This is a genomic window from Pseudomonas sp. GW531-T4 (genome assembly GCF_017349615.1).
Taxonomy (GTDB): domain Bacteria; phylum Pseudomonadota; class Gammaproteobacteria; order Pseudomonadales; family Pseudomonadaceae; genus Aquipseudomonas; species Aquipseudomonas chlororaphis_I.
On sequence record NZ_JACMZT010000043.1, the window covers coordinates 1 to 56,103 of the forward strand.

Here is a 56,103-nt window from a genome sequence, read left to right on the forward strand (position 1 = left end):
CGACACCGTGCGCGCCTTCTGGAAAGGCGACGACGGCCAGCTCGCCGACTTCGCCGCGCGCATGACCGCCTCCGGCGAGATGTTCAACCAGCGCGGCCGGCGGCCTTATACCTCTGTCAATTTCGTGACCGCCCACGATGGCTTCACCCTGCACGACCTGGTGTCGTACAACGACAAGCACAACGAAGCCAACGACGAGGACAACCAGGACGGCAGCAACCACAACCTGTCGTGGAACCACGGCGTCGAAGGCCCCACCGACGACCCGCAGATCAATGCGCTGCGCCTGCGCCAGATGCGCAATTTCTTCGCCACCCTGCTGCTGGCCCAGGGCACGCCGATGCTCGTCGCCGGCGACGAGTTCGCCCGCACCCAGCACGGCAACAACAACGCCTATTGCCAGGACAGCGAAATCGGCTGGGTCAACTGGGACCTGGACGACGACGGCAAGTCGCTGCTCAAGTTCGTCAAGCGCCTGGTCAAGCTGCGCATGGCCTATCCGATCCTGCGCCGCGGACGCTTCCTGGTGGGCAACTACAACGAGGACATCGGGGTCAAGGACGTCACCTGGCTCGCCCCAGACGCCAGCGAAATGACCATCGAACAATGGCAGGACAGCCATGGTCGCTGCCTGGGCATGCTGCTCGACGGCCGCGCCCAGGAAACCGGAATCCGCCGCCCCGGCGCCGACGCGACCCTGCTGCTAGTGGTCAACGCCCATCACGACATCGTCAACTTCTGCCTGCCGGAAGTGCCCGATGGCGGCTTCTGGACCTGCATGCTCGACACCAACCAGCCTTCGGTGAAAGGCCAGGAACGCTTCGAGTTCGGCCACCAGTACTCGGTGACCGGGCGCTCGCTGCTGCTGTTCGAACTGCAGCACGAGGGAGAGGATTGAGCAGCCTGTTGGCCAGGTGCCAGATGGTGTGGCGGGCAGCGGCGGGCCCATCAGACAAATGTACGATGGTGCCAAACGTCCATTCCCCGCTATCTTGAGCACCTGAGCGTCGCCACCAGAAAAAAACCGCTGGCCCCTGCGACGGCGGCCAACGGCTGTGTATGATTGATCACTCTTGCAGGACGGCAATCCAAGGTATGGAGCGCCGGCACCCGAACCGACGCCGGGTGCGAACCCAAGCGGCCCGGTTCATCACCGCACGCCGACTGCCCCGGAACAAGGATGTGACACCCATGAGATCCATACCCCTGAGCGACAACTGGCCGGAGCAGGTCTGGAACGGCGCCCGCCAACTGCTCGACGTCCCCCCCATCAACCTTGCCAGCCTGGTGCCGCCCGGCTTTCGCGCGGTGGTCATCGCCCCGCACCCCGGCGACGAAGTGCTGACCTGCGGCGGCCTGCTGCAGGTACTGGCCCACCACGGCCATCCGCTGCAACTGATTTCCGTCACCGACGGCAGCGCCAGCCACCCCGGCTCCGACCTGTGGTCCGAGCGGCGCCTGAGCGTGTTCCGCCCCCAGGAAAGTGTCGAGGCCCTGCGCCGCCTGGGCTTGCCCCTGCACAGCCTGCAGTGGATTCGCGGCGGTTTTGCCGACAGCGGCCTGCAGGAACGCGAGCACCAGCTGAGCCAGTTCATCGGCCGCTACCTGCGCCCCGATGACGTGGTGTTCAGCACTTGGCGCGAAGACGGCAACGACGACCACGACGCCGTCGGCCGGGCCAGCGCCAAGGCCGCGGCCCAGGCCGGCGTGGCATTCCACGAAGTGCCGGTATGGGCCTGGCACTGGCCGGCGCGCGATGAGCACCTGCTGCCCTGGCACCGCGCCCGCAAGCTGCGCCTCGACACCTGGACCGTGGCCCGCAAGCGTCATGCGGCGCATGCCTATGCCAGCCAGTTGCAGGGCGACCCGGGCATTGGCCTGGCCCCGACGCTGACGCCGGTGGTGCTGGAGCGGCTGCGCCAGTCCTACGAAATCATTTTCATGTAGGGCTGCCCGCTGCAGGCAGACCGGGGAAAAACCTGAACTGACCGGCAAAGTGTCAGTCGCATGAGTAACCGCCCTGATTACGAGGAGTGAGCGTGAGCACCGATTCAACCAGGCGCCCGGTCACGTCGGCAGCGCCAGACGAAACCCCGGCGATCCATCGCCTGCGCATCCTGACCGTCAATACCCACAAGGGCTTCACCGCCCTGAACCGCCGTTTCATTCTCCCGGAGCTACGTGACGCGGTCCGCAGCACCCAGGCCGACCTGGTGTTTCTCCAGGAAGTGCTGGGCGAGCACGATCGCCACGCCAACCGCTACAGCAACTGGCCCCAGCAGTCGCAATACGAGTTTCTCGCCGACAGCATGTGGAGCGACTTCGCCTATGGGCGCAACGCGGTCTATCCCGACGGCCATCACGGCAACGCCCTGCTGTCGAAATACCCGATCCGCCAGTACCGCAACCTCGATGTCTCGATCACCGGCCCCGAGCGCCGCGGGCTGTTGCATTGCGTGCTGGATGTACCGGGGCATGCCGAAGTGCACGCGATCTGCGTGCACCTGAGCCTGCTGGAAAGTCATCGCCAGCTGCAGCTGGCGCTGTTGTGCCAGTTGCTCGAGTCGCTGCCGGACGATGCGCCGGTGATCATCGCCGGCGACTTCAACGACTGGCAGTTGCATGGCAACGCCACCCTCGCCCGTCGCAACGACCTGCACGAAGCCTTCGAACGCCACCATGGCAGCCCGGCCAAGACCTACCCGGCACGCTGGCCGCTGCTGCGCCTGGACCGCATCTACCTGCGCAATGCCAGCAGCCACGCGCCGAAGATCCTCGGGCACAAACCCTGGACTCATCTGTCGGATCACCTGCCGCTGGCGGTCGAAGTGCACCTCTGAATATCCACTCGAACATTCGCCGTGCACCGCCGGCGATTGTCACCAATACTCGACCACTCTCATTCCGACGCTGCCCATAGCGTCAGGGCGCTGTCTGGTGTGTTTACCAAGGAGTCATCCCATGAGTGACAAACCCGTGATTGTGCTGGTCCATGGTTTCTGGGGCGGTGCCGCCCACTGGAACAAGGTCATTGTCGAGCTGTTGCAACGGGGCTACACGCGAATTCGCGCGGTGGAGCTGCCGCTGACCTCGCTGGCCGACGACGTCGAGCGCACCCGCAAGCTGGTGGCCCAGCAGCAAGGCCCGGTGCTGCTGGTCGGGCATTCCTATGGCGGCGCGGTGATCACCGAGGCCGGCCTGGCACCGAATGTCGCGGGCCTGGTGTACATCGCCGCCTTCGCCCCCGACGCCGGCGAAAGCCCGGGCAGCATCACCCAGCAGCATCCGCCGGTGGCCGCGGCGAACCTGCAACCCGACAGCGACGGTTACCTCTGGGTCCAGCCGGAGCTGTTCCATGAAAGCTTCTGCCAGGACCTGCCGGAGCAGGACGGGCTGGTCATGGGCCTGACCCAGAAGGCGCCGCTGGCCAGCACCTTCGGCGACCCCATCGGCACCCCCGCCTGGAAGCACAAGCCGTCCTGGTACCAGATTTCCACCGAGGACCGGATGATCGCCCCGCAAAACCAGCAGCGCATGGCCGCGCGCCTGGGGGCGAAAAAAATCATCAGCCTGGCCGCCAGTCACGCCTCCCTCGCCTCCCAGGCCAGCGAGGTCGCCGGGCTGATCGACGAAGCGGCCAGCGAGCTGGCCAAGGGCTGACACCGTCCCTGGCACAGGAAAATGACCGACTCGCGCACACGGGCGAGTCGGTAGCGGGCTACCGAAAATCGCTTTCTCTCGCCTTTCTTGACGTTTTTCCGCGCAAACAAGAACTTAGAGAAACGCTTTTTTTCAGTCGGTTACAACGCCTAAATCTCCTACGCCGCTGGTCGGTCATTTTCTTGACGGCTTCCCTGTCGTCTCCTTAGCTACAGCTTACTACCCCCGGAAATACAACCAGGGGCAAGCCTCGGATACCTGCTCTAGAGCGGGTCGCCGAGCCTTGCCTCAACGAACTCGGTCGCCCCTCATTCGGGGTAGGAGAGACGCCACGGCGAGACACGGCATGCGATTGCAAGGTAGCCCTCCATGAAAACTTCACTCACCCCACAAGAGATCAAGATCATTCTGTGCACAGTTTCCGCTTCGGTATTGCTGTGTTCTTCCATGGAGGTACAAGCATCCCCTGCCGAGGATGAGGCGCAGCTCTGGTATCGCCAGGACCTGCTCCTGAACCGCCTGTTGACACCCGCGACATCCGCGACGCCCATGCCGGCCAGCCAGCCCATGGGCAACAGCCTGGGCATCGTGCAAGGCAGCCCGCAGGTCTGGGACCCGTCGTACGGGCCCGCGGCGCGGCAGACCGAAGTCGGCTATCTCGGTTCGCGTTTTGCCAGCAGCATCAACGGTACGCCCGGCGGCTCGGTGCTCTACACCCTGGAAAGCAGCAGCGGGCATACCCAGCGCATCGGCCTGTTGGGCGGCCAGAGCCAGTTCCAGGCCAACAGCCAGGGAATGCCCGGCGGTTTCAGCGACCCGCGTAACGACAGTTTCAGTGTCCAGGGTCAAAGTCTTGGCGCGTTCTGGAGCCTGACCGGCCCGCAGGGCTGGCACGTCGACCTGTCGGCCAGCGGCGCCCGGGTCAGCGGCTTCAGCCGCACCGAGCAAGGCCAGCGGCAAGCCGCCGAAGGCAGCGCGGTGACCCTGTCGGTGCAAGGCGGGATTCCCATCGGTATCAGCGACAACTGGGTGGTCGAACCCCAGGCGCAATTGATCAACCAGCGCGTCAGCCTGGACAACCCGAATGCCGACAGCAGCACCCGCTCCGCCGGCAACCTGAACGCCTGGAGCGGCCGCGTCGGGGCCCATCTGCAAGGTCGTTATGACGTCGCCGGGCACTCGCTGGAACCCTATGTGCGCACCAGCTTGTGGCACACGGTGTACAGCGGCGATGTGCTGACCCTGGACAAGGTCGACAAGATCAGCAGCAGCCACAAGTCCTCCACAGTTGAAGTCGGCCTGGGCCTGGTGGCCAGGATTACCCCCGTCGTCAGCCTGTATGTGAGCGCCGACTACAGCAGCGACGTGGACGACAACGACCTCAACGGGCTGATCGGCAGCCTGGGTGTGCGGATGCGCTGGTAAAAACCTGCGTAGCCGCTGCCGCAGGTTGCGATCGGCGGCGCAGCCGAGGCAAAGGAGGCGTCGGCAATACGCGTTGTCCGGGTTGCGGGCTCTGCGAGCCCGATCGCAGCCTGCGGCAGCGGCTACAGGGGATTGGGTTCTCAAGGACAAACTGATGATGCCTGAGCGGGCCTTATCGCGAGCAAGCTCGCTCCTACAGGATATATAGCGTCCTTGTAGGAGCGAGCTTGCTCGCGATCCGCTGCGCGCAGCGGTCAGCCCTCGGGCTGCAGGATCAGCACCGCCAGCGGCGGCAGGTTCAACACCAGCGACAACGCCTGGCCGTGGCTCGGCTCATCCTCGGTGAAGGCCCCGCCACCGTTGCCATAGTTGGAGCCGGCGTAGGTGTCGGAGTCGCTGTTGAGCAACTCGCCCCAGCGCCCGGCGAACGGCACGCCGACCCGGTAGGCCTGGCGCGGCACCGGGGTGAAGTTGGCCACCACCAGCAGCGGCTTGCCCTCTTTGCTCCAGCGCAACCAGGCGTAGACGCTGTTGATCGCGTCGTCGCCGATCAGCCACTGGAAGCCCTGGGGCGCGTCGTCCTGGTCGTGCAGCGCCGGATGCTCGCGGTACAGCCGGTTGAGGTCGCCCACCAGTTTCTGCACGCCACGGTGCTCGGGGTATTGCAACAGGTACCAGTCCAGTTGCTGATCGTGGTTCCACTCGCGCCACTGGCCGAACTCGCAGCCCATGAACAGCAGCTTCTTGCCCGGGTGGGTCCACATGAAGCTCAGGTAGGCCCGCAGGTTGGCGAACTTCTGCCAGCGATCGCCGGGCATCTTGTCGATCAGCGAGTGTTTGCCGTGCACCACTTCGTCGTGGGAGATTGGCAGGATGAAGCGCTCGGACCAGGCATACACCAGGCCGAAACTCAGCTCGTTATGGTGATGGGCGCGGTACACCGGGTCCTGCTGGATGTAGTGCAGCGAGTCGTGCATCCAGCCCATGTTCCATTTATAGGCGAAACCCAGGCCGCCCTGCTGGGTGCTCTGGCTGACGCCGGGCCAGGCCGTGGACTCCTCGGCGATCACCAGGGCTCCCGGTGCCTCGAGGGACACCACGTCATTCAGGTGACGGAGGAAATCAATGGCTTCGAGGTTCTCGCGCCCGCCGTGGCGATTGGGCACCCACTCCCCGGCGTTGCGCGAATAGTCGCGGTAGAGCATCGAGGCCACGGCATCCACCCGCAGGCCGTCGACATGGAAATGCTTGAGCCAGTGCAGCGCCGACGCCAGCATGAAACCGTGGACCTCGGTGCGCCCCAGGTTGTAGATCAAGGTGTCCCAGTCCTGGTGGAAACCTTCCAGCGGGTTGCCGTATTCGTACAGTGCGGTGCCGTCGAACTGCGCCAGGCCGTGGGCGTCGGTGGGAAAGTGCGCCGGCACCCAGTCGAGGATCACGCCGATGCCCGCCAGGTGGCAGGCGTTGACGAACGCCGCGAAGTCGTCGGCGCTGCCGTAGCGGGCGCTGGGGGCAAACTGCGACAGCGGCTGGTAACCCCAGGAGCCGCCAAAGGGATGCTCCATGATCGGCATCAGCTCGATATGGGTGAACCCCAGGTTCTGCACGTAAGGGATCAGGCGCTCGGCCAGTTCGTGCCAGTCGTACTGGCGCGCCACCTCGCCCAGATCGTCCACCTCGCATTGCCAGGAGCCGGCATGCAGCTCGTAGATCGACAGGGGTGCGTCCGCGCGCTGGCGCTCGCCCCGGGCCTGCATCCAGTCGAGGTCCTGCCAGTCGATGCTCAGCGGGCTGGCGACTTTCGAGGCGGTGTCCGGCGGCAGCTGGGTGGCCAGCGCCACCGGGTCGGATTTCAGCGGCAGGATGCCGTGGGCGCCGAGGATTTCATATTTGTAGGCTTCGCCCGGGCCCAGGCGCGGGATGAACAGCTCCCAGACCCCGGACGGATGACGCAGGCGCATCGGGTGCCGCCGCCCGTCCCAGACGTTGAAGTCGCCGACCACCGAGACCCGCCGGGCATTCGGCGCCCAGACCGCGAAACGCACGCCGTCGACGCCATCCACGGTTTTCAGCTGCGCGCCGAGGCAGCTACTGAGGTCGCGGTGGTTGCCCTCGGCGAACAGGTACAGGTCCATCTCTCCCAGCAACGGGCCGAAGCTGTAAGGGTCTTCGCCGATGTGCTCGCCACCGGCCCATTGGGTGCGCAGCAGATAGGGCTGGGCCTGGGCAAAATGCCCGACGAACAGCCCCGGCACCTCGGTGCCCTCCAGGCTACCCAGCACGGTAGTGCCATCGCGGGCCAGCACCTGCACACTCAGGGCGCCCGGCAGGAAGGCACGAATGAATTGGCCACCGGCGTCGTCGCCATGGGGGCCGAGTACGGCAAAGGGATCCTGGTGCTCGGCACGCACCAGCGCCTCGACATCCCGGGCGCCGGGCATTGCCTGTTTGACCTCACCCTGTTCCTTGTTCGAGAAACTCATGACTGCTCTCCACCACTTTTTGTATCGGAAAAGGGTTTCACATCACTCAACCTTCATATCACTCAGCAGCGCCTGCAGCCCGCGCAGCGGTACCGCGAGCCAGGCAGGACGGTTTTCCGCTTCATACACCACTTCGTAGGCTGCTTTTTCCAGGCTGAACAAGGCCAGCGCGGCGTCCTCCCCGTTTTTGTCCTGCCAGGCATGAGCAAGACTAGCTGTCGCCAGCCGGTACGCCTGGACAAACGACTCGCGGGCTTCGTGCAGATAACGCTCGGCAACCCGCTGCCGGGCCGCCAGGGTGTGGGCCGAAGCGTCGAGGCTCTGGCCGCTGAGGGCCAGCGCCGCGGCATAGTCGAAGGAGCGCAGCACGCCGCTGACGTCCTTGTACGGGCTGTGCTTGCCCCGGCGCTCGTCCAGCGGCCGCGCCGGTTCGCCCTCGAAATCGATCAGGTAGGCATCGCCCTTGATCACCAGCACCTGGCCCAGGTGCAGGTCGCCGTGGACGCGCATGCGCAAGCCGCCGACCGCCTGTTTCGCCAGGCCCTGGATATGCGCCAGGATCGCCTGCTTGTGTCGGGTCCATGACGCCACGCGCTGTTGATCCTCGGCCGTCAGCTCGGCGTGATGCTGCTGGAGCAAGTGCAAGGCGCGTTCCAGCTGCGCGCCGATCTGCCTGGCCCAGGCCTGGGCATCCTTGTCCGTGCTCGGCTGCGCGCGAAAGTCCGGGTTGGCGGTCGGCGCCGCGAGGATCTGGTGCATTTCCCCCAGGCGCTGGCCGAGCATGCCGGCAAAGTCGCGCAACTCGCCCAGGGCGTTGTAATGCTGGTCCTGCTCGGACATGGCGTCGGCCAGTTCGTCGCGGATCGCCCGCTCCAGGTTGTTCTGGGTCCACTCCCAGGCGTCGCCCTGATTGCTCAGGTAGCCCTGGGCGATCATCAACAGGCTGTCGCCCTGCCCGTCCCGACGAATCACCGAACCGAGCAAGGGTGAAATGTGCTGGAAGCCGGCGGCGGTCAGGTAGGCGCCCATCTCCAGTTCCGGGTGCACGCCGCTGGCCACCTTGCGGATCAGCTTGAGCACCAGGCTGCCACCGATCACCACCGAGCTGTTGGACTGCTCGGCGGACAGGTAGCGCACCTCGGAGTCCGCGCCCAGGCCGAGCGCGGCCAGCTGCTGCGTGGCCTCGAAGCGGATCTCGCCCTCGCCACAGGGCAGTACGGTGTGCGTCTGGATCGCCTGCAGGACATTGTGGACAAAACTTTCCAGGGCGAAGGCGTCGGTGATCAGCCCCACCTGGCGACCCCGGCGAACCCGGGCCAGGGCCAGTTGCTGCGGCAGCGCGGCGCCGATCTGCTCTTCGCCGAGCAGGCCGAACGGCAGTTGGTAGCGCCCGCTCTGGCCGCCGCCGCTGACCTCCAGCTCGCTGAGCAACACCGGATGCTGCGGATCGCCGAAGCGCACGCCGTAGGCGATATGCACCTGTTCGATGGCGCTGTCCTTGCCGGCGAACCAGCGCCGCTTGGGCAGCCAGGTCGGTAGCGAACTCTGCTCCAGAGTGGTGCGCGACGGCGCTTCGAGCAATTCCTCGAGGCGCTTTTTCAGCACCAGGGTGGTGAAGTCCGGCATGCTCTGGGCCGGCTCCACATGCCAGCTCGGCATCTGGTTTTCCGCCGCCAGGACGAACCAGTAGAAACCGTAGGGTGCCAGGGTCAGGAGGAAATTCAGCTGGCCGATCGGTGGGAAGGCGTTCCCGCCGAGCATCTCCACCGGCACCATGCCGGCGAACGCCGACAGGTCCAGCTCCGCCGCCTGGGCGCTGCGCGAGACGTTGGCCACACAGAGGATGATTTCGTGCTTGCCGTCGGGCCCGGTGTATTCGCGGGTGTAGGCGAGGATCCGGCGGTTGCTCGGCGACAGCATCTTCAGGCTGCCGCGGCCGAAGGCCTTGGACTGTTTGCGGATCGCCAGCATGCGCCGGGTCCAGTTGAGCAGCGAATGCGGGTCGCCGGCCTGGGTCTCGACATTCACCGACTGGTAGCCGTACAGCGGGTCCATGATCGGCGGCAACACCAGGCTCGCCGGGTCGGCCCGGGAGAAGCCGCCGTTGCGGTCGATCGACCATTGCATCGGCGTGCGCACGCCATCGCGGTCGCCCAGGTAGATGTTGTCGCCCATGCCGATCTCGTCGCCGTAATACAGGGTCGGCGTGCCGGGCATCGACAGCAGCAGGCTGTTGAGCAGCTCGACCCGGCGCCGGTCGCGCTCCATCAGCGGCGCCAGGCGCCGGCGAATCCCCAGGTTGATCCGCGCGCGGCGGTCGGCGGCGTAGTAGTTCCACAGGTAGTCGCGCTCGCGGTCGGTGACCATCTCCAGGGTCAGCTCATCGTGGTTGCGCAGGAAAATCGCCCATTGGCAGTTGGCGGGAATCTCCGGGGTCTGGCGCAGGATGTCGGTGATCGGGAAGCGGTCTTCCTGGGCCAGCGCCATGTACATGCGCGGCATCAGCGGGAAGTGGAAGGCCATGTGGCATTCGTCGCCGTCGTTGCCCTTCACATCGCCAAAATACAATTGGGTGTCTTCCGGCCACTGGTTGGCCTCGGCCAGCAGCATGCGGTCCGGGTAGTTGGCATCGATCTCGGCGCGGATCTGCTTGAGCACGTCGTGGGTCTCGGGCAGGTTCTCGTTGTGGGTGCCGTCGCGCTCGATCAGGTAGGGAATGGCGTCCAGGCGCAGGCCGTCGATGCCCATGTCCAGCCAGTAGCGCATCACCGACAGCACCGCCTTCATCACCTGCGGGTTGTCGAAGTTGAGGTCCGGCTGGTGGGAATAGAAGCGGTGCCAGAAGTACTGGCCGGCCACCGGGTCCCAGGTCCAGTTGGATTTTTCGGTGTCGAGAAAGATGATCCGCGTGCCGTCGTACTTCTGATCGTCATCGGACCACACATAGAAATCCCGCGCCTTGGAGCCGGCCTTGGCCTTGCGCGCCCGCTGGAACCAGGGGTGCTGGTCCGAGGTGTGGTTGATGACCAGCTCGGTGATCACCCGCAGCCCGCGCTTGTGGGCCTCGGCGATAAACCGCCGGGCATCGGCCAGGGTCCCGTAGTCCGGACTGACGCCGCGGTATTCGGCGATGTCGTAGCCGTCGTCGCGGCGCGGCGAGGGGTAGAACGGCAGCAGCCAGATGGTGTTCACACCCAGGTCGGCGATGTAGTCGAGCTTGGCGATCAACCCGGGAAAGTCGCCGATCCCGTCGTTGTTGGAGTCGAAATAGGATTTGACGTGAACCTGATAGATCACCGCGTCCTTGTACCAGAGCGGGTCCTTGATGAAGGTGGCTGACCTGGTTTTCTTCGCCATGGGTAACTCCTGAAAAATTCATTGGTCCGTGGCTGTGTCACTGCCCTGTAGCCGCTGCCGAGCCCGCGAGGCTGCGCCAAGGCCCGCAGGGCCTTCGACGGCCTCAAGAGCGCGTCCCGTTCCGGGCCGATCGCAGCCTGCGGCAGCGGCTACACCGATCGCGCCTGTAGCCGCTGCCGAGCCTGCGAGGCTGCGCCAAGGCCCGCAGGGCCTTCGACGGCCCCAAGAGCGCGTCCCGTTCCGGGCCGATCGCAGCCTGCGGCAGCGGCTACATCGATCGCGCCTGTAGCCGCTGCCGAGCCCCGCGAGGCTGCGATAAGGCCCGCAGGGTCTTCGACGGCCCCAAGAGCGCGTCCCGTTCCGGGCCGATCGCAGCCTGCGGCAGCGGCTACACCGATCGCGTCAAGCAACGCTGATACGCCAGATGCCGAACGGTTGCTGCCAGGGTTCGATCCGCATGAACTGGGTCTTGCCGTACCAGGTCCAGCGATGGCCGTTCATCAGGTCCTCGCCCTGGGTTTGCGCATCGTCGGGCAGGCCCAGCTCCCACAGCGGCAATTCGAAATGCGCCTCCTGGGCGTTGAACGGGTCGAGGCTGACCGCCACCAGGATGAAGTTGCTGAGGTCGGCGGTACGCTTGCCGAAATACAGGATGTTGTCGTTCCAGGCGTTGTAGACCTGCAGGCCCAGGTGGGTATGCAGCGCCGGGTTCTGCCGGCGGATGCGGTTGAGCTGGGCGATCTCGGCAATGATGTTGCCCGGAGCGCTGAAATCCCGGGGGCGGATCTCGTACTTCTCCGAGTCGAGGTATTCCTCGCGCCCCGGAACCGGCGCCGACTCGCACAGCTCGAACCCCGAGTACATGCCCCACAGGCCCGAGCCCATGCTGGCCAGCGCGGCGCGGATGAGAAACCCCGGGCGCCCCGAGTCATGGAGAAAGAACGGGTTGATGTCCGGCGTGTTGACGAAAAAGTTCGGCCGGTAGCACTCGCGCCACGGCGACTGGTTCAGTTCGGTGAAGTAAGTCGCCAGTTCGCTCTTGGTGTTGCGCCAGGTGAAATAGGTGTAGCTCTGGGAATAACCGACCTTGCCCAGGCGCGCCATCATCGCCGGCGTGGTGAAGGCCTCGGCGAGGAAGATCACCTCCGGGTACCGCGCCCGCACATCGGCGATCAGCCACTGCCAGAACGGCAGCGGCTTGGTGTGCGGGTTGTCCACGCGAAAGATCTTCACCCCCTCCTCGACCCAGCCGACCACGATGTCGCGCAGCTCCAGCCACAGGCTGGGGATGGCCTCGATGGCATAGAAGTCGACGTTGACGATGTCCTGGTATTTCTTCGGCGGGTTCTCGGCATATTTGATGCTGCCGTCCGGGCGCCAGTTGAACCAGCCCGGATGTTGCTTGAGCCAGGGGTGGTCCTGGGAACACTGGATGGCGAAATCCAGGGCGACCTCCAGGCCGTGTTCGGCGGCGGCCGCCACCAGGCGGCGGAAATCCTCGCGGCTGCCGAGCTGCGGGTGGATCGCCTCGTGGCCGCCCTCTTCGCCACCGATCGCATAGGGGCTGCCCGGCTCGTCGGGGCCGGCGGTCAGCGAGTTGTTGCGGCCCTTGCGGAAGCTGCGGCCGATGGGATGGATCGGCGGGAAGTACAGCACGTCGAAACCCATGTCATGGATCATCGCCAGGCGCGAGTGCACATCATTGAACGTGCCGTGTCGGGCCGGATCGTCGGTGATCGAGCGAGGAAACAGCTCGTACCAGCTGGCGAACTGCGCGCGCTCGCGTTCCACGTCCAGCGGGTATTCCGGGCTCAGGCTCAGGTACGGGCGGTAGTCGGCCTCGGCCATCAGTTGTGCACTGCGTTCGTGCAGGAACAGCGCCACCTGCTCGGCTTCCAGCAGCGTCGCCAGTTCATGGTGCAGCGCCAGCAACTGCTCGCGCAGCGGCCCTTCGCTGCGCTCGGCGGCCTGCAACACGTGGCTGCGGCCCTCCTGCAATTCGAGGCTGACGGCGATGCCGGCCTGGTGTTTCTTCTGCAGGTCGTAGCAGAAGCTGGCGAACTGATCGATCCAGGCCTCGATGCAATACAGGTAGCGGCCCTGGCTGGGCACTGTGAACTGGCCTTCCCAGCTATTGTTGCCGAGGTCTTCCATGGTTTCGCTGTGCCAGTGGCTGTCGTTCTCGGCGCACCAGCGGATGCGCACGGCCAGCTTGTCGTGGCCATCGGCGAACACCTTGCTGCTGACCTTGACCACCTGCCCCACCACCGCCTTGACCGCGAACTGGCCACCGTCGATCAGCGGCCGGGTGTTCTCGATGACGATACGTGGCAGCAACAAGGCCTGCGACAGCGGCAGGTTCGGGTTGTATTGCAGTTCAGTCGGTCTTTTTTCGGCAGTCATCGAGCATCACTCCTTACGCCCCATGGACGCTCTGTTGCTGGTCTATTCCGGCGCGGCGCCATCTTTTGAGATCGGCCCTCGGTGTCGGCAACGTCCCGCGCGGATCAGCGAAGCACTTAGGTTCCGAGACACCAGGGCCGGGAAAGTTCACCCGGATTTGCCTCCCTTCGCGCCGGGAATCAAATCACCGGGTCGAGGGTCCACCTTGGGCGACTGTGCAAAACCAAGCACAAAGGAGGCCATGCCGATGAGTATCCCGATCCCTGCGGAAACACCCGATCCGAACATCGATCGCCCGACCTTGCCGCCAATCTTGCCCCCAACAGGGCCGCAACCGGTGCCCGAGGAAGATCCACCGGAAACGACCCCGCCGCCCAAGGAGGAGCCGCCGAGCGATCCGGCGCCGGTCATCGCTTGCGGTCACAGCATTACGCCCAAACCATGACAAGCGTAGACAATCGGTTGCCCGTCGCTGCCGTCGCCAACCCGTCGCGGGCATCCCTTCGTTGCTGGCGGCGAGCGTGTCCACAACGCTTCAGGGCGTTCCTTCGGGCGGTTCATCGTCGCCTTCCAGCTTGCGCACTATCCAGGGCATCACGCTGAAGACCGCCAGCGCCAGCAAAGTGCTGAGCACCGCCGTGGCTTCGCGGCCAACGCCCACCGAGACGCCGATCGCCGCGGTCATCCATAGCCCGGCCGCGGTGGTCAGGCCCTTGACGTGCCCTTCCTCGTCCTGCTTGCCCTTGAGAATGGTGCCCGCGCCGAGAAAGCCGATACCGGCGATCACCCCCTGCACCACCCGGCTCATGGCATCGGCCTGGGAGCCGGACATCTGCGGCACCAGCACGAACAGCGCCGCCCCCAATGCCACCAGCATATGGGTGCGCACCCCGGCGGCCTTGCCCTTGTGCTCGCGCTCGAAACCGAGAATGCCGCCCAGCAGCGCGGCGATCAGCAGGCGTACGGTGATCTGGGTGAGTTGCCGGGCATCGCCGATGTCGGCGAACTCGGCTTGCAGGGTGACCCAGACTTCATTCCACCAGGCGTTCATGCGCAGGTCCTTTTCCGTTCGGCGTCTTGTTGGCGGGCGGGCGACGCCCCTGGCGAGGCGGCCCTCCTTAATGAGAGGACAGCGACGCCAGGCAAAAGGTGCGATCTGCCGGCGGTCGACCTCGAAGGGCTGCGCATCTGCATCACCGAAGCAGAAGCCAACGCATTGACCGTAGCAGGCGCCACCGACGGCCGGCGCCATCTGCGCGCCAGCGACAGTGATTCGGTGATTTGACTGATCTGCATCACGGTATCCGCCACAGGCTTGTGCCAGACGCTGCTGGCGCCCGATATCGGGCGCTTTGCCGGGTATGGCAAGTTGTCGCAGGGCGGCCCTTCGCGGTCATCTGATCTGCTTTTTATTGCGATACCTGAGTCTGTTATGCAAACAGATCGCTGGGCATAGTTCATTGGCCTGATGGAGGCTGATGAGCGAACGACCATGAGCGAAAGAATCCCCGTCCGATTAGTAGAAACATTCGAGCCTGCGCGCCCAAAGACGAAGGCCAAATCCAGCGACAACCTGATCCACACCCGCAGCTTCACCGGCTTGTTCCGCACCCTGCGCATGAGCGGCGCGGGGTTCCTGTTCCTATTGTTCTTCGGCACCGTGTGGCTGAACTGGGGCGGCCGCCAGGCGGTGCTCTGGGACCTGGCGGAAAGCAAGTTCCATATCTTCGGCGCCACCTTCTGGCCGCAGGATTTCATCCTGCTCTCGGCCCTGCTGATCATCTGCGCCTTCGGCCTGTTCGCCATCACCGTGTTCGCCGGCCGCGTCTGGTGTGGCTACACCTGCCCGCAGAGCTCCTGGACCTGGCTGTTCATGTGGTGCGAGAAAATCACCGAGGGTGAACGCAACCAGCGCATCAAGCTGCAAGCCGCGCCCTGGAACCTGAACAAGCTGATCCGCCGTTCGGCCAAGCACACCCTGTGGCTGGCCATCAGCCTGCTCACCGGGCTGACCTTCGTCGGTTACTTCACCCCGATCCGGCCGCTGGCCGAGGAGCTGCTGACCCTGCAGATCGGCGGCGTCAGCCTGTTCTGGGTGCTGTTCTTCACCGGCGCCACCTACCTCAACGCCGGCTGGCTGCGCGAGGCGGTGTGCATGCACATGTGCCCTTATGCGCGGTTCCAGAGCGTGATGTTCGACAAGGACACCCTGACCATCTCCTACGACCCGGCCCGTGGCGAAATCCGTGGCCCGCGCAAGCGTGGCGTGAAACCCACCGATATCGGCCTCGGCGACTGCATCGACTGCCAGCTGTGCGTGCAGGTCTGCCCGACCGGCATCGACATCCGCGACGGCCTGCAGATGGAATGCATCGGTTGCGCCGCCTGCATCGACGCCTGCGACTCGATCATGGACAAGATGGGCTATGCCCGGGGCCTGATCAGCTACACCTCGGAGCACCAGCTGCAAGGTGGCAAGACCCACCTGCTGCGCCCGCGCCTGATCGGCTACAGCGCGGTGCTGCTGGTGATGATCGGCGCCCTGGCCCTGGCGCTGGTGGAGCGGCCGATGGTGTCGCTGGACGTCAGCAAGGACCGGGGCCTGTTCCGCGAAAACAGCCTGGGCCAGATCGAGAACATCTACAGCCTGAAGATCATCAACAAGACCCAGCAACGCCAGGATTACCGCCTGCAACTGGTGGACGGCGACGGCTTCCAGCTGCAGGGCAAGAGTGAAATCAGCCTGGCCGCGGGCGAGATCGTCGACCTGCCGGTGTCGGTGGCGATGATCGCCGACAAGCCGCAGAGCAGTTCCCAGGAGCTGAGTTTCAAGGTGGTCGACGCCGACCAGCCAGAGATCTACAGCGTGGCCAAGAGCCGGTTTGTTGCGCCCTTGAACCGTTGATCCCTTAGACTGGGCGCCGCTTTGCGGCTATCGCGAGCAAGCTCGCTCCTACCCGGCCCCCCGTAGGAGCGAGCTTGCTCGCGATAAATCCCTCAGCCACCGCAGCCCCCAACCCGAGCCGCCCCATGAAACGCTACGAAAAATTCGCCGACGACATCGCAGAACTGATCCGCTCCGGGGTGCTCGGCCCCGGCCAGCGCGTACCTTCGGTACGTTATGCCAGCCAGACCTATGGGGTCAGCCCGTCCACGGTGTTCCAGGCCTATTACCTGCTGGAACGCCGCGGCCTGATCCGCGCCCGGCCGCGCTCCGGCTACTTCGTCAACACCCATGCGCCCAGCCCGTTCTCGGAGCCGGTGATCAGCAGCCAGGTCAACGAGTCCACCGAAGTCGATGTCAGCGAACTGGTGTTCTCGGTGCTGGACTCGATCAAGGACCCGACCACCGTGCCGTTCGGTTCGGCCTTTCCCAGCCCGACCCTGTTCCCGCTGCAACGCCTGTCGCGCTCCCTGGCCAGCGCCAGCCGCGAGATGGACCCGCGCGTGGTGGTCACCGACATGTCGCCGGGCAACCCGCAGCTGCGCCGGCAGATCGCCCTGCGCTACATGGTCGGCGGGCTGATGCTGCCCATGGAAGAACTGCTGATCACCAACGGCGCCCTGGAAGCCCTGAACCTGTGCCTGCAGGCAGTGACCGAACCCGGCGACCTGGTGGCCATCGAAGCCCCGGCCTTCTACGCCAGCCTGCAAGTGCTGGAGCGCCTGAAACTCAAGGCGGTGGAAATCCCCGTGCACCCGCGGGACGGCATCGATCTCGGGGTGCTGGCGCAGACCCTGGAACGGCATCCGATCAAGGCCTGCTGGTGCATGACCAGCTTCCAGAACCCCATGGGCGCGACCATGCCCGAGGCGAAGAAACAGGAACTGGTGGAGTTGCTGCGCAGCCATCAGGTGCCGCTGATCGAGGACGACGTCTACGCCGAGCTGTATTACGGCCAGCAGGCGCCGAAACCGGCCAAGGCCTTCGACACCGAGGGCCTGGTGATGCATTGCGGCTCGTTCGCCAAGAGCCTGGCGCCGGGTTATCGCATCGGCTGGGTCGCCGCCGGGCGTTACGCACAGAAGATCGAACGGCTGAAGCTGATGACCTCGCTGTGCGCCTCGATGCCGGCCCAGGCGGCCATCGCCGACTACCTGCAACACGGCGGCTACGACCGCCACCTGCGCAAGCTGCGCTACGCCCTGGAAGAACAGCAAAGCGCCATGCTCGCCGCCATCGCCCGCTACTTCCCGGCGCAGACCCGGGTCAGCCAGCCGGCCGGCGGCTACTTCCTGTGGCTGGAACTGCCGGCGCAGATGGATTCGTTGAAGCTGTTCCAGATGGCCCTGGCCCAGGGCATCAGCATCGCCCCGGGACCGATCTTCTCGCCGACCCAGCGCTTTCGAAACTGCATCCGCCTCAACTACGGCAGCCCGTGGAACGAAGCGGCGGAAAAGGCCATGGAAACCCTGGGCAGGATCGTGCGGTCGTTCTGAAGCCGGGACGGTGTGGAATCTGTAGCCGCTGCCGAGCCTGCGAGGCTGCGATCGGTCGCGCAGCGACCGCAAATCCTGAACTTGCGATCTGTCTGGATAGACGCGCTGTCCGGCCTTGCGACTGCTGCGCAGTCGATCGCAGCCTCGCTGCGCTCGGCAGCGGCTACAGGGCTACAGGATCAGCGGCCGCCGCCGAGGTCGATAAAGGTCCCGGTGGAATAGGAGGCCTTGTCCGACAGCAGCCAGATGATTGCCTCCGCCACTTCGTCCGGGCGCCCGCCGCGGCCCATGGGGATGGCGGACTCCAGTTTGCTGACGCGGTCGGCGTCGCCGCTCAGGGCGTGGAAGTCGGTGTAGATATAGCCTGGGCGCACCCCGTTGACGCGGATGCCTTCACCGGCGACTTCCTTGGACAGGCCGATGGTGAAGGTGTCCAGCGCCCCTTTGGAGGCGGCGTAGTCGATGTACTCGCCGGGCGCGCCCAGGCGGGCGGCGACCGAGGACACGTTGACGATGCTGCCGCCCTGCCCGCCATGCCTTGGCGACATGCGCAGCACCGCGTGCTTGGCGCAGAGGATCGGTCCGAGCACGTTGGTCTTCATGGTCTTCAGAATGCGGAATTCGGACATTTCGTCGAGCCGCGACTTCTGCCCGACGGTCCCGGCGTTGTTCACCAGCGCGGTGACCCGCCCCAGTTCGGCATCGACCCGGTGGTACAGGCCAATCACTTCGTCCTCGATGCTGACATCGGCCCGCACGGCAATCGCCTGGGCACCCAGGCCGCGCACCTGCTCCAGTACCTGGAAGGCCGCCTGTTCGTCGGCCTGGTAGTTGATGCAGATGCGATAGCCCTGTTGCGCGGCCAGCAGCGCGGTGGCCGCGCCAATACCGCGACCGCCACCGGTGATGAGGATGACTTTGTCCATGCTGCCAACTCCCTCGCTGATCTTTGAACGCCAGCAATTAAACACCCTGGGGCCAGCGTTGCAAACCTTCTCGGGGCCGTCATCCGTCCCGTGGCTGATCACCGGTCGGCGTGTCTATCCAGGCAGGTCGCAGGCTTGGAGTTTGCGGTCGCTGCGCGACCGATCGCAGCCTCGCGGGCTCGGCAGCGGCTACAGGAGTCGGCTACAACGCGATCGATGTAGCCGCTGCCGCAGGCTGCGATCGGCCGGTACGGCCGTGGCGCTCTCACGCCAGCAAATCCTTATGGGGCGACGCTGTCTGGGCAATCGAGCGTCGACCGGCCGCTCCTACAGAAGCCTCTGTAGCCGCTGCCGCAGGCTGCGAACCTGAGAAGCAGGCGGGCTTGCGAGGCCGCTCAGAGGGCCAACTGTTCGGCCTGATGGATGTTCTGCATGAAGCGCGCGGCCGGCAGCGGATGGCCGAGGAAATAACCTTGCAGCGAATCGCAGCCCAGCTGGGTCAGGAAGCTTTGCTGCACATCGGTTTCCACGCCTTCGGCGACGATGCGCAGGCCCAGGGCCTGGCCCAGGGCGACGATGGCCGAGACGATTGCCGCGTCGTCGCTGTCGTGTTCCAGGTCGCGGACAAAACCGCGGTCGATCTTCAATTCGTTGGCCGGCAGGCGCTTGAGGTACATCAGGCTCGAATAACCAGTGCCGAAGTCGTCGATCGACAGGTCCACGCCCATGTCCGCCAGTTGTTTGAGCACGGTCATGCTGGCATCGGCATCGCTCATGGCCGTGGTCTCGGTGATCTCCAGGGTCAGGCTGTTGGCCGGCAGGTGGTGGCGGCTCAACGCCCTGGCCACGCTGTCGACCAGCCCGGCATGGCAGAACTGCAGCGCCGAGATGTTCACCGCGATCCGCCAGCCTTCGTAGCCTTCGCTGTACCACTCGCGCATCTGCCGGCAGGCCTCGTTGAGCACCCACTCGCCGATGGGGATGATCAGCCCGGTCTTTTCCGCCAGGTCGATGAACTTGTCCGGCAGCAGCAGGCCCAGTTGCGGGTGTTCCCAGCGCAGCAAGGCTTCGGCGCCCACCGGCAAGCCGTTGGCGGCGTCGAACTTGGGCTGGTAATACAGCCTGAACTCGCCGTGCTCGACGGCATGGCGCAGGTCCTGCAACAGTTGCAGTTGCCGGCGCGCGTCGCTGTTCATCGAGGCGTCGAAGAAGCTGTAGCCGTTCTTGCCGGTGCCCTTGGCGTGGTACATCGCCGCATCGGCATTCATCAGCAGTTCCTGGGGCGTCAGGCCGTTGCCCGGGTACACCGCGATGCCGACGCTGGCGGAGATCTGCAACTCATGCTCGGCCACCCGGAACACCTGGCCGATCAGCCCCACCTGGCGCGCGGCCAGGCGCAAGGCATCGTCCGCCTCGTTCAGTTGCACCAGCAGCACGAACTCGTCGCCGCCGATCCGCGCCAGGGTGTCCTGGCTGCGCAGGTCTTCGCGCAGGCGCACCGCCACCTCTCGCAGCAACTGGTCGCCCATGTGATGGCCAAAGGCATCGTTGACCGGCTTGAAGCCGTCCAGGTCGATGAACATCAGGGCAAAACAGCCGCCCTGCTCCGTCACCCGCTGCATCGCCTGGTCGATCCGGTCGGCCAGCAGCGTGCGGTTCGGCAGGCCAGTCAGGGTGTCGTGCAGCGCCAGTTGGGTCAGCTCGCGGTTGGCCACGGTCAGCGATTCGGCCAGTACCGCGGTGCGCGCTTCCAGACGGGCGTCGAGTACCGAGGTCAGCAAGGCAATGACCAGCACCGCCAGGGTGGTGATCAGCACCAGGTTGTCCAGGCCCTTGCCGCTCAGGCCGTCCACCGCCGCGCCACAGAAACTGCCATCGGCGAAACGCGCCGCGGCCATGCCGGTGTAGTGCATGCCGACAATGGCGATGCCCATCACCACCGCGGCCCCACAGCGGGCCAGGCGTACATAAGGGGTATTGCGGCGCAGGCGAAAGGCGATCCACAGCGCCGCGGCCGAGGCGCCGACGGCAATCAGCAGCGAGGCGCCGAACAGGCTCGGGTCGTAGTCGATGCCCGGCTGCATGCGCATCGCCGCCATGCCGGTGTAATGCATGGCGCTGATCCCGGCGCCCATGACCAGCGCGCCGAAGGCCAGCTGCCACAGCGGCAGGCTCTGCTGGCTCACCAGCCACAGGGCGAAACCGCAGGACAGCACGGAAATCAGCAGCGACAGCGCGGTGATGCCGGTGTCGTAGCCCAGGTCGATGGGCAGGCTGAAGGCGAGCATGCCGATAAAGTGCATCGACCACACCCCGATGCCCATGGCCAGGGCGCCGCCGGCCATCCACAGCAACGCCGCTCGACCACGCGTGGTGGCGATGCGACCGGTCAGGTCGAGCGCGGTGTAAGAGGCGAGAATCGCCACAAACAGGGAAATCAGAACCAGGGCGGGAGAGTAGGTACCGGTGAGCATGAACGTCTCGTGGCGTGAGCCGGAAGCTTCCATGCCCGGCGGTAAAAAGGCGCAATTGTACTGATTGCGTGCAGAAACACACTCACAATGTAAGCAAAAAGCCATCAGTCGGACGAAAGTAGCCGGCTGATAAAACAAATCGGTGACAGCGACCCGGCTCCTGACAACGCCAGGCTCGCCGCTATCGATGTAGCCGCTGGCGCAGCCTGCGCGCGACCGCGTAGCGGTCGTGAAACCAGGCAGCGCATTTATCCAGGCAGGCCGTGGTTTCAGGAGCTGCGGTCGCTACGTCGGAGTGCCGCCCAAACCGTTCGCAGCCTCGCGGACTCGGCAGCGGCTACAAGGGTCAGGCAGCGGTCGTAAACCCGGGCGGATCACGGATTCAGCCTGTTACTCCTTGCTGGCCTGCAGCTGGCCGTCCCAGCCGCCGCCGAGGGCGGCGATCAGTTGCACGCTGGTGACCAGCCGGCTTTGCAGCAGGCTCAGCACGCTGCGCTCGTTACTCAACGCGGTGGCCTGCACCACCACCACGTCCAGGTAGGCGATCACCCCGGCCTTGTACTGGTTCTCGGTCAGGCGCAGCGACTCGCGCGCCGAATCCAGGGCCTGCTGGCGCACCGCGGCCTCGTCTTCCAGGACCTTGAGCTGCACCAGGTAGTTCTCCACCTCGCGGAAGCCGTCGAGCACGGTCTGGCGGTACTTGGCCACGGTCTGGTCGTAGGCCGCCTCGGTGCGGTCGACTTCCGCCGAGCGCTGGCCGCCGTCGAACAGAGTCATGGCCAGTTTCGGCCCCACCGACCAGAAGCGGTTCGGCAGGCTGATCCAGTCGGCGTAGGTACTGCTGCTGTAGCCGCCGGCCAGGCTCAGGGTCAGGTCCGGGTAATAGGCGGCCTTGGCCACGCCGATATTGGCGTTGGCAGCGATCACCGAACGCTCGGCCGAAGCGATGTCCGGGCGCCGCTCCAGCAGTTGCGACGGCAGGCTCAGGGGCACCTGGGGCAAGGCCGGGATGTCCTGGGTCTCGGCCAGGCTGAACTCGGCCGGCGGCAGGCCGATCAATACCGCAATGGCGTTTTCCAGCTGGGCGCGTTGCCAGATCAGGTCGATCAGGTCGGCCTGGGTGGTTTTCAGCTGGGTTTGCGCCTGGGCCACCGCGTCCTTGCCGGAGACGCCGGCGCGGTACTGGTTCTCGGTCATGGTCAGCGAACGCTGGTAAGCCGCCACCGTGGCTTCGAGCAGGCGCTTCTGCTGGTCCATGACCCGCAGTTGCAGGTAGTTCTGCACCAGTTCCGACTGCTGGCTCAGGCGCATCGCCGCGAGGTCGGCGAAGCTGGCTTCGGCGCTGGCTTCGTTGGCTTCCAGGCCACGACGCAGCTTGCCCCAGACATCGGCCTCCCAGCTCACCCCGAGCTGGGTGTTGTAGGTGTCGCGAATGCCGCTGGAGGAGCTGCTCAGGGCCGAACTGCTGCTGCCGGTGCCCTGGCTGGCGCGGGTTTTGCCGGCGCTCAGGTCGACCGTGGGGAACAGCGAGCCACGGGCGCTGCGCACCAGGGCCTGGGCCTGGCGGTACTGGGCCTCGGACTGCGCCACGGTCTGGTTGGCGCTGTTGAGCTTGTCGATCAGGCCGTTGAGCTGTTGGTCGCCATACAGTTCCCACCAGGCGCCACGGGCCAGGGAATCGCTGGGACTGGCCTGGCGCCAGCCTGCTGCTTCCTTGTATTGCGCAGGCTCGGCGACGGTCGGGCGCTGATAGTCCGGGCCAATGGCGCAGGCGCTGAGCAGCGCCAGGCTCAAGCTCAGGCTCAACAGCCGCGAACCGCGGGCCAGGGCCAGGCGCTGAGGAAGGTTGCGGGGCGAGCAGTCAGTCATAGCGGCGTTTCCAGAGCGGCATCGGTACGGACCCCACGCCAGTGGTTGAATTTATGGCGCAGGCGATCGAGATAGAGGTAGACCACCGGGGTGGTGTAGAGGGTCAGGATCTGGCTGAAGACCAGGCCGCCGATAATGGTCAGGCCCAGGGGCTGGCGCATTTCCGCGCCTTCGGCGCTGCCGAGCAGCAACGGCAAGGCGCCGAGGATCGCCGCCAGGGTGGTCATCAAAATCGGCCGCAGGCGCAGCAGGCAGGCGCTGCGGATCGACTCCAGCGGGCCCAGGCCCTGGTGGCGCTCCAGCTGCAACGCCAGGTCGATCATCAGGATGGCGTTTTTCTTCACCACGCCGATCAGCAGGAACAGCCCCAGCAGCGAGATCAGGCTGAACTGGCTGCCCAGCACATAGATCGACAGCAAGGCGCCGACCCCGGCCGACGGCAGCGTGGACAGGATGGTCAACGGGTGAATGTAGCTTTCATAGAGCACGCCCAGCACCAGGTACACCGCCAGCAGCGCGCCAAGGATCATGAACGGCTGGCTCTTCTGGGTCGCGGCGAAGGCGTCGGCGGTGCCGGCCATCTTGACGATCACGTCTTCGGGCATGCCGACCTTGGCGAGCGCCCGCTCGATGGCCGCCGTGCCCTGCTCCACCGTCACCCCTTCGGCCATGTCGAAGGAAATGCTTTCCGAGGCGAACTGGCCTTCGTGGCTGACCCGGTCGTCTTCCAGGCTGTTCTCGTAATGGGCGATGGTCGACAGCGGCACCCGTGCACCGTCGGCGGTGATCACCTGCACCTGGTTGAGGGTGATCGGGTCCTGGGCGTATTTCGGGTTGACCTCCATCACCACCTGGTACTGGTTGAGGCTGTCGTAGATGGTGGAAATCTGCCGCTGGCTGTAGGCGTTGTTGAGCACCGCGGTGACCATGTTCATGTCGATCCCCAGGCGCTTGGCCTGGTCGCGGTCGACCACCAGGGTCACCTGCTGGGCACCCTGCCCCTCGCGGGCGTCGATGGCGGTCAGCTCCGGCAAGGCACGCAGCGCGGTAACCACCTTCGGGTACCACTCGCGCAATGCCCCCAGGTCGCCGCTCTGGATGATGTAGGAATACTGCGAGGTGGTCTGTTCGCGACCGCCGCCGAACTGCAGGTCCTGGTCGGCCATCAGCATCAGCTGGGCGCCGGGCACCTTGGGCATTTCCTTGCGCAGGCGCTCGATGACCTTCTGCGCGGAAATGTTGCGCTCCTTGATCGGCTTGAGGCGCACCAGCATGAAGGCGTTGTTGGTGCCGTTGTTGCCGCCGATGAAGCCGGCCACGCTCTCCACCGCCGGGTCCTTGAGCACCTCGCGGCGGAAGATTTCCATCTTCGGCTGCATCACGGTGAACGACAGGCCGTCGTCGCCCCGCACGAAACCGATCAGCTGGCCGGTGTCCTGCTGCGGCATGAAGGTCTTGGGCACCACCACGTACAGCGCAATGTTGACGCCGATGGTCACGAACAGGCTGAGCAGGGTCAGGCGCTTGTGGCGCAGCACCCAGTCCAGGCTGCTGGCGTATTTCGCCACCATCCAGTCGTTGCCGCGCTGGCTCCAGCGCTGCAGGCCGTTCTCCTGGCCCGGCACATGGGGCTTGAGCCAGCGGGCGCAAAGCATCGGGGTCAGGGTCAGGGACACCACCAGGGACACGATGATCGCCGCCGCCAGGGTGATGGAAAACTCGCGGAACAGGCTCTCGATGATCCCGCCCATGAACAGGATCGACAGGAACACCGCCACCAGCGAGACGTTCATCGACAACAGGGTGAAGCCGACTTCCTTGGCTCCCAGGTAGGCGGCCTTCATCGGCGCGATGCCTTCGTCGATGTGCCGGGAAATGTTCTCCAGCACCACGATGGCGTCGTCCACCACCAGCCCGGTGGCGAGAATCAGCGCCATCAGCGACAGGTTGTTCAGGGAAAAACCGTACAGGTACATCACCGCGAAGGTGCCCACCAGCGACACCGGCACCGCCAGGGTCGGGATCAGCGAGGCGCGCAGATTGCCGAGGAACAGGTAGACCACCAGGATCACCAGGGCCACGGCGATCAGCAGGGTCATCTCGGCTTCATGCAGGGTGGCCTTGATCACCGGCGAGCGGTCCATCGCCAGGTTGAGCTTGACGCTGGCCGGCAACACCGCCTGCAACGCCGGCAACTGCGCCTTGATCTCATTGACCGTCTCGATGATGTTGGCCCCGGCCTGGCGGTTGATCACCAGCAGCACCGCCGCGTCGTCGTTGAAGAAGCCACTGTTGTAGCGGTCCTCGACGCCGTCGCTGACCTTGGCCACGTCTTTCAGGCGCAGGGCCGCGCCGTCCTTGTAGTGAATGATCAGCGGCTCGTAGTCCTTGGCCTTCTCCAGCTGGTCGTTGGCCTGCACCTGCCACATCTGCTCGCTGTTCTCCACCGAGCCCTTGGGCCGGCGCACGTTGGCTTCGGCGATGGTCTTGCGCACATCGTCGAGGGCCACGCCGTACTGGTTGAGCAACTGCGGCTCGAGCTCGATGCGCACCGCCGGCAGCGAACTGCCGCCGATCTGCACCTCGCCGACACCGGACACCTGGGACAGGCTCTGGGACAGGATGGTCGAGGCCAGGTCGTACAGCTGGCCCTTCTCCAGCACATCGGAGGTCAGCGACAGCACCATGATCGGCGCCTGGGACGGGTTGACCTTCTTGTAGGTGGGCATGCTGCGCATGCCGCTGGGCAGCAGGTTGCGCGAGGCGTTGATCGCCGCCTGCACTTCCCGCGCCGCGCCGTTGATGTCGCGGTCCAGGTCGAACTGCAGGATGACCCGGGTCGAACCCTGGCTGGAGCGGCTGCTCATGGTGTTGACCCCGGCGATCGCGCCGAAGGAACGCTCCAGGGGCGTGGCCACGGTGGATGCCATCACCTCGGGGCTGGCCCCCGGCAAGCTGGCCTGGACCACGATCACCGGGAAGTCCATCTGCGGCAGCGGCGACACCGGCAGCAGGCCGAAGCTGACGCCACCCAATAACATAATCGCCAGGCTCAAGAGCATCGTCGCCACAGGACGGCGAATAAAGGGTCCGGACAGGTTCATGGGCGGCAGCTCCAAGCTTCAAGCTGCAAGCTGCAAGAGAAAAGCAGGGATCGCGCAGGCTTTGACTTGCGGCTTGAAGCTTGAAACTTGTAGCTCGCCGTCATACCACCACCTCTTTCGAGTCAGGCTTGCCAAAGCGGCGTCCCAACCGATCGAAATACAGGTAAATAACAGGCGTGGTAAACAGCGTGAGGATCTGGCTCAGCAACAGGCCGCCGACCATCACCAGGCCCAGAGGCTGGCGCAGTTCGGCGCCGGAGCCGGTGGCCAGCATCAGCGGCACGGCGCCGAACAGCGCGGCCAGGGTGGTCATCAGGATCGGTCGGAAACGCAGGAGCGCCGCCTGGTAGATCGCCTGCTCCGGGGCCATGCCCTGGTTGCGTTCGGCGTCGAGGGCGAAGTCGATCATCATGATCGCGTTCTTCTTGACGATGCCGATCAGCAGGATGATGCCGATGATCGCGATCATGCCCAGGTCGTTGCCGCTGAGGATCAGCGCCAGCAAGGCCCCCACCGCCGCCGACGGCAACGTGGAGAGAATGGTGATCGGGTGGATGTAGCTCTCGTAGAGCACCCCCAGCACGATGTACATGGTCACCACCGCCGCCAGGATCAGCAGCAAGGTGCTCGACAGCGAGGCCTGGAACGCCTGGGCCGCGCCCTGGAACTGGGTCTGCACGCCGACCGGCATGCCGATGTCCCGCTGCACCTGCTCGATGATGTCCACCGCCTGCCCCAGGGCCACGCCGGGCGCCAGGTTGAACGACATCATCACCGCCGGGAACTGGCCGATATGGGCGATGGCCAGTTGCGCCTGGCGCTCTTCGACCCGGGCCAGGCTCGACAGCCGCACCTGGCCGCCGTCGATGGTCTTCACATGGATCTGTTCCAGCGCCTGCGGGCCGATGCTTTCCCCGGCCTGGGCCTGCAATACCACGCGGTATTGGCTGGCCTGGGTGTAGATGGTGGAAATCTGCCGCTGGCCGAAGGCGTCGTACAGCGCGTCGGTGATGTTCGACACCGAGACGCCGATGCGCGAAGCGGCGTCGCGGTCGATCACCAGGTACACCTGCAAACCCTTGTCCTGCAGGTCGCTGGCGACGTCGGTGAGTTCCGGCCGGTGGGCCAGGGCATCCACCAGGCGCCCGCTCCACAAGGCCAGCAGGTCGGCATCCGGCGACGACAGGCTGAACTGGTACTGGGTACGGCTGACCCGGTCCTCGATGGTCAGGTCCTGCACCGGCTGCATGAACAGGCGGATGCCCACCAACTGGTCGACCTGCGGCTGGATCCGCGCAATCACTTCGGCGGCGCTGAGGTCGCGTTCGCGGTGCGGCTTGAGGTTGATCAGCAGCCGGCCGCTGTTGAGGGTGGCGTTGTCGCCGTCGACCCCGATATAGGACGACAGGCTTTCCACCGCCGGGTCGGCCAGGATGATTTTCGCCAGGTCCTGCTGGCGCTGGCTCATGGCGGCGAAGGACACCGACTGCGGCGCTTCGGAAATGCCCTGGATCACCCCGGTGTCCTGTACCGGGAAGAAGCCCTTGGGCACCACCATATACAGGAACACGGTCAACGCCAGGGTGCCGACGGCCACCAGCAGGGTCAGCGGCTGATGCTTGAGCACCCATTGCAGCCAGCGACCGTAGCTGGCGATCAACCAGTCGATCCAGGCGCCGCTGGCGCGGTAGAACCGTCCCTGTTCTTCTTCCTTGGGCTCACGCTTGAGCAGGCGCGCGCACATCATCGGCGTCAGGGTCAGGGACACCACCAGGGAAATCAGGATCGCCACCGCCAGGGTGATGGCGAACTCGCGGAACAGCCGCCCGACCACGTCGGCCATGAACAGCAGCGGAATCAGTACGGCGATCAGCGACAGGGTCAGCGACACCAGGGTGAAGCCGATCTGCTTGGCGCCCTTGAGTGCGGCCTGCATCGGGCTGTCGCCCTCCTCGATGAAGCGCGAGATGTTCTCCAGCATCACGATGGCGTCGTCGACCACGAAGCCGGTGGCGATGGTCAGGGCCATCAGGGTCAGGTTGTTGACCGAGAAACCCGCCAGGTACATCACGCCGAAGGTGCCGATCAGCGACAATGGCACGGCAATCGACGGGATCACCGTGGCGCTGGCCCGGCGCAGGAACAGGAAGGTCACCATCACCACCAGGGCGATGGCGATCAGCAGTTCGTGCTGCACGTCGGTGACCGAGGCGCGGATGGTCTGGGTGCGGTCGGTGAGCACGGTGACGTCGAGGCCCGCCGGCAGGTTGTCGGTGATGCTCGGCAGCAGCGCCTTGATCCGGTCCACCACCTCGATCACGTTGGCCCCGGGCTGGCGCTGGATATTGAGCAGCACCGCCTGGTTTTCATTGGCCCAGGCCGCCAGACGTTCGTTCTCGGCGCCACCGACGATCTGCGCGACGTCCTTCAAGCGCAGCGGCGCGCCATTCTTGTAGGCCAGGATCAGCTCGGCGTAATCCTTGGGCGAAGTCAGCTGGTCGTTGGCGTCGAGCATCGACACCCGGGTCGGGCCGTCGAAGTTGCCCTTGGGCTGGTTGACGTTGGAGGCGCCGATCAGGCTGCGCACGTCCGCCAGGTTGAGGCCGTTGGCCGCCAGGGCCTCCGGGTTGACCTTGATCCGCACCGCCTGGCGCTGGCCGCCGGCGATGCTGACCATGCCGACGCCGCTGATCTGCGCGATCTTCTGCGCCATGCGGGTATCGACCAGGTCGTTGAGCTTGGGCAGCAGCATGGTCTTGGAGGTGATGGCCAGGGTCAGCACCGGGGTGTCCGCCGGGTTGACCTTGTTGTACACCGGCGGCGCCGGCAGATCCGTGGGCAGCAGGTTGGTCGCGGCATTGATCGCCGCCTGCACCTGCTGCTCGGCGACATCCATATTGATGTCGAGGTTGAAACGCAGGGTCAGCACCGAGGCGCCGCCGGAACTGGTGGAGGCCATCTGGGTCAGGCCGGGCATCTGGCCGAACTGGCGTTCCAGGGGCGCGGTGACCGCGCTGGTCATCACGTCGGGACTGGCGCCGGGGTACAGGGTCATCACCCGGATGGTCGGGTAATCGACCTGAGGCAACGCCGAGACCGGCAGCAGGCGATAGGCGATCAGGCCGGCCAGGACAATGGCCAGCATGCTCAGGGTGGTGGCTACCGGACGGAGGATGAACAGCCGCGAGAGGTTCATGCGCCGACCTTGCTCGCCGGGGCGTCAGCGGCCGGGGCCGTGGCAGGCGTAGTCGCCGAACTGGCCGGCTTGCCCTGCAGGTGCTGGGTCGGGGTGGTTGGCACTTCCTCGGTGGTGTTCACCACCTCCACTTCGCTGCCGTCTTTCAGGCGGTCGGTGCCTTCCAGCACCACGCGATCGCCGGCTTCCAGGCCGGCCTTGATCACGGTGGAGTCGCCGTTGCTGTCGCCGACCTGCAACTGGCGGATCTTGACCTTGTTGTCGCCGTCCAGGGCGTAGACGAAGGTGCCGTTGGTGCCGAACTGGACCGCCGCCGACGGCGCCAGCACCACGTTTTTCAGGGTGTCGGCGAGCACGCGCACGTTGACGAACTGGTTGGGGAACAGCACCTGGTCGCGGTTCTCGTAGCGCGCCTTGAACTTCAGGGTGCCGGTGGTGGTGTCGATCTGGTTGTCGAGGCTTTGCAGCACGCCGCTGGCCTGCAGTGTCTGGTCGCCGCGGTCCCAGGCCTCCACCGGCAGCCTGGCGCCGCTGCGATAACGCTCCAGCACCCTGCTCAGGTTGTTCTCCGGCAGGGTAAAGGCAACGCTGATCGGCTGGGTCTGGGTGATGATCGCCAGCGCGGTGGTGTCATTGGCCGCCACCAGGTTGCCGACGTCCAGCTGACGCAGGCCGACGCGGCCGGTGATCGGCGCGCGGATCCTGGTGAATTCGAGATTGAGCTTGGCGTCGTTGACCGCCGCCTGGTTGGTCTTGACCGTGCCCTGGTACTGGCCGACCAGCGCCGCGGCGGTGTCCAGGGTCTGCTTGGCGATACTGTCCTGGGCGTACAGGCCGCGATAACGCTCGTAGTCGACCTGGGCGTTCTTCAGCTGGGCCTGGTTCTGCAACAGCGTGCCTTCGGCCTGGAGCAAGGCGTTCTGGTAAGGCCGCGGATCGATTTCCGCCAGCAGGTCGCCGGCCTTGACCATCTGCCCTTCCTCGAAGGCCACCTTGACCAGCTCACCGGCCACCCGGCTGCGCACATTGATGGTGTTCAGCGCGGTGACGGTGCCCAGCGCCTTGTAATACAGCGGGAAGTCCCCGCGCGTGGCCGGTGCCACCCGCACCGGGATCGGCCCGCTCGCGCCACCGAACCCTGGCCGCATCGACCCGCTGCGCCCGGTGTGTCCGACGGCAGCCTTTTGCCCGGCGGCATCCTTGTGGGTGGTCGAGGCCGGCCAGAATTTCCAGCACAGGCCGACGATGGCCAACAGGACAAGCAGGCCGAGCAGCCAGCGACGGGAGTTGCGGGAAACGGAGGATTGCATGGAATGATCAACCATTGGGCGCGAGGGGATCTTTTTCAGAAGGCTGAAAGATAAGCACTGGCCGGTGTTTAGCAAAGCGCCTTTACCGGCAATTTACCTTGGGCTTACGTTTGCAAGTGTCTGCTAAGCCACTGAAGCACAAATAAAAACGGCCTGGACAGGGCCAGGCCGTGAATAATTGTAAAACCTGTTACTTCAGAACGGCCAAGGCCGCGTCGTAGTTAGGTTCTTCAGCGATTTCCTTGACCAGCTCGCTGTGCAGCACGGTGTCGTTCTCGTCCAGCACCACCACCGCGCGGGCGGTCAGGCCGGCCAGCGGGCCGTCGGCAATGGCCACGCCGTAGTTTTCGATGAACTCGCGGCCACGCAGGGTCGACAGGTTCTGCACGTTTTCCAGGCCTTCGGCGCCGCAGAAACGGGCCTGGGCGAACGGCAGGTCAGCCGAGATGCACAGCACCACGGTGTTGTTCAGGTCGTTGGCCTGGGCGTTGAACTTGCGCACGGAGGTGGCGCAGGTCGGGGTATCGACGCTTGGGAAGATGTTCAGCACTTTGCGCTTGCCGGCAAAGCTGCTCAGGGTGATGTCGGCCAGGCCGGCGCCCACCAGGGAGAACGCTGGCGCCTTGGAGCCGGCTTGTGGCAGTTGGCCGTTGACTTGAACCGGGTTGCCTTTAAGGGTGACTTGAGCCATGAACGGAGTCCTTTTAAACGATTGTCATTGAACAGCTGTAAAGAACATCGAGAGGCCGGAAGTTAAACATGAAACGCTCCGGCTACCTATGCCCGGGATACAAATTGTCGCCCTTTTGCGCCCTTGAGTGGATACAGGACGCGAGGCTGTCGCCATCCAGCCCGCAGGCTCGAAGCGACAGTCGTCAACCCGGCCAGCGCGCTGACCTCACGTATAACCAGCGTCCATGTCGCCGGTATGACACCCCCACATCCCGTGCCGAAAGCTGAACTGGCGCCCGGCACTGAGCCGCAGGCTGTCGATACCCACACCTTTCACAGGGCTGATGCGCCCGGGAAAGATCTTCGGGAAGTTGGCGCCGTCAAGGCAGAAATCCAGCGCCTGGGCCGGGCTGAGACCGGCGATAAAAGTCGTGCGTCCGACCACAGGCATGCCAGCAAAGCTCCTTGAGAGCATCAATAATATGTAATTAATAACGTCACAAATATTCTATAACTATATGTTTTTATTGAATTTGTTACTCTTGATAAATCACATTAACTTAACCATTCAAAAAACATGGAAATCATCACCATTCACATGAACATCCAGGCAGGCCTTGAAGCTCCGCTGCCATTCGATCCAGGAGCCCGTCACCCTGCTGCGGACGGAAAAAACCTGCCATGGACAATGCCGTCGGCAGGCCTTGTGCCCTCGCCTCGCCAGAGAAACCTGTGCTTTTGATTGACTGCCGGAGCTGCTCGTTGACGGGGCCAGGCACCCGCCCTGACCCCGACGCAGTGGGCAAAAAAATGCTCGGGAGATACCCCGACCCCAACTACTTTTTCAGTTTCTTGAAGGACTGGTGCAGGTCTGAGGCCCAGCCGTCGATGACGTTTTTCACGTCCGCAGGCTGCATGACCTGGGTGTCGTTCTGCAGCGGCTTGCCGCTGCCCTTGCGCACCACCTGGGCGATCACCTTGTTGTTGCCGCCGTCGATGAACTGCGCCTCGGTACCCAGGGTGGTCTCCTGGTCGCGGATTCCGCTGGCCGTGCTCACCGCCGCCGCCACCAGGGCGATGGGAATGATTTCGTAGGGTTTCAGGCCTTCGGTCTTGCTGCTCACGGCGGTGATCGCCGCGCGCACCACAATCACGCCTGGCCCCGGTGCGCTGGCCAGCGGCATGGCCTGGCCGATCTCGCGCTTGAGCGCCTCGTCGTAATAGCGGTTGATACCGTACAAGGTGTTCTGCGGGATCTTCACCGTCGGCTGCGGCTTGGGATAGAACTGGGTGGGCTCGATATAGACGCTGCTGTACTGCTTCAGGTCCAGCTTGGGATCGACCCAGCGCATCACTTCTACGCCCGACGGCGACTTGGCCTCCTTGAGCTGGCTGTAGTCGCCGAGAAAACCGGAATACTCGTCGGGCTGGGTGACGTTGCTGGAACAGCCCACCAACCCGAGGGTGGCCAGGCACAGCGTGCTCATCATTGATGCGAGCTTCATGGGGTAACTCCTGTCAGAAATCCGGAAGCGCTACTGGTTTGAGGAAATTTAGGTATAGCCAATAGCGGGCATATCAGCACAGCAAAAGCGGATTAATCGCCAAAGCAGGCCAGAGAATTCTTGTCGGATCGGACAGATACAGGTGCGGCGTCAAAGCCGCACCTTGCCCAGGCCCGTTACCAGCCCGTCCGTTACCAAGTCGTTCCGCGCCTTGCCGCCGCCTCGCGCCGAGCGTCGATGCGCATGGCCTTGAGCAGGGAAAAGGTCCCGGCCAGGACGATCACGGCGCCAAACACGAAGTCGATGCCGTACAACTGGTAGTCCTGCAGCGGCCCGACCAGGAATACCCGGACCGCCGCCACACCCAGCAGCGTGGCGAGAAAGTCGATGGTCGGCTCGTCGCGGTACAGCACCATCAGCAGCGGCAGGCACAGCACCAGCAACAACAGCAGCACGATGATCTTGAACGAGCCTTTACGCTCGATGCTGAAGGCGCACTCGCTGGCACCATAGGCCGGATAGTCGCCGGGCTGGACCAGGCTGTTCTGCTCGGCGATGTAGTCCGCCGGGTTGTACATCCGGGTCGGGGTGAAGGTATTGGACAGGTTCATCTGCGTGGTGATGCGCTTGAACGGCAGGTCGACCTGCTCGTTGCCCTTGAGGATGTACAGCACCGGCTTGTAGCCGTAACGGTAGACCTCGAAGGGAAACCGGCTGGACTCGCCGATCACCCGGATCGGCCGGCTTTCCAGGTCTGCGTAGGCGTTCTTGTGCGGCGAATTGAAGTTGCGGTTCAAGGGCTTGACCTTGACCTCTTCAAAGAACAGCGGCGGCAGGCTGTAGGTGGACTGCAACGGCTCCAGGCGCAATTTCAGCGGATAGCGGCCCAGTTCGTAGCGGTTGTAGGTGCGTTCGGAAACGTTGACCTCTCCCGATACCCTGAACTCGCCCTGGGTGCTGTTGGTGACCCTGAGCAGCAGATAGTCGCGCTTGAAGGAATGCGGCGAATCCGCGGCGGGGCCGCACCAGCCGTAGCTGTCGAGGGGGTCGCCGAGGCGCCCGCTGCGGGCATCCTGGTACACATAGAAATAGCCGACCCACAGGGTCAGGACCAGCAACAACGAAAACAACCCGAGTATCTTTTTAGCAACGCTCACAGCCGCGACTCTCTTCCATGGATGGCCCATGCCAGGCACGCCTGCGACTGATCGCCGGACGCCGATCCCTGGCTCCTTCATAAGGGGTGGGACTCTACCAAAGTGCCATCAGCGACCCAAGGACAAATGCCCCTGGCGGCCAGACAATGGCCGTTGCCTGCCCTGTTCACGGGCGACGGTGAGCATCGATGGAAGCGCCGGCCGGTGCCGGCGCCCCTCTTCAGCGCCTCCGGAACAGCGGCCGCGGCTCGATCGCCGAGCGCCCGTAAAGCACACTCATGCCCGCCAGCCCCTTGAGGGCGTCGTCGGCGCATTTGTCTTCGCGGATGGCAAAGCTGTCGAAACCGCATTGGCGCATATGGCTGAGCTGGTCGCGCAGCACATCGCCCACCGCCCGCAGTTCGCCCATCCAGCCCAGGCGGGTGCGCAGCAGGTAGGCCTGGCTGTAGGCGCGGCCGTCACGGAAGCTGGGAAAATCCAGGGCGATCAGCGGGATCAGCTTGAGCCAGGGCCTGAGGCTTTCCACCTCATCGTCCGGGCCGAGCCAGACCCCGTCCCGCGCCGGCTCGTGCTCGATGCGGCGGATCAGCCAGCGGGCCAGTGGCAAGATCAGCGGCCCCTCGGGCAGCGGGCCGTCCACCTCGCGCACCAGGTTCCAGGGATCGTCCTCGACCCGCCCGGCCTGGCCATCCTGCAAGCGCAACAGATTGTTCATGGTTTTAGTCTCTCGCTCACGGCTGTAATTCCTCGCTCACGGCTGTGCTTTCTGTTGCCCGGTCGCAGTGCTGGCTCATGGCTGTGCCTCCAGCACTTTCGGATAGACCCGCTCCTTGAACGGCTCCAGGCCGATGCGTTGCACGGTATCGACGAACAGCTCCTCGCTTTCCCGGTAACGCACGAAGGTGGCGATGATGCGTTCGATCACCCCGGGCACTTCCTCGGCGCTGAACGACGGGCCTATGACCTTGCCCAGCGCGCTGTGCTTGCCCTGGGCGCCGCCGAGGGTGATCTGGTACCACTCGCTGCCGTTCTTATCGACGCCGAGGATGCCGATATTGCCGATGTGGTGATGGCCGCAGGCGTTCATGCAGCCGGAGATGTTCAGGCTGATGTCACCCAGGTCGTGCAGGTAATCCAGATCATCGAAGCGCGCCTGGATCGCCTGGGCGATGGGGATCGACTTGGCGTTGGCCAGGGCGCAGAAGTCGCCGCCGGGACAGGCGATGATGTCGGTCAGCAAGCCGACGTTGGCGCAGCCCAGGCCCTGCTCGCTCGCTAGCCGCCACAGTTCATGCAGCGCGGCCTTGGGCACGTCCGGCAGGACGATGTTCTGTTCGTGGGCGATACGGATCTCGCCAAAGCCGAAGGCCTCGGACCACTCGGCCACCGCCTCCATCTGCGCCGCCGTCACGTCTCCGGGCGGCGAGGTGCTGCCGGGTTTGGTCGACAGCACCACGCTGGCGTAGCCCGGCACCTTGTGCGGCTTGACGTTGTGCGCCACCCAGCGTTCGAAAGCCGGCTCCTCGGCCAGGCGGCTGCCGTAGTCGAGATCGGTGGCTGGCTGGCGCTCGTAGAGCGGCGGGATAAAGGCACTGGCGACCCGCTGGTATTCGGCCTCGGTCAACTGCGCCGGGCCGTCCTTGAGGTGCTGCCACTCCTCCTCCACTTCCTTGGCGAAGGCCTCGATGCCCAGGGCCTTGACCAGGATCTTGATCCGCGCCTTGTACTTGTTGTCGCGCCGGCCGTGGCGGTTATAGACCCGCAGCACCGCCTCGACATAGGACAGCAGGTGCTGCCACGGCAGGCCGTCGCGGATCTGCTGGCTGAGGATCGGCGTGCGCCCCAGGCCGCCGCCGACCATCACCCGCAGCAGCATCTGCCCGCGCCAGTCGCGGTACAGGTACAGGCCGATGTCATGCATCATGATCGCCGCCCGGTCCTCGCGGGCCGAGCAGATGGCGATCTTGAACTTGCGCGGCAGGAACAGGAATTCCGGGTTGATGGTCGACCACTGGCGCAGGATCTCCGCCAGGGGCCGCGGGTCCATCAGCTCGTCGGCGGCCACCCCGGCGAAGGCTTCGGTGGTGATGTTGCGCACGCAGTTGCCGGAGGTCTGGATTGCGTGCATCTCGACACCGGCCAGGCGTTCGAGGATGTCCGGCACCTGGGCCAGCTCGATCCAGTTGAACTGCATGTTCTGCCGGGTGGTGAAGTGGCCGTAGCCGCGATCGTAGTCGCGGGCGATGCTGGCCAGGGTGCGCATCTGCCGCGCACTGAGGGTGCCGTAAGGGATGGCCACCCGCAGCATGTAGGCGTGTTTCTGCATGTACAGGCCGTTCTGCAGGCGCAGCGGCAGGAACTCTTCTTCGCTCAGCTCGCCAGCCATGAAGCGTTCGACCTGATCGCGAAACTGCGCCACCCGTTCAAAGACCAGGGCCCGGTCGTACTCGTCATAGTGATACATGTCACGGCCTCATCAGTACTGACCCCGATCCCGCCCCTGGCGCTGAAGCCGCTGTAATCCTGTAGCCGCTGCCGAGCGCGTAGCGTTCGCAATCCGGACGATGCGGTCTGGCTGATAGAACACATGTGTCGGTCTTTGCGGCTGCTTTGCAGCCGATCGCAGCCTCGCTGCGCTCGGCAGCGGCTACAGGGCTACAGAGCCACGGTGGTTATGGCATTCCAGGGGTGATCCGGGGTTTTTGGTGTGGCGGTGACTATGCCCTTACGGCTCAGAGCGTTACAGATTCAGGTAAAAACTAAAAAACCGTATCAGCCGGCCCCGGACCTGCACCGGCAGGCGGGCAAATCTGATCCGTATTAATGGTTTTTTTCTGAGCCTGTTTTGTTTCGCCGCTGCTTTCTACAGTGCATGGCATGCCAGGCCGGGTGGCCTGGCAAGCCTTTGCAACCGTGGAAGCATTGACCATGAGCACAGCAACAATGGAACCGGCCTACAACTACAAGGTGGTGCGCCAATTCGTCATCGCCACCGTGGCCTGGGGCGTGATCGGCATGGCCATGGGGGTGTGGATCGCCTCCCAGCTGGTATGGCCGCAAATGAACCTCGACCTGCCCTGGACCAGCTTCGGCCGCCTGCGCCCGCTGCACACCAGCCTGGTGATCTTCGGCTTCGCCGGCAGCGCCCAGTTCGCCGCCAGTTACTACGCGGTGCAGCGCACCTGCCAGGTGCGGCTGTATTCCGACAAGCTCGCCGCCTTCACTTTCTGGGGCTGGCAGTCGGTGATCCTGATCATGCTGGTCACCCTGCCGCTGGGCTACACCACCACCAAGGAATACGCGGAAATCGAATTCTCCGGCGCGGTGTGGATGGCCGTGGTCTGGGTGGTCTACGGCATCGTGTTCTTCACCACCGTGGTGCAGCGCAAGACCAAGCACATCTACGTCGGCAACTGGTTCTTCGGCGCCTTTATCCTGGTGATCGCCATGCTGCACGTGGTCAATCACCTGTCGATCCCGGTGGACTGGTTCAAGTCCTACCCGGTGTACTCCGGCGCCACCGACGCCATGGTCCAGTGGTGGTACGGCCACAACGCCGTGGGCTTCTTCCTCACCACCGGTTTCCTGGGGATGATGTATTACTTCGTGCCCAAGCAGGTCGGGCGCCCGGTGTATTCCTATCGCCTGTCCATCGTGCACTTCTGGGCGCTGATCACCCTGTACATCTGGGCCGGCCCGCACCACCTGCACTACACCGCCCTGCCGGACTGGGCGCAATCGCTGGGCATGGCCATGTCGCTGATCCTCCTGGCACCGAGCTGGGGCGGCATGATCAACGGCATGATGACCCTCTCGGGCGCCTGGCATAAATTGCGCACCGACCCGATCCTGCGCTTCCTGGTGCTGTCCCTGGCCTTCTACGGCATGTCGACCTTCGAGGGGCCGATGATGGCGATCAAGACGGTCAACGCCCTGTCCCACTACACCGACTGGACCATCGGCCACGTCCACGCCGGCGCCCTGGGCTGGGTGGCGATGATCACCTTCGGCGCCATCTACCACATGGTGCCCAAGGTCTTCGGCCGTGAGCAGATGCACAGCATCCCGCTGATCAACCTGCACTTCTGGCTCGCCACCATCGGCACCGTGCTCTACATCGCCTCGATGTGGGTCAACGGCATCACCCAGGGCCTGATGTGGCGCGCGGTCAACGACGACGGCACCCTCACCTACTCCTTCGTCGAAGCCCTGCAGGCCAGCCACCCGGGTTTCATCGTGCGCTTCGCCGGGGGCGTGTTCTTCCTCAGCGGCATGCTGCTGATGGCCTACAACACCTGGCGCACCGTGCGCGTGGCCGACCCGCGCCTGGCCCTCAGCGACGCCCAGATCGCCTGATCGCCCAAGAGCCCGACGCGGGCCACACCCGGCCCGCGTCGTTCATCCCTCTCCTGCAGCACAGCGAGCCCTCCGATGATCGAATTCGCCCTTGACCTGCTCGGCGTGACCTTTCTCTACCTCAGCATCGGCTACTGTCTACGTCATCAATCGGCCAAGAGCCTCGACGACGCCAGCCTGATCCCCTTCGCCGACGACCCGGACGTGGCGCGCCGGGTGGAACTGGCCACCGGCAAGAAGATCGAGGCCGTGGCGCCGGAACCGACCGAAGCCCGGCCGGGCTGGGGCAATGTAGAGATCTGACCCCGCCTCGCAGCCTGACCGCCGCTGTAACTGCAACGGAGCCCGATTGGCCAACGGCGGGTGTTTCGCTTAGTCTTCGCCGCTGAACAAACACGGACGTTTCTAGAATGAGCGGAAAACCAGCAGCGCGGGTAACCGACCCGACTTCCTGCCCGATGCCGGGCCACGGCACCAACCCCATCGTCAGCGGCTCCCCCGATGTTCTTTTCGACGGCCTGGCCGCGGCCCGGCACAACGACCAGAGCGCCTGCGGTGCGGCGATCGTCGGTGGGGTGTCGGCAACCGTCTTCATCAATGGCCGCAATGCCGCGGTACAGAGCAGTACCGGTGACCATGGCAGCATTATCGTCGGTGGTTCGGGCAGTGTGATCATTGGCGACACCGTTACAGCGGCCCCCGTCAGCGCGGTATCGGCGATGCCGAACACAGCTGCCGTCGTGGCCGCCCTGCTGCCTCCCGCGCCTTCTGCCCCGCAGGCCGCAGCGCTGACTGGCGCACCAGCTGTAGCAGCGCTGGCCCCGACCATCCCGGCCGCCGTCAGCAATCCGCTGGTGGCAGCAGCAAAAATTCTCGACGACTTTCAGGCAGCACCGATAAAAGAGCGGGTCTTCAACGATCCGGCGAACCCCATTGGCACCCCGCGAGATCCGTTCGAGAAGAGCAAGATTCACGAGCAGATCGAGGCTCGTCTAGCCAAGGCGCAGGGTGGCAGCCTGAAACGCTTTCATCCGATCAGCGCCTACCCCGACCAGAAAGAGACCAGCCTCTGCGGTCCGGCCACCTTCTTCTATGCCTTGTTGATGGATCGCCCCGATCTGTACGCAAAAGCCATCACCGAGCTCTGGGAAACCGGTGAAACGACCATCGGGCAGTTGCACATCAAGCCGAGCCACGGCGCCTGCAATCCAAAAAACTTCAGTCACGGTGCAGAAGGTGACCGCATCTGGGCTATCGACTGGATCACCCTGGCCAGCTTGCGTGACAGTGAAAACATATTGTTCGCCTATGACGAACCAGATGACATGTTCTCTGGGATCACCCTGCCCGCGGGGCTCAGAAAATGGTTCAAGCAAGCAGGAGCCGAGATCCTTTTCGACAACACCCAGTTCTCGTCCCATATAAACCAGAATCAGTTGAGCGAACTGTTCCAGTACATTCGCCCCGGTACTCATGTCGCGACCCTTATCGGCGCGGGGATGCTGGCAGCCAATGCAGGGCAAATGAAAAACCACTGGGTTACCTGGGAGCAACCGGCAAAAACCTTATCCGGCCCCATCACCCCGGCCACTGCACCGAGTGACACCATCAGTTCCTCGAGGATCTTTTCCTGGGGTGAGTTGTTGCATCAGATCCCAGCGGGATCGACCCTGCAGACCATTCTCAAATACATATACGGCGGCCTTGTGTTCAGCAAGATCCCTTGAACGGCTCCCAGGAAACTCCCATGAAGCGCGCACTGATTTCCGCTATTGCTCTTTCACTCATGCTCAGCGGTTGTGGGCTGGGATTTGTTCCCGGCTGCTATACCCGTCCGGATCTCACAATGCAGCCAGAGACACTGCCCAGTGCCGTCGCCGGCCAGCCGTTCAGCGTCAAGCTGGAGGTGGTGGGCGCCGATACGCCGCTGACCGGTTTTTATATCCACCCCGACTACCCGTTGCCCGAGGGGTTGGAGCTGAGTTACCAGAAAAGAACCCATTACGCGCTGATCACTGGCAAACCGCTGACGCCGGGCACCTATACCATCAACGCGTATGCCAGTAGCTACGGGACTCAATGCCCAGGGCAGAAAGCGCAGAGGATCTATCAACTCAAGGTGCTGCCAGCTCCGCAGCCCTGATCCCTGACCTCACCCACGCTCCCGGGGAATCAGCACCTGCAGCTGCGACGCCAGGAAGTTGCCGTCGAAGGTAAAGACGTCGGGTTCCTTCAGGCCATTGGCCTTGCGCCATTGCCAGCTGCCGTCGGGCAGGCCCACCAGGGACACGCTGCCGTAACGCGCGGCGGTCAGGCCCATCACCGCCAGGGAAATCTGCCCGGCGGCGCCCATCACATCGGGCACGAACTCCACCGGTTTGCCGGCGATGACGATGGTCAGTTTCTCGGTCTTGAAGGTCGAGGTTTCCACCGGGACGCTGGGGCTGAAGGCCACGTAGGGTTCGCGAGTCAAGGCCAGCAGGTCCGGCATCAGCACTGGCGCCAGCCACTGCTGGATATGGTCGAACAGCTCAGTGATACGGTTCGTCCAGACCACCGACTGGCTTTCGAACAGCTGTTTCTTGTGGGCTTCGCTTTCGGCGTAGCGGCGAAGCATCTCGCCCAGTTGCTGTACGTCGTCCATGTTCATGCCTCTTCGAGGAACCGCGATTGCGGAACTCGATCATGGCAGATGCACGCCCGCGTCGTATGACTAAAAGTCGAACCCTGGCGGCACGGCTGCCGAACGGTGAACGCGCGCTCGCCCTCAGCCTCGTCCGCCGCGGAGGGCGCGGTACTGGCTGGGGGTCAGGCCGAGGATCTTGCGAAAGGCGCTGCCCATATGGGACTGGTGGGCGAAGCCGGTTTCCAGGGCGATGGCGGCGAGCGACAGGTCGCTGTGCTCGATCAGCCGGCGCGCCGCCTGGACCCGCACTTCGACCAGCCAGGCATGGGGCGTCATGCCGATGGCGCGAGTGAAGTCGCGCAGGAACCGCAGTTCGTTGCGCCCGCTGCAGGCCGCCAGTTCAGAGAGTGACAGGGGCTCGGCGAACTGCTGGTCGATCAGCGTCAGCACCCGGCTGAACTCGGTGCGCCTGACAGCTTTGGTCGGTGGTTTGTCGAGGACGGCCAGGCCGGCGAACTGCAAAGCGCATTGTTCCAGGGCCAACTGATCCTGGTTGGGGTCCAGCAACAGCCGCCGCGCCTGCCGTCCCAGCGCCAGGGCCTTTGCATGTCCTGGCAGTTGCAGGCGCCGCGAACCGCTGGCGATATCCAGGCCCTGTGGTTCGGCCAGCCAGCGCAGCAGCAGGTATTCACCGCCGTGGGGCGACTCGGAAAACACCTCGACCCCGGCCGGGGTCAAGGCCAGGGTTCCCGGCCAGCTGTCGAAATCCTCGCGCCGGTCGCTGCCGATGGCATGCACGCCCCGCTGGCGCTCCAGGCTCACGCCGAGGCTTTGCCACTGCAACGGATCGCGCGCACTGTAGGCCGCGCGCGGCAGCAATTGCAGGTCGAGCGTGCCGCCCAACAGTTCGCGACGCGGCAACTCGTAACCCTGGGCCTTGTCGCTCAGTGCGCCGGGCATATGAAATTTCTTGATAGATCGCGGGGCTGTGCCACGGGACACTCTCGGCATTCAGGTTGGTCAGCAACAGGAGCTGTGTATGCGCACCATCGGCCTTATCGGCGGCATGAGCTGGGAGTCCAGCGCCGAGTATTACCGCCTTATCAACCAGCAGGTACGGGACCGTCTCGGCCCGCTGCGTTCGGCGCGGCTGCTAATGTACAGCGTCGACTTCGGGCCTGTCGAACAGGCCCAGCACGCCGGGCGCTGGGACCTCGCGGCAGAGATCCTGGTGGATGCGGCGCGCCGCCTGGAGGCCGGTGGCGCCGAGTGCGTGGTGCTCTGTACCAACACCATGCACAAGGTCGCCGAGCAGATTCAGGCCGTGCTGTCGGTGCCCTTCCTGCACATCGCCGACCCGACCGCCGAAGCCGCGCTCGAGGCTGGAACCCTCAGCGTGGGCCTGCTGGGCACGGCCTTCACCATGGAACAGGATTTTCTCAAGCAGCGCCTGGTCGATCGCGGCCTCAAGGTGCTGGTGCCGGACGCAGTGGACCGCCAGGCCGTGCACCGGATCATCTACGACGAGTTGTGCGTGGGCGTCATCAGCGACAGCTCGCGCCAGCGCTACCAGCAAGTGATCCGGGCCCTGATGGAGCGCGGCGCCCAGGCCATCATCCTCGGCTGCACCGAGATCGGCCTGCTGCTCAAACCGGAACACAGCCCCCTGCCGCTGCTGGACACCACCGTGCTGCATGCGCGGGCAGCGGTGGCGTTTGCCTTGGATAGAGGGGCGTAGCGCCAGATCGTGGATCATTGGCCGCCGCAAACCTGGCGAATCAGGCCTGGGGCGTGCGGCGCAGGCGCGCCATGCTCAGGACGTCGACGTACTGGCCGTCGCGCACCGCGTAATCACGCAGCAGACCTTCGCGCTCGAAGCCGAACTTGCGGTACAGGCCCAGGGCGGCTTCGTTGTCGGCGAACACCGTCAGTTCTACCCGATGCAGGTTCATCCAGTTGTCCGCCACGTCCAGCACCGCCGCCAACAAGCGGCTGCCGACGCCCTGGCCCTGCCATTCCACCGCCACGCCCATGCCGACACCGCCGCAGTGGGCGCGGCGGATACGCGAGTACTGCTCGATGCTGCAACTGCCGATCACCGCGCCCTGGTGCAGCGCCACCAGCGATACCAGCCGTTCGTTGTTCGGCGCCAGGCGATTACGCCAGACCTCGGAAGGTTGAAACGGCATTTGCAGGGTCTGACAGGCGACCGCAGGGTCGTTGTACAGCGCGGTGATACCCTGCACATGGGCTTCGCTGAAACGTTCGATGACGATGGTGGGGGTCTCGGCGGGCATAAAGTCTTCCTTGGTTTATGCAGTAGGGCTGTCGAGTGTAGAGCGCCAGTGGCACGGGTGGCGAGAGGGAGCGTGTTGCAGGCGCCTTCTCCGGTACAACCGCCCTCCTGCAGGAGCCAGCTTGCTGGCGATTAGGCCAGTAGGTCTTGCGCCGTCCTTGAGATTGTTTCGCGAGCAAGCTTCGCTCCTACAGAAGCAGGGCGAAGCAGCAGCGTGCCGGCGGCTATTCAAACCATTCGCTGCGCTCATTGAAGGTGTGCAGGATCAGCTCCACCAGCATCCGCACCTCGGCGTCGTGCTCCACTTCGGCATTCACCGCCATCCATACCTGACGCGGCATGGCCTCGTCGAACAGCCCGGGCAGTGCTGTCAGGCCGCGGTCGAAGCGGCTCATGTAATGGGGCAGCAGGCCGATGCAGGCGCTGCAGCGAATCATCTCCAGCATCAGCGCGTAGGAATGCACCTGCACTACCCCCGCCAGGCGCTGCTCCACCAACTGGTTCCACGGTCGCAGCGGCTCGACCTGGCGGTCCTGCTGCCACTGCACCAGCATGTAGTCGGCCAGGTCGTCGAGGCTGTCGGGGCGCGCGGCGACCCGCGAGTAACGCTTGGCGATATGCGGCAGGTAGTCCAGGCGCACCAGCGGCTGCGGCGGACTGGTGACGAAACTCGGCCCCGGTGCCGGCGAATCCACCCCGCCCAGCCACACCACCACGTCGGCGCTGAGGGCCCGCAGCGACAGCTCGCTGTCGATGGAGATGATCTCCAGGCGCACGCTGGCGTTGCGCCGCAACAGGGAAATCAGGTCGCGACCGAGGATGTCATGCAGGATCGACTCGGCCACCGCCAGGCGCAGCAGCGGCTGCTCGAGCACCGGCAGCGTGCGTTCGTGAGCCAGGGCGATCAGTTGCGCCTTGAGTTGCTGGCCTTCGCGGCTGAGGCTCAGGGCGCTGCCCTGGAAGCTGAACAAGGAGCGACGCAACTGTGCCTCCAGGTGCGCCAGCTGTTTGCGCAGCAGCGTCGACTTGATGTTCAGGCTGCGCGCCGCCTGCATGAAGCAGCCGCAACGGGCGGTGACCAGGAAATACTGGGCCAGCTCCGGCTCGATTCCGGCGGCCAGGGCCAGCCAGGCTTCCCGGGGTTCGGCCGGAGCGATGTAGGGTGTGATGCCCGAGATCGGGGCGGGTTCCAGAAAGGACATGGGTGACTCCCTGTCGTGTGGGTGATGGCATCCATTGCACGTTGTTCATAGCGGGTCGGACGGCGTTGCCGTCCATCGCGAGCAAGCTTCGCTCCTACAGGGGGATTGCGTTGCTTGTGTAGGAGCAGCCGGTCGACGCTCGATTGCTCGCGATAGCGATATCGGCCACACCGCCCTACTTACAGTTTTTCCTCCAGCACCTTGTTCAACTGCGCGCCGTCGATACTCAGGGTCGCGGTGTCGAGCATGCCTTCCAGGTAGGCCTTGGCGATCTGCTCCTGGCGCTGCGCTCGCAGGGCCTGGGTCAGGCGTTCGCGCAACTCGTCCAGGGTCGCGGTGCGGGCCGGTTGTTGCTCGGTGAGCTTGAGCACGTGAAAACCTGCCGCGCTCTGCACCGCATCGGACACCGCGCCGACCTTCAGGCGCGCCACCGCGCCGCGGACCTCGGGTACCAACTGCTGCAACGGCTGTAAACCCGAGTCGCCGCCGCGCCGGGCGCTGTCGGGCTCCTGGGAATACTGGCTGGCCAGGGCGGCGAAGTCGCCGGGGGCGGCCTGGGCCTTCTTGCTCAGTTCCTGGGCCTGCTTGCGCGTTGCTTCCAGCGCCTGCGGGTCACTCACCGCGAGGAAGATCTGGCTGACCCGGTACAAGGCCGGGGTCTGCCACTGCGCCTTGCCCGCGTCGTAGGCCTGCTGCAACTCGGCCTCGCTCGGGTAACCGGCCGGCACCTGGCTGACCGAACGCAGGTAGTCACGAAAGACGATCTGCTCGGTGGCCACCCGGGTCTGCAAGGCCACGTCCGGACGCTGGCGCCAGCCCTGGGCATCGGCCTGTTCGAGCACAGCCTTTTCCGCCAGGCGGGTGCGAATCCAGCTTTCCAGGGCCGGACGATTGCCCCGCAGCTGCTCGCGGGACGGCTCGGGCAACGCCGCGAACAGCGCCTTGAGTTCTTCCGGTGCCACCCGCTGGTTACCCAGACGCGCCACCGCCGGGCCGTCGTCGACCGGGCTGGCGGCCATCAGCCTGGGCTGTTGCGCCGCCACCGGGTCGCTGCCCGGGCGCACGCCCAGCCACACCGCCAGCGCCACCAGGGCCAGGGCTCCGACACCGACCATCAGGCTTGGCTTCTTCACTGCGCAGGCACCTCGGCGGCCTCGGGCGTTGTTTCAGGCGCTGCTTCGGGCGCATCGGCCTGGGCCTGCAGGCGCGCGGCGTGCTGGCTGTAGTCGCGCAGGTAGACGATGAATTCCTGCAACAGCCGGTCCCAGAGTTCCAGTTGGCTGCGCAGGTGATCGTGGCTGACCCCGGCCACCACCACGTCCATTTCCATCACCAGGAACTCGCCCTGCACCGAGAGCCGGGCAAAGCGTCGCGAGGCGTTCCACAGCTCGGCCAGGCCCGCCGGCAACTCGCCCTGGACCCGCAGCGCGCAGCTGAAGGTGAAGTCCACATAGCGGCCCGGTTCAGCACCCGCCGCGTTGCCGAAGCGCACGGCGTAGCCGATGCCCTGGCTGGCGCTGAGCAGTTGCACGATGCCGTTCTGGTCGGTCTGGTTGACCCGGTAGCCGGCGCCTTGCAGCAGTTCGGTGAGGCTCTGCGGGGTAACGCTGGCGATCAGTTGCGATTGTTCAGTCATGCTCGATTCTTCCCTGATATTCAGTGGGTGCTCGCTGCCTGGGGGGCATCGAACTGGGTCTTGTACAGGTCGTCGCCAAAGCCCTGGGCCAGTTCCTCGAACTTGACCCGGGCGCCGCCGGCGAAGGGCTGGCGGATTTTCATCACCTCGGCCACGTCGATCTTTTCGTAGGCCGCGAGAATCTGTTTGGCCACGCCATACATCTGCTGATTCTTGACCGAACATTGCTGCACTTGTGTGTCACGTTCGCTCAATTGCGCCTGGAGCCGGGCCCGCTCGGCCTCTTTGGCCCGGGCCATGACCAGCAACTCGTCATAGGCCTTCTTGAACTTGCCGATCTGCTCGCTGCTGGCGGCCATCTGCGCCTGGGCCTGGCTGTGCAGGTTCTGCTGCTGGCCGGCCAGTTGCTCGGCGACGCCGCGGGCCTTGGCCAGGTCGGCGGTCAGTTGCTTGATCTGCGCCTGCGCCTGCCTGGCCTGGTTCTCGGCGGCGACGCGGGCGGCGCTGGCCTGGGCCTGTTCGCTCTGCAGGGCCTGCAACTGCTGGGTGGTGCTGCGCAACTGGGTGCGCAGGCGCTCCTCCATGCCTTCGGCGCTGGCCCCGCTGGCCAGCAGCACGCCCAGCGTCAACAACAGGCCGCGCCTCAACAACAGGCAGCGCCCTGCCCTGGCTCGCGTGTTCATCGCCGTGCTGTTCATAGCAAGACTGGTCATGACAATGCCCCTTGCGCCCTAGAAGCGCGTGTTGATTTCAAGCTGCAAGACATCGATGTCGAACGGCGCGCCGTACACCGCCTCGGAGCTCAGCCAGCGGCCGGTGGCGAAGACGTTCTTGGCCAGGCCGTAGTTGCCGCCGAGGAAGTAACCCTTGGCGTTGGTGCCGCCGAGGTGGAACGAGGAGTCGTTGAAGCCGTCAGGCAGCGCATCGGGCTGGATGTACTTGTAGCCGGCGAACAGGTTCCAGTCGCCCTGCTTGGCCAGCTCCAGGCTGTTGCCCAGGGTGAACTGCACCATCCAGGCGTTGGCGCCGCTTTCCAGCTCGCCGTTGCTGTCCAGGTTGTTGACGATCTGGCCTGCGGAGCGCTTGCGCATCTCGCCTTCGTCGTAGCCCAGGTTGTGGATGTAGTTGGCCTGGCTGCGCAGCTTGAAGTTCTCCGGCAGGTCGGCGTCCCACACCAGGTTCAGGTCCAGCAGGTTGAACTCCGAGGCCAGGCCGACGAACTGCGGCTGCGCGGTGGCGGCCGGGTTGAGCGGGTTGGGCGTGATGTCGCGCAGCAGGAACACGCTGTTGCCCTTCTGCATGAAGGCCACGCGGCTGCCGTCGCTGTCGCAGCCCGGCGCCCCGGCCCAGGGTTCGCAGGCACTGGAGCGCTGGCCCTCGATGTCGTCGAAGCGGTAGTAGGCCAATGCGCCCTTGAGCCGGTGGTTGCTGTTGATTGCCCAGTTGGCGCCGATCTGCGCGCCGTACAGCCACTTGTTGTCGCTCTCTTCCTTGTCGAAGCCGTTGCTGGTGGAGGTGTCGTTGGTGTACTCCACCGGGAACGCGCCGACCGTACCGAACAGGCCCCAGTCGCGATTGAGCTTGTGGTTGAAGATCGCCGCCACGCCGTCGAAATTCAGGTCGTTGGAATACAGCAGGTCGGTGGAGAAGAACGGGTTGGCGATCCGCCCGCCAGTCAGGGTCAGCTCGTCGGTGGCCTTCCAGGTCAGGTAGCCCTGGTCGAGCCAGATGTCCTTCTTGCCGAACCCGCCGCCCAGGGTCTGGGTGGTGGACACCGGGTTGTTGTCCGAGCCGGTGCCGATGCGGATGCCGGCGGTCCAGTCCTCGGCGACCTGCGCCTTCATGCCCAGCCGGGCGCGCAGGCGGAACAGGTTCTCGCGGTCCTCGCGGGTGTTGAGCAAGGGCGGTAGGTTGGAGCTGCTGTTGGGGTTGACGTCGTATGGGCCCTTGTCATTGAGCTTGGCGAAGTCGACGATCTCGTTGCTGTTGCTGCCCGAGTAGTAGCGCGACTCGTCGCGCAGGCGAATGTCGCCGTCGAAGCTGATGCGCGATACCCAGTCCGGGAAGGTGTTGGGCTGGGCCCAGTTTTCCTGCTTGGCGGTGGCCATGACCTCGGCCTTGACCTGGTCGCGGATCTGGTCGCGGACGATCGCCGGCACGTATTGCACCCGCACATCCCCCGGCGTCGCCGCCGGCCCTGCCGCCACCGCGGTGTTGGCCTGGCGCGCCTGCTGCGCTTCGCGCTCGGCCTGGGCGATCAGGCCGTCGGCCTGCTCCTGTTTCAGCACGCCCTGCTGCACCAGCAAACGGATCAGATTGATCGTGGCGTTTTCCGAGGGCGCAGCAGGCGCGGCCGCTACCGGTCCCACCAGGGTCGCGATGACCATGCCGATCGCCAGGGACAATCGATTCACGTTGGAAATCATTTGCACACAGCTCCTTTTGGCAAAACTTGCATCAGTCGTTCGGTTAACCCGGACGCCGCCCCTGCAGGGACAGGCGTACAGGCAAGGTCAGGGAGGCCGGCGGCCGTTCCGTCAGGTGCGGTGCGCCGCGCAAGGCGGCCAGCACCAGGGTGTCGATTTGCGGGTTGCCGCTGGACTTGACCAGCTCGACCCGGGTGATCTCGCCGACGGCGCTCAGCCAGACGTCGGTTTGCAGCGAAAAGGCCTGGTTGCGCAGGTCCGGGTTTTCCCGCAGCACGCGCTGGAAGGTGAAGGCCAGGAACTGGCTGTAGGTGCCGTTGCCCAGGCGCCCACCGCCGGAACCGGCCATGCCGCCACCCTTGCCGGCGCCGATGTTGAAGGCGTCGCTGCCGGCCTGGGCATCGCCATCCATCTGCATCGGGTTAGCCAGATCGTCCACCGGCGACGGCGGCGCCTCTTCCTCGGGCTTGACCTGTTCCGGCTCCGGGGTCGGTTCCGGTTCGGGCACCTTCTCCTCGACCGGCGGCTCCGGCTCCTTGGGTTTTTCCGGCGGCGGTGGCGGTGGTGGCGGCAACGGGATGATGGTCGGCACCTTGGGCGCCTCGCGGCGCACCCCGCTCATGTCGTTGGCCCACTGCCAGAGCAGCCAGGCAGCGCCGGCCCCCAGCAGCAGGCCCACGCCCCACTTGAGCAGGCGCGGCGCCGTGCGGTTCTTCACGGGCGGCAGCTGGATCGGTTGTTGTGCGGTCATGGCTCAGCCCTGGCTCGGTTTGCCGGTGACCAGCCCGACCTGGGACAGCTCCAGCCGGCGCAGCAGGTCCAGGACCTCGATGACCTTCTGGTACTGCACCGTGGCGTCGCCGCGCACGATCACCGGGAAGTCCGGGTTCAGGGCCTTTTCCATGCGCAGGCGTTCTTCCAGCTCGGGCAAGGTCACCGGGTAGGCGTCGAGGAACACCTGGCCGCCGTCGTTGACCGAGATCGCCTTGGTCTTGGCCTCGGACAGCGACACCGAGGCGCTGGCCTTGGGCAGGTTGATCTGGATCCCGGAGACCTGGGCGGTGGCGGTGAGGATGAACATCACCAGCACCACCATCAGCACGTCCACCAGGGGCGTGATGTTGATGCTGTCGACTGCCGCGTCGTCATCGTCGTCGTGGGAGGCGTTCACAGAAGCCATGACGTTTCTCCTCAGGCCGGTACGCTGGCGTTGGCGTTATGCCCACGCGCCGGCGCGGCTTCACTGGACTGGCCGGCGCCATGCAGCTCGGCCAGGCGGGTGATGAACTCGTCGACGAACACCCGCATGTCGGCGCTGACTTCCTTGTTGCGGGTAATCAGCCGGTTGTAGCCGAACAGCGCCGGGATCGCGACGAACAGGCCCATGGCGGTGGCCAGCAAGGCCGCGGCCATGCCCGGGGCGATCGCGTTGATGTTCACGTCGCCGGCCATGGCCGTGCCGAGGAACACCACCATGATCCCCAGCACCGTGCCCAGCAGGCCGATGTAGGGCCCGCCGGCAATGGCGTTGGACAGGGTCGAGAGCTTGGAGCTGAGCTGCTGGTTCTCGCGGGTACGCACACCGTCCATGGAGCAGCGGATGGCTTCGATGGTCGCCGCCGAGACCGACGAGGTATCGGCGCCCTGCTCGCGACGGGTGCGGATCTCCTGGACCGCCACCTGGTACAGGCGCCACAGCGAGGAATGCTCCAGGCGCTGGGCCAGTTCGCGGTCGTCGGCGAACATTTCCAGGCGAGTGCCGACCCGGGCGAACTGCTCGCGGAACAGCTGGTTGGCACTGCTGACGCGGCCGACCATGCGGTTCTTGCGGATCATGATGATCCACGACTGGAACATCATCAGCACCAGCACCGCGATGATCACCCAGGCGTCCACCGGCACCGCCTTGAGCAAGAAGCCCAGGCTGCCGAAACCGAAGCCCGACTGTTCTTCATCGACGCCGTACACCACCAGCTTCGACTCGGCGCCCTGGGCCGCGGCATCGGCCAGCAGCAGGCCGGCGGGACGGGCCACCTTGGACAGGCGCAGCTCGTCGATGGCGCCGTTGAACGGCAGGAACGCACTGGCCTCGGTAGCGGCCTCGGCCCCCGCTACCGGCGGCAGGTCGGCGCCGATGGCCAGCGGCGAATTGAACGCCGGCAGCGCCACCGCCAGGCGGGCGCTTTCGCGGCCATTGACCCACAGCGCCAGCTGGCTGCCCTGAGCGGTCAGGGCCAGGTGCTGCCACTGCCCGGGATTGAGCGGCTGGGTCGACACCGCGCGCTGGCCGTCGACCTCGACAAAAGGCACCCCCTGGTTGACCCCGATCAGCAGGCTGCTCGCCCCTTCACGCCGGGCCAGCAACAGTTGCTCGCCGCTGGCCTGGTCCAGGCGCAGCCAGGCGCTGAAGGTAAAGGCACCCTCGGCACTGTGTTGCAGCGACGGGCTGGCCGGCAATAGCAGCGGCTGGCCGTTGAACTGCAAGGCCCGGCCGATGACCCCGTCGATGCTCGCGCCAGTGGCGTTCTGCGCGTGGTTGCCGTAGGCCGTGGTGTCCCTGGCCGGGGTACCGTTGGCGCCGTCGAAGTGATAGAGGGCGATGTAGTTCGGGTCGAAGGTCAGCTGGCCGTTGGCGCTGGCCGAGGCCTTCTGGTTGCCGTAGTACATCCAGATGTCCTGGCGCTGGCCGCCCTCCACGTTCGGCACATCGACCCAGACCAGGGCCATGCCCATCAGCGGGTCGAAGCTTTCGATCTGGTGGTTGAATACGGTCTTGTCATCGGCGCTGACGAAACGCAGGTCGGAGCCGTCTTCCTTGACCCCGTCGAAGCTGAAGTTGCCGGTGTGCAGGCGCACCAGCAGCGCGGTGCGGCCCAGGGCCTGATTGATGGCCGCGCCTTGCGGCGTGGTGTCGATGGAGATCTGCTTGCGGTAGTGCCAGTCGTCCTGCCACCACGCCTGGGCCGTCGCCGGGAGCACGAAGCCCAGGCAGATCAACAGGGAAATCAGTAAGCGCTGCATGAAAGTTACTCCGTGAAAGATCAAAACGTCGCCTGCACACTGAAGTGCACGCGCGAGTCCTGTTTCTGGGTGTTCGGTCCATCAAGCAGCGGGTAACCCCAGTCCAGGCTGCCGGAAAGCCATTTGCTCAAGCTGGCGCGGGTGCCCAGGCCGACGCTGGCCAGGCTGTAGTCGGCCTCCTGGTCTGGAAGCTCGTCGCGCAGGTACATCTGGGCCCCTTCGGCGAAGGCGTAAAAACGCCATTCGTTGACATAACCGCCCAGGTACTTGGCCAGGGACGGCGTGCGCAGTTCCTGGGAAAACAGGTAGCCGTCGTCACTGGTGCGCTCGGCCGCCAGGTAGCCGCGCACCGAGGTGGCGCCGCCGGCGGAGAACTGCTCGTTGGACACCAGCGGCCCCGAGGCCAGCTGGAACGCGGCCTTGGATGCGCTCTGCCAATCGTTGGCGAAGGTGTAGGTGTAATTCACATCGCCCTTGAGCACGGCGAAGCTGGGGTTGGCGCGGTAGCGCTTGTAGTCGAAGTCCTCGTCCGAGCTGCTGTAGCCGAACAGGCTGCGGGTGCCGGCCACCAGGCTCAGGCCCAGGCCTAGCTGGGAGGTCTCGGTGTAGCGGAAGCCGTTGTAGGCGAAGGTGAACGGCGCGTACTTGAGCGGCACCTTGTCGCTTTCGCCGCCCAGGCTCAGCTCTTCCTCGAAGTCCTTGAAATCCACCCCGACCGAGAACGAATTGGCCCAGGCGCCGCTCGCCGGCAGGCTGTAGATCAGCGACAGGCCGTAGGAATGGCCCTTGCCCAGCACGTTGCTGCCGCCGATGGTGGCGACGTTGCTGTCGGACTGGTAGCCGGCGAACTGCAGGCTCCAGCGCTCATTGAGCGGCGCGGTGTAGGAACCGGACCAGACCTTGGCGTTGTCCTGGTCCTCGGGCGCGGTGAAATAGGTCAGGGAAATGCTGTGGCCCAGCTGCCAGAGGTTGTTGTAGCCCAGGCTAGTGACCGCCCGCAGGTGCTTGGTGTCGGCGCTGTAGTCGTTGTTCAGGCCGATGCTGGCCTGCCAGGGGTTCTGGTCCTCCACCTGCAGGTCAACGTCCATGGTGCCGGGGCGCTGGCCTTCGCGGACCAGCGGCATGACCTGGCGCCCGGGGGTCTTGTTCAGGCTCGCCAGCTGGCCCTGGACCTTGGCGAAATCCGGTACCTGGCCTTCCTGCAGCGCCGGCACCTCGTCGCGGATTTCCACCGGCGAATAATGCTTGGCCCCCACCACTCGCACCCGTCCGACCTTGGTCTCGCTGACCTGCAGGTAGACGATGCCGTCCTCGACCTTCTGCTCCGGCAACTCGACGAACACCGACTGGTAACCGCGGGCCTGGTAGACCTTCTGCAACGCGTCGCGGGCGCCCTCGATATCGCCCAGGGCTTTCTGCGGGCCGAGGAAGGGATACACCGCTTCTTCGATGGCCCGGGCATCGAGCACGGTGTTGCCGCGCACGAAGTACTCATTCACATCCACCAACCGCGCGGGTGCGGCTTCGCCTTGCGCCGGTTCGCCTTCCACCGGGCCGCCCTCCTCGGCCAGCAACGGCTGGCTCAGCGCAACCAGCGCCAGCCAGCCGCACACCGGCAGCCAGCGCCTGGTCGGCCCCGGCCGCCCCCTATCGAACAGATGCTCCACACCGCCCCCTAGATTTCCAAGAATGTCGAACCGCGTCGAAACCGCCGTCGCCGTCTGTACGGCGTTTGGCCGCCTCAATTGCTCAAGGTCGATGTCGTGGCGTGCTTGGCCAGCCAGCTGTGCAGCAGCGCGAAGTTCAACGAGAACTCGGGCATTTGCAGCAAGGCGCCACAGAACACTTCACCGATGATTTTCTGGATCAGCAGCACCGCCCGCGCATCGTTCAACAGCGTGGCGATGTCGCGGCTCAGCACGCCGAGGCTCCAGACCTTCTGGTTCAGGTCCAGGCCGACGAACCAGCGAAACAGCAGGTTGTAATTGAGTTGCTCGTACAACTGCTGCTCGCCGGGCACCGAATACAGCAGCTGCAACAGCAGGATGTGCATCACCGTGCGTGGGGCGATGAGCATGCCGGGCTCGGCATCCAGGCCCTGGAGAATGTCGCGGTGCTGGTCGAGCAAGGCGTCGATCTGCGGACGCAGCAACACCAGCGAATGGCCCGGCGGGATATAGCTCGACACCTCCTTCAAGGCGCCCTGCCAGTCATCCTGGGAAACGATCCAGACCCACGGCGCACCGTAGCGATAGACCGATACCGGCTTCTTGCGCGCGGCTTCGACGATCTTCGACAGCCGCTGATCCAGCTCCTGCATGCCCACTTTCGCGTAGCGTTCCATAGTCCCCATAACCTCACTCCCGGCGTCCCGCCTCGGCTCAGAACAGTGGCCAGAAGGCCCCCTCAAGCGCGTCACATATCCATGACGGGACTGGCTAAGTGCTACCGAACTTTTGTCACAAAAGCTTCATTCACCAGGGGGTGGGGTTTGTTCGCGATGACAACGCTGAGAGCACCAGGTACTCGAATCGGATAGGGGATATCCAAGAAAGACGGGGCCCCCGTGAGGCCGGCCCAGATAGCACCGACCCGCCAGCAGACGAGCCGAAAAAGGCTGGAGCCCCGCGTTCATCGGGGCTCAGAGAACGGGTAGGAGCGAGGCTTGCCCGCGATGGCGTCGGCACTGTCGCTGATACGCTGGATGGAGTACACGAGACTCCCAGCCCACCACCATCGCCGCCGCTATAAAAACTGCCCGTCTGGCAGGCCCAGGTCGATGACCCCGCTGGCAAAATCCGACGCCGCCGCCCTGGCCTTCGCGGAAAACAGCCGCAACAGCACGACTTTACCCAGCGTGTCGCTGCGCAACGCCCCGTCGTGCCGGTTGCCGGTCAGGACCACATCCGGCGCAATCGTCCAACCACCGGCCCGGGCATAGAAACGCGCCAAGGGTGGGTCACAGGTGAAGACGCCAATATCGAGATGGCTGTGCTCCATGCAGCGGGTGGCCGCGGCGACTGTCCTCAACCCCAGGCCTTGCCCCTGATAGTCGGGATCAGTCATGACGCAGCTGAGCCCGCCAATGTCGAAGGTGTCGCCAGCATGCTCGATGGTCTTCATGGCAACGGCGGCATAGCTGACCACCCTGTCGTGCGTGCCGATATAGAACGAGAATGCGTCGAACACAGGATCGTGCAGCGGTGCGACCTGCGCTTCTTCAGGCGCATCCGGCTCGGGATAGACGCGCTGCTGCAACAAGGTAAATGCTCGCTGCACGGCCGAAGAGGCTCGGTTGTAGGCAATAGCGTCGACAGCCCCCGGTTGCGAGGGTTTGAGGTCTGTCATGGGGTTGTCCTTGTCTGAAGTGAATGTCGCTGCTTGTTATTTTCGTGTTGACTCAAATACTTGTTCAGCGCTGGCTTTTGCTACGTAATCAACTCCATCACTGCATATTCTATGAAGAACTTTGTCAGCAGCCCTCCCAGAATATAATGCGAGGCGATCAATTTTTTCTTGAGTGGTTCAGGAAAACTATCGACCTCATCAGCATCTAGCAGCCCCCTTTTAATAAAGTAACCGGAGTGCGCCAGAAAGCCTGCTATGCCCCCAATCACCGCCATCTTTCCCCAGGTTCCGAAATACAGAAACCCCCTTTGTTGATTGACGATGGGGCTGTTCTTGAAGTGCTCAAGTGCCTCATTCAAATGGTTGCGAATCCAATAGAGGTGCACACCAATCATAATGAAGGCCCCGAGAATAGTTCCCGCCATAAAAAAGCCAAGTACGATATGTGCAGTCGTTATTTCGTTCATTTTTCTGTTCCATAAAGCAGTTCTCCAAGAAACTTCCCGCCGCCTTCCCCCGCCTTTCCGGCTGCATAGGTACCTCCGCCGATCAGTACCAGGCCACATGCAAGCCCCCCGATACCACCGGTGGACGCTGCAACCGCAACACAGATAGTTGCCGCGCCGGAGTTTATAAAGGGAGTAGCGATTGCCCCGATAGCTACCCCGCCTGTAAAACTCCCCGTCTCGGTAAACTTCACCTTCTCACACGCCTCCTTGCTTCCCGCCAAACAAACATCCTGCACCTTCACATAAGAGGCCCCACCACCAAGAGCCGTCCCAATCCAACCACCCCACTTTAGAATCCTGGACGCCCGGGAAACACCCTCAATATGCGTGGCGTACCCCGGTATCTGCCCCACTGCGCCCGCCTGAGTCCAGCGATGCACCAGGCTGCGACTGGAAATCCCCAGGGCACTCTTAAGGCTGGGGTGGTCAGGAAAGGCAATGCTCATTTTTGTAATGGGCAGCAGGCTAGCGTCCAACTGCACGAACAGCTTTTTTCTTTCACTGAAGAACTCGACGCTGCGCAAATGCCCATCCCGCAGAAAGAACTTCTGATGAAGCGCTTCGATATCCAGCAGTGTCCTTTTCAAACCATCCATGTGGTTACCCGCGGCCGCCGTGCCGACGTTTAGTGTCGTCGAACCATAGGACAGTATCGATTCAACCTGCGCCCGGTGCTTGAGCATAAAGGCTGCTTCCTCATCG

The 56,103-nt window shown here is 64.6% G+C and carries 42 protein-coding genes and 4 pseudogenes; 14 read left to right on the forward strand and 32 right to left on the reverse strand.

The window, feature by feature from the left end; genetic code table 11:
• The 5 genes and pseudogenes from J4D28_RS25450 to J4D28_RS25470 form a co-directional block, all read left to right on the forward strand.
• Window positions 1–898 (forward strand): annotated as a pseudogene (locus J4D28_RS25450) (glycogen debranching enzyme GlgX); the annotation flags it as partial.
• A 293-nt stretch (window positions 899–1,191) separates the two neighbouring features.
• Window positions 1,192–1,947, forward strand: coding sequence for a PIG-L deacetylase family protein (locus J4D28_RS25455; RefSeq protein ID WP_009048817.1), 756 nt, complete (start codon window positions 1,192–1,194; stop codon window positions 1,945–1,947).
• 92 nt (window positions 1,948–2,039) lie between these two features.
• Window positions 2,040–2,840 (forward strand): endonuclease/exonuclease/phosphatase family protein, encoded by an 801-nt coding sequence (locus J4D28_RS25460; protein WP_016704743.1) that lies wholly within the window; start codon window positions 2,040–2,042, stop codon window positions 2,838–2,840.
• Window positions 2,841–2,961: 121 nt separating this feature from the next.
• Window positions 2,962–3,660, forward strand: coding sequence for an alpha/beta hydrolase (locus J4D28_RS25465; RefSeq protein WP_009048815.1), 699 nt, complete (start codon window positions 2,962–2,964; stop codon window positions 3,658–3,660).
• Window positions 3,661–4,029: 369 nt separating this feature from the next.
• Window positions 4,030–5,085 (forward strand): autotransporter outer membrane beta-barrel domain-containing protein, encoded by a 1,056-nt coding sequence (locus J4D28_RS25470; protein ID WP_038632166.1) that lies wholly within the window; start codon window positions 4,030–4,032, stop codon window positions 5,083–5,085.
• A 254-nt stretch (window positions 5,086–5,339) separates the two neighbouring features.
• Here the strand turns inward: J4D28_RS25470 and glgB are convergent, their stop codons facing one another.
• From glgB to J4D28_RS25485, 3 genes are all read right to left on the reverse strand, one after another.
• The gene (gene glgB / locus J4D28_RS25475; protein WP_038632164.1) at window positions 5,340–7,568 is read right to left on the reverse strand and encodes a 1,4-alpha-glucan branching protein GlgB; all 2,229 of its coding nucleotides are present in this window, start codon (window positions 7,566–7,568) and stop codon (window positions 5,340–5,342) included.
• A 42-nt stretch (window positions 7,569–7,610) separates the two neighbouring features.
• Window positions 7,611–10,925: a maltose alpha-D-glucosyltransferase gene (gene treS / locus J4D28_RS25480; RefSeq protein ID WP_103331635.1), complete on the reverse strand. Its 3,315-nt coding sequence runs from the start codon at window positions 10,923–10,925 to the stop codon at window positions 7,611–7,613.
• A gap of 402 nt (window positions 10,926–11,327) precedes the next feature.
• Window positions 11,328–13,328: an alpha-1,4-glucan--maltose-1-phosphate maltosyltransferase gene (locus tag J4D28_RS25485; protein ID WP_009048811.1), complete on the reverse strand. Its 2,001-nt coding sequence runs from the start codon at window positions 13,326–13,328 to the stop codon at window positions 11,328–11,330.
• 247 nt (window positions 13,329–13,575) lie between these two features.
• Between J4D28_RS25485 and J4D28_RS30505 the strand changes: the two genes are divergently transcribed.
• On the forward strand, window positions 13,576–13,773 hold the full coding sequence (locus J4D28_RS30505; protein WP_103331636.1) for a hypothetical protein: 198 nt from the start codon (window positions 13,576–13,578) through the stop codon (window positions 13,771–13,773).
• Between the two features lie 90 nt (window positions 13,774–13,863).
• Here J4D28_RS30505 and J4D28_RS25490 read toward each other — a convergent pair whose 3' ends face one another.
• Complete coding sequence (locus tag J4D28_RS25490; protein WP_016704740.1) at window positions 13,864–14,379, reverse strand: MgtC/SapB family protein; 516 nt, start codon at window positions 14,377–14,379, stop codon at window positions 13,864–13,866.
• 105 nt (window positions 14,380–14,484) lie between these two features.
• Between J4D28_RS25490 and J4D28_RS25495 the strand changes: the two are divergent.
• From J4D28_RS25495 to mapR, 3 genes and pseudogenes are all read left to right on the forward strand, one after another.
• A pseudogene (locus J4D28_RS25495) lies at window positions 14,485–14,613 on the forward strand (DUF3203 family protein); the annotation flags it as partial.
• A gap of 207 nt (window positions 14,614–14,820) precedes the next feature.
• Window positions 14,821–16,233, forward strand: a complete 1,413-nt coding sequence (gene ccoG, locus J4D28_RS25500) for a cytochrome c oxidase accessory protein CcoG (RefSeq protein WP_016704739.1) — start codon at window positions 14,821–14,823, stop codon at window positions 16,231–16,233.
• A gap of 125 nt (window positions 16,234–16,358) precedes the next feature.
• Window positions 16,359–17,768 carry a GntR family transcriptional regulator MpaR gene (gene mapR, locus J4D28_RS25505; RefSeq protein WP_009048808.1) on the forward strand — a complete coding sequence of 470 codons (1,410 nt, stop codon included), beginning with the start codon at window positions 16,359–16,361 and terminating at the stop codon, window positions 17,766–17,768.
• A 179-nt stretch (window positions 17,769–17,947) separates the two neighbouring features.
• On the opposite strand, the gene J4D28_RS25510 is transcribed toward mapR, so the two are convergent.
• The 12 genes from J4D28_RS25510 to J4D28_RS25565 all read right to left on the reverse strand — a co-directional run bounded on the left by J4D28_RS25510 (window position 17,948) and on the right by J4D28_RS25565 (window position 36,445).
• A complete protein-coding gene (locus J4D28_RS25510; RefSeq protein ID WP_103331637.1) occupies window positions 17,948–18,694 on the reverse strand; it encodes an SDR family oxidoreductase in 747 nt (248 codons plus the stop codon).
• 395 nt (window positions 18,695–19,089) lie between these two features.
• Window positions 19,090–21,168, reverse strand: a complete 2,079-nt coding sequence (locus J4D28_RS25515) for a bifunctional diguanylate cyclase/phosphodiesterase (RefSeq protein WP_009048806.1) — start codon at window positions 21,166–21,168, stop codon at window positions 19,090–19,092.
• Between the two features lie 390 nt (window positions 21,169–21,558).
• Window positions 21,559–23,037, reverse strand: coding sequence for an efflux transporter outer membrane subunit (locus J4D28_RS25520; RefSeq protein WP_103331638.1), 1,479 nt, complete (start codon window positions 23,035–23,037; stop codon window positions 21,559–21,561).
• The gene (locus J4D28_RS25525; RefSeq protein WP_038632158.1) at window positions 23,034–26,141 is read right to left on the reverse strand and encodes an efflux RND transporter permease subunit; all 3,108 of its coding nucleotides are present in this window, start codon (window positions 26,139–26,141) and stop codon (window positions 23,034–23,036) included. The genes J4D28_RS25520 and J4D28_RS25525 overlap by 4 nt, the downstream gene beginning before the upstream one ends.
• 100 nt (window positions 26,142–26,241) lie before the next feature.
• Window positions 26,242–29,337, reverse strand: coding sequence for an MdtB/MuxB family multidrug efflux RND transporter permease subunit (locus J4D28_RS25530; protein ID WP_028682420.1), 3,096 nt, complete (start codon window positions 29,335–29,337; stop codon window positions 26,242–26,244).
• Window positions 29,334–30,662, reverse strand: coding sequence for an MdtA/MuxA family multidrug efflux RND transporter periplasmic adaptor subunit (locus J4D28_RS25535; protein WP_009048802.1), 1,329 nt, complete (start codon window positions 30,660–30,662; stop codon window positions 29,334–29,336). The genes J4D28_RS25530 and J4D28_RS25535 overlap by 4 nt, the downstream gene beginning before the upstream one ends.
• A 175-nt stretch (window positions 30,663–30,837) precedes the next feature.
• Window positions 30,838–31,338 (reverse strand): thiol peroxidase, encoded by a 501-nt coding sequence (tpx, locus tag J4D28_RS25540; RefSeq protein WP_009048801.1) that lies wholly within the window; start codon window positions 31,336–31,338, stop codon window positions 30,838–30,840.
• Between the two features lie 207 nt (window positions 31,339–31,545).
• Window positions 31,546–31,770, reverse strand: a complete 225-nt coding sequence (locus J4D28_RS25545; RefSeq protein WP_235184585.1) for a hypothetical protein — start codon at window positions 31,768–31,770, stop codon at window positions 31,546–31,548.
• A gap of 385 nt (window positions 31,771–32,155) precedes the next feature.
• Entirely contained in the window at window positions 32,156–32,824 is a 669-nt protein-coding gene (locus J4D28_RS25550; protein WP_009048799.1) for a DUF3313 domain-containing protein, read from the reverse strand.
• A gap of 191 nt (window positions 32,825–33,015) precedes the next feature.
• Complete coding sequence (locus J4D28_RS25555) at window positions 33,016–33,981, reverse strand: hypothetical protein (protein ID WP_103331639.1); 966 nt, start codon at window positions 33,979–33,981, stop codon at window positions 33,016–33,018.
• Window positions 33,982–34,201: 220 nt separating this feature from the next.
• Window positions 34,202–34,696, reverse strand: coding sequence for a DUF934 domain-containing protein (locus tag J4D28_RS25560; RefSeq protein ID WP_041984101.1), 495 nt, complete (start codon window positions 34,694–34,696; stop codon window positions 34,202–34,204).
• Window positions 34,697–34,771: 75 nt separating this feature from the next.
• Window positions 34,772–36,445, reverse strand: coding sequence for a nitrite/sulfite reductase (locus tag J4D28_RS25565; protein WP_016704730.1), 1,674 nt, complete (start codon window positions 36,443–36,445; stop codon window positions 34,772–34,774).
• Window positions 36,446–36,909: 464 nt separating this feature from the next.
• Here J4D28_RS25565 and ccoN point away from each other — a divergent pair, with 464 nt between their 5' ends.
• The 4 genes and pseudogenes from ccoN (at window position 36,910) to J4D28_RS25585 (ending at window position 40,480) form a co-directional block, all read left to right on the forward strand.
• Complete coding sequence (gene ccoN, locus J4D28_RS25570; protein ID WP_009048795.1) at window positions 36,910–38,337, forward strand: cytochrome-c oxidase, cbb3-type subunit I; 1,428 nt, start codon at window positions 36,910–36,912, stop codon at window positions 38,335–38,337.
• A gap of 75 nt (window positions 38,338–38,412) precedes the next feature.
• Window positions 38,413–38,640 (forward strand): CcoQ/FixQ family Cbb3-type cytochrome c oxidase assembly chaperone, encoded by a 228-nt coding sequence (locus tag J4D28_RS25575; protein ID WP_103331640.1) that lies wholly within the window; start codon window positions 38,413–38,415, stop codon window positions 38,638–38,640.
• 107 nt (window positions 38,641–38,747) lie between these two features.
• A pseudogene (locus J4D28_RS30510) lies at window positions 38,748–39,062 on the forward strand (PAAR domain-containing protein); the annotation flags it as partial.
• A gap of 1,022 nt (window positions 39,063–40,084) precedes the next feature.
• Window positions 40,085–40,480 (forward strand): hypothetical protein, encoded by a 396-nt coding sequence (locus J4D28_RS25585; RefSeq protein ID WP_016704727.1) that lies wholly within the window; start codon window positions 40,085–40,087, stop codon window positions 40,478–40,480.
• A 9-nt stretch (window positions 40,481–40,489) separates the two neighbouring features.
• Here J4D28_RS25585 and J4D28_RS25590 read toward each other — a convergent pair whose 3' ends face one another.
• The gene (locus tag J4D28_RS25590; protein WP_028682424.1) at window positions 40,490–40,981 is read right to left on the reverse strand and encodes a hypothetical protein; all 492 of its coding nucleotides are present in this window, start codon (window positions 40,979–40,981) and stop codon (window positions 40,490–40,492) included.
• 123 nt (window positions 40,982–41,104) lie between these two features.
• Complete coding sequence (locus J4D28_RS25595) at window positions 41,105–41,923, reverse strand: helix-turn-helix domain-containing protein (protein WP_028682425.1); 819 nt, start codon at window positions 41,921–41,923, stop codon at window positions 41,105–41,107.
• 79 nt (window positions 41,924–42,002) lie between these two features.
• Between J4D28_RS25595 and J4D28_RS25600 the strand changes: the two genes are divergently transcribed.
• Entirely contained in the window at window positions 42,003–42,701 is a 699-nt protein-coding gene (locus J4D28_RS25600; protein ID WP_028682426.1) for an aspartate/glutamate racemase family protein, read from the forward strand.
• A 40-nt stretch (window positions 42,702–42,741) separates the two neighbouring features.
• Here the strand turns inward: J4D28_RS25600 and J4D28_RS25605 are convergent, their stop codons facing one another.
• The 14 genes and pseudogenes from J4D28_RS25605 to J4D28_RS25670 all read right to left on the reverse strand — a co-directional run.
• A complete protein-coding gene (locus J4D28_RS25605) occupies window positions 42,742–43,260 on the reverse strand; it encodes a GNAT family N-acetyltransferase (RefSeq protein ID WP_016704724.1) in 519 nt (172 codons plus the stop codon).
• A gap of 223 nt (window positions 43,261–43,483) precedes the next feature.
• On the reverse strand, window positions 43,484–44,461 hold the full coding sequence (locus tag J4D28_RS25610) for a LysR family transcriptional regulator (protein WP_009048787.1): 978 nt from the start codon (window positions 44,459–44,461) through the stop codon (window positions 43,484–43,486).
• Between the two features lie 179 nt (window positions 44,462–44,640).
• Complete coding sequence (locus J4D28_RS25615; protein ID WP_053268938.1) at window positions 44,641–45,594, reverse strand: peptidylprolyl isomerase; 954 nt, start codon at window positions 45,592–45,594, stop codon at window positions 44,641–44,643.
• Window positions 45,591–46,097 (reverse strand): YbjN domain-containing protein, encoded by a 507-nt coding sequence (locus J4D28_RS25620; protein WP_103331641.1) that lies wholly within the window; start codon window positions 46,095–46,097, stop codon window positions 45,591–45,593. The genes J4D28_RS25615 and J4D28_RS25620 overlap by 4 nt, the downstream gene beginning before the upstream one ends.
• Window positions 46,098–46,117: 20 nt before the next feature.
• A complete protein-coding gene (locus tag J4D28_RS25625) occupies window positions 46,118–46,780 on the reverse strand; it encodes a DNA repair protein (protein WP_103331644.1) in 663 nt (220 codons plus the stop codon).
• 48 nt (window positions 46,781–46,828) lie between these two features.
• A complete protein-coding gene (locus tag J4D28_RS25630) occupies window positions 46,829–48,523 on the reverse strand; it encodes a putative porin (protein ID WP_103331642.1) in 1,695 nt (564 codons plus the stop codon).
• 43 nt (window positions 48,524–48,566) lie between these two features.
• Window positions 48,567–49,274: a TonB C-terminal domain-containing protein gene (locus J4D28_RS25635; RefSeq protein WP_009048782.1), complete on the reverse strand. Its 708-nt coding sequence runs from the start codon at window positions 49,272–49,274 to the stop codon at window positions 48,567–48,569.
• 3 nt (window positions 49,275–49,277) lie between these two features.
• The gene (locus J4D28_RS25640; RefSeq protein ID WP_009048781.1) at window positions 49,278–49,703 is read right to left on the reverse strand and encodes a biopolymer transporter ExbD; all 426 of its coding nucleotides are present in this window, start codon (window positions 49,701–49,703) and stop codon (window positions 49,278–49,280) included.
• Between the two features lie 11 nt (window positions 49,704–49,714).
• A complete protein-coding gene (locus J4D28_RS25645) occupies window positions 49,715–51,544 on the reverse strand; it encodes a DUF2341 domain-containing protein (RefSeq protein WP_103331643.1) in 1,830 nt (609 codons plus the stop codon).
• A 20-nt stretch (window positions 51,545–51,564) separates the two neighbouring features.
• Window positions 51,565–53,211: a ShlB/FhaC/HecB family hemolysin secretion/activation protein gene (locus tag J4D28_RS25650; protein WP_223815581.1), complete on the reverse strand. Its 1,647-nt coding sequence runs from the start codon at window positions 53,209–53,211 to the stop codon at window positions 51,565–51,567.
• Window positions 53,212–53,285: 74 nt separating this feature from the next.
• Window positions 53,286–53,897, reverse strand: coding sequence for a transposase (locus tag J4D28_RS25655; RefSeq protein ID WP_169897782.1), 612 nt, complete (start codon window positions 53,895–53,897; stop codon window positions 53,286–53,288).
• Window positions 53,898–54,289: 392 nt separating this feature from the next.
• A complete protein-coding gene (locus J4D28_RS25660) occupies window positions 54,290–54,892 on the reverse strand; it encodes a GNAT family N-acetyltransferase (RefSeq protein WP_028682432.1) in 603 nt (200 codons plus the stop codon).
• Window positions 54,893–54,972: 80 nt separating this feature from the next.
• Window positions 54,973–55,359, reverse strand: coding sequence for a hypothetical protein (locus tag J4D28_RS25665; protein ID WP_028682433.1), 387 nt, complete (start codon window positions 55,357–55,359; stop codon window positions 54,973–54,975).
• Window positions 55,356–56,103, reverse strand: a pseudogene (locus J4D28_RS25670) (PAAR domain-containing protein); the annotation flags it as partial. The pseudogene J4D28_RS25670 and the gene J4D28_RS25665, both read right to left, overlap by 4 nt.

Coding starts and splice junctions, on each gene's coding strand:
- J4D28_RS25560 (WP_041984101.1), bottom strand. CDS start 34,696: ATGAACAATCTGTTGCGCTTGCAGGATGGCCAGGCCGGGCGGGTCGAG.
- mapR (WP_009048808.1), top strand. CDS start 16,359: ATGAAACGCTACGAAAAATTCGCCGACGACATCGCAGAACTGATCCGC.
- J4D28_RS30505 (WP_103331636.1), top strand. CDS start 13,576: ATGAGTATCCCGATCCCTGCGGAAACACCCGATCCGAACATCGATCGC.
- J4D28_RS25590 (WP_028682424.1), bottom strand. CDS start 40,981: ATGGACGACGTACAGCAACTGGGCGAGATGCTTCGCCGCTACGCCGAA.
- J4D28_RS25610 (WP_009048787.1), bottom strand. CDS start 44,461: ATGTCCTTTCTGGAACCCGCCCCGATCTCGGGCATCACACCCTACATC.
- J4D28_RS25600 (WP_028682426.1), top strand. CDS start 42,003: ATGCGCACCATCGGCCTTATCGGCGGCATGAGCTGGGAGTCCAGCGCC.
- J4D28_RS25665 (WP_028682433.1), bottom strand. CDS start 55,359: ATGAACGAAATAACGACTGCACATATCGTACTTGGCTTTTTTATGGCG.
- ccoG (WP_016704739.1), top strand. CDS start 14,821: ATGAGCGAAAGAATCCCCGTCCGATTAGTAGAAACATTCGAGCCTGCG.
- J4D28_RS25635 (WP_009048782.1), bottom strand. CDS start 49,274: ATGACCGCACAACAACCGATCCAGCTGCCGCCCGTGAAGAACCGCACG.
- J4D28_RS25470 (WP_038632166.1), top strand. CDS start 4,030: ATGAAAACTTCACTCACCCCACAAGAGATCAAGATCATTCTGTGCACA.
- J4D28_RS25630 (WP_103331642.1), bottom strand. CDS start 48,523: ATGATTTCCAACGTGAATCGATTGTCCCTGGCGATCGGCATGGTCATC.
- J4D28_RS25640 (WP_009048781.1), bottom strand. CDS start 49,703: ATGGCTTCTGTGAACGCCTCCCACGACGACGATGACGACGCGGCAGTC.
- J4D28_RS25605 (WP_016704724.1), bottom strand. CDS start 43,260: ATGCCCGCCGAGACCCCCACCATCGTCATCGAACGTTTCAGCGAAGCC.
- J4D28_RS25595 (WP_028682425.1), bottom strand. CDS start 41,923: ATGCCCGGCGCACTGAGCGACAAGGCCCAGGGTTACGAGTTGCCGCGT.
- J4D28_RS25520 (WP_103331638.1), bottom strand. CDS start 23,037: ATGACTGACTGCTCGCCCCGCAACCTTCCTCAGCGCCTGGCCCTGGCC.
- glgB (WP_038632164.1), bottom strand. CDS start 7,568: ATGAGTTTCTCGAACAAGGAACAGGGTGAGGTCAAACAGGCAATGCCC.
- J4D28_RS25525 (WP_038632158.1), bottom strand. CDS start 26,141: ATGAACCTGTCCGGACCCTTTATTCGCCGTCCTGTGGCGACGATGCTC.
- J4D28_RS25490 (WP_016704740.1), bottom strand. CDS start 14,379: ATGAACGCCTGGTGGAATGAAGTCTGGGTCACCCTGCAAGCCGAGTTC.
- tpx (WP_009048801.1), bottom strand. CDS start 31,338: ATGGCTCAAGTCACCCTTAAAGGCAACCCGGTTCAAGTCAACGGCCAA.
- J4D28_RS25465 (WP_009048815.1), top strand. CDS start 2,962: ATGAGTGACAAACCCGTGATTGTGCTGGTCCATGGTTTCTGGGGCGGT.
- treS (WP_103331635.1), bottom strand. CDS start 10,925: ATGGCGAAGAAAACCAGGTCAGCCACCTTCATCAAGGACCCGCTCTGG.
- J4D28_RS25625 (WP_103331644.1), bottom strand. CDS start 46,780: ATGAACACGCGAGCCAGGGCAGGGCGCTGCCTGTTGTTGAGGCGCGGC.
- J4D28_RS25530 (WP_028682420.1), bottom strand. CDS start 29,337: ATGAACCTCTCGCGGCTGTTCATCCTCCGTCCGGTAGCCACCACCCTG.
- J4D28_RS25565 (WP_016704730.1), bottom strand. CDS start 36,445: ATGTATCACTATGACGAGTACGACCGGGCCCTGGTCTTTGAACGGGTG.
- J4D28_RS25575 (WP_103331640.1), top strand. CDS start 38,413: ATGATCGAATTCGCCCTTGACCTGCTCGGCGTGACCTTTCTCTACCTC.
- J4D28_RS25515 (WP_009048806.1), bottom strand. CDS start 21,168: ATGCTCACCGGTACCTACTCTCCCGCCCTGGTTCTGATTTCCCTGTTT.
- J4D28_RS25485 (WP_009048811.1), bottom strand. CDS start 13,328: ATGACTGCCGAAAAAAGACCGACTGAACTGCAATACAACCCGAACCTG.
- ccoN (WP_009048795.1), top strand. CDS start 36,910: ATGAGCACAGCAACAATGGAACCGGCCTACAACTACAAGGTGGTGCGC.
- J4D28_RS25620 (WP_103331641.1), bottom strand. CDS start 46,097: ATGACTGAACAATCGCAACTGATCGCCAGCGTTACCCCGCAGAGCCTC.
- J4D28_RS25550 (WP_009048799.1), bottom strand. CDS start 32,824: ATGAAGCTCGCATCAATGATGAGCACGCTGTGCCTGGCCACCCTCGGG.
- J4D28_RS25535 (WP_009048802.1), bottom strand. CDS start 30,662: ATGGTTGATCATTCCATGCAATCCTCCGTTTCCCGCAACTCCCGTCGC.
- J4D28_RS25660 (WP_028682432.1), bottom strand. CDS start 54,892: ATGACAGACCTCAAACCCTCGCAACCGGGGGCTGTCGACGCTATTGCC.
- J4D28_RS25585 (WP_016704727.1), top strand. CDS start 40,085: ATGAAGCGCGCACTGATTTCCGCTATTGCTCTTTCACTCATGCTCAGC.
- J4D28_RS25545 (WP_235184585.1), bottom strand. CDS start 31,770: ATGCCTGTGGTCGGACGCACGACTTTTATCGCCGGTCTCAGCCCGGCC.
- J4D28_RS25510 (WP_103331637.1), bottom strand. CDS start 18,694: ATGGACAAAGTCATCCTCATCACCGGTGGCGGTCGCGGTATTGGCGCG.
- J4D28_RS25655 (WP_169897782.1), bottom strand. CDS start 53,897: ATGGGGACTATGGAACGCTACGCGAAAGTGGGCATGCAGGAGCTGGAT.
- J4D28_RS25455 (WP_009048817.1), top strand. CDS start 1,192: ATGAGATCCATACCCCTGAGCGACAACTGGCCGGAGCAGGTCTGGAAC.
- J4D28_RS25645 (WP_103331643.1), bottom strand. CDS start 51,544: ATGCAGCGCTTACTGATTTCCCTGTTGATCTGCCTGGGCTTCGTGCTC.